General features: G+C 41.7%; 55 protein-coding genes, 10 tRNA genes, 2 rRNA genes and 2 other annotated features (1 of these 69 cut by a window edge). Of the genes, 55 read left to right on the plus strand and 12 right to left on the minus strand.

What is annotated here, in order from left to right; translation table 11 throughout:
• The 12 genes from H8S88_RS03340 to H8S88_RS03395 form a co-directional block, all read left to right on the plus strand.
• Positions 1–103 (plus strand): 23S ribosomal RNA (locus H8S88_RS03340); the annotation flags it as partial.
• 80 nt (positions 104–183) lie between these two features.
• A 5S ribosomal RNA gene (rrf, locus tag H8S88_RS03345) occupies positions 184–299 on the plus strand.
• 131 nt (positions 300–430) lie between these two features.
• Positions 431–503 (plus strand) — tRNA-Val (locus H8S88_RS03350).
• A 2-nt stretch (positions 504–505) separates the two neighbouring features.
• A tRNA-Asp gene (locus H8S88_RS03355) sits at positions 506–578 on the plus strand.
• 31 nt (positions 579–609) lie between these two features.
• A tRNA-Lys gene (locus tag H8S88_RS03360) sits at positions 610–682 on the plus strand.
• A gap of 5 nt (positions 683–687) precedes the next feature.
• Positions 688–769, plus strand: a tRNA-Leu gene (locus H8S88_RS03365).
• Between the two features lie 17 nt (positions 770–786).
• Positions 787–859, plus strand: a tRNA-Thr gene (locus H8S88_RS03370).
• 23 nt (positions 860–882) lie between these two features.
• Positions 883–954 (plus strand) — tRNA-Gly (locus H8S88_RS03375).
• Positions 955–961: 7 nt separating this feature from the next.
• Positions 962–1,047, plus strand: a tRNA-Leu gene (locus tag H8S88_RS03380).
• Between the two features lie 21 nt (positions 1,048–1,068).
• A tRNA-Arg gene (locus H8S88_RS03385) sits at positions 1,069–1,142 on the plus strand.
• A 36-nt stretch (positions 1,143–1,178) separates the two neighbouring features.
• Positions 1,179–1,252, plus strand: a tRNA-Arg gene (locus H8S88_RS03390).
• A 19-nt stretch (positions 1,253–1,271) separates the two neighbouring features.
• Positions 1,272–1,345, plus strand: a tRNA-Pro gene (locus H8S88_RS03395).
• Between the two features lie 66 nt (positions 1,346–1,411).
• Here the strand turns inward: H8S88_RS03395 and H8S88_RS03400 are convergent.
• The 3 genes from H8S88_RS03400 to recX all read right to left on the minus strand — a co-directional run bounded on the left by H8S88_RS03400 (position 1,412) and on the right by recX (position 3,226).
• On the minus strand, positions 1,412–1,729 hold the full coding sequence (locus H8S88_RS03400; RefSeq protein ID WP_048690403.1) for a DUF960 domain-containing protein: 318 nt from the start codon (positions 1,727–1,729) through the stop codon (positions 1,412–1,414).
• A 99-nt stretch (positions 1,730–1,828) separates the two neighbouring features.
• Positions 1,829–2,362: a nucleoside tri-diphosphate phosphatase gene (gene ntdP / locus H8S88_RS03405; protein ID WP_048715843.1), complete on the minus strand. Its 534-nt coding sequence runs from the start codon at positions 2,360–2,362 to the stop codon at positions 1,829–1,831.
• Positions 2,363–2,449: 87 nt separating this feature from the next.
• Entirely contained in the window at positions 2,450–3,226 is a 777-nt protein-coding gene (recX, locus tag H8S88_RS03410; protein ID WP_125336282.1) for a recombination regulator RecX, read from the minus strand.
• Between the two features lie 158 nt (positions 3,227–3,384).
• Here recX and rlmD point away from each other — a divergent pair, with 158 nt between their 5' ends.
• The 13 genes from rlmD (at position 3,385) to H8S88_RS03475 (ending at position 20,492) form a co-directional block, all read left to right on the plus strand.
• Positions 3,385–4,740 carry a 23S rRNA (uracil(1939)-C(5))-methyltransferase RlmD gene (rlmD, locus tag H8S88_RS03415; protein ID WP_236127933.1) on the plus strand — a complete coding sequence of 452 codons (1,356 nt, stop codon included), beginning with the start codon at positions 3,385–3,387 and terminating at the stop codon, positions 4,738–4,740.
• Between the two features lie 118 nt (positions 4,741–4,858).
• Positions 4,859–5,092 carry a DUF1858 domain-containing protein gene (locus H8S88_RS03420; RefSeq protein ID WP_006596822.1) on the plus strand — a complete coding sequence of 78 codons (234 nt, stop codon included), beginning with the start codon at positions 4,859–4,861 and terminating at the stop codon, positions 5,090–5,092.
• Positions 5,092–6,438 carry a DUF438 domain-containing protein gene (locus tag H8S88_RS03425; protein ID WP_236127934.1) on the plus strand — a complete coding sequence of 449 codons (1,347 nt, stop codon included), beginning with the start codon at positions 5,092–5,094 and terminating at the stop codon, positions 6,436–6,438. Before H8S88_RS03420 ends, H8S88_RS03425 begins: the two co-directional genes overlap by 1 nt.
• Positions 6,439–6,440: 2 nt before the next feature.
• Complete coding sequence (locus H8S88_RS03430; protein ID WP_006596820.1) at positions 6,441–6,695, plus strand: DUF1912 family protein; 255 nt, start codon at positions 6,441–6,443, stop codon at positions 6,693–6,695.
• A 181-nt stretch (positions 6,696–6,876) separates the two neighbouring features.
• The gene (locus H8S88_RS03435; RefSeq protein ID WP_061563648.1) at positions 6,877–7,224 is read left to right on the plus strand and encodes a helix-hairpin-helix domain-containing protein; all 348 of its coding nucleotides are present in this window, start codon (positions 6,877–6,879) and stop codon (positions 7,222–7,224) included.
• A 296-nt stretch (positions 7,225–7,520) separates the two neighbouring features.
• Positions 7,521–8,099 carry a flavin reductase family protein gene (locus H8S88_RS03440; protein WP_236127935.1) on the plus strand — a complete coding sequence of 193 codons (579 nt, stop codon included), beginning with the start codon at positions 7,521–7,523 and terminating at the stop codon, positions 8,097–8,099.
• Positions 8,086–8,646: a GNAT family N-acetyltransferase gene (locus tag H8S88_RS03445; RefSeq protein WP_236127936.1), complete on the plus strand. Its 561-nt coding sequence runs from the start codon at positions 8,086–8,088 to the stop codon at positions 8,644–8,646. The genes H8S88_RS03440 and H8S88_RS03445 overlap by 14 nt, the downstream gene beginning before the upstream one ends.
• Positions 8,646–9,224: an AAA family ATPase gene (locus H8S88_RS03450; protein ID WP_236127937.1), complete on the plus strand. Its 579-nt coding sequence runs from the start codon at positions 8,646–8,648 to the stop codon at positions 9,222–9,224. Before H8S88_RS03445 ends, H8S88_RS03450 begins: the two co-directional genes overlap by 1 nt.
• The gene (locus tag H8S88_RS03455; RefSeq protein ID WP_236127938.1) at positions 9,217–11,868 is read left to right on the plus strand and encodes a valine--tRNA ligase; all 2,652 of its coding nucleotides are present in this window, start codon (positions 9,217–9,219) and stop codon (positions 11,866–11,868) included. The genes H8S88_RS03450 and H8S88_RS03455 overlap by 8 nt, the downstream gene beginning before the upstream one ends.
• Positions 11,869–11,965: 97 nt before the next feature.
• Positions 11,966–14,527 carry a TOTE conflict system archaeo-eukaryotic primase domain-containing protein gene (locus tag H8S88_RS03460; protein WP_236127939.1) on the plus strand — a complete coding sequence of 854 codons (2,562 nt, stop codon included), beginning with the start codon at positions 11,966–11,968 and terminating at the stop codon, positions 14,525–14,527.
• Positions 14,514–17,072 carry a hypothetical protein gene (locus H8S88_RS03465; RefSeq protein ID WP_236127940.1) on the plus strand — a complete coding sequence of 853 codons (2,559 nt, stop codon included), beginning with the start codon at positions 14,514–14,516 and terminating at the stop codon, positions 17,070–17,072. The genes H8S88_RS03460 and H8S88_RS03465 overlap by 14 nt, the downstream gene beginning before the upstream one ends.
• Positions 17,073–17,601: 529 nt before the next feature.
• Complete coding sequence (locus tag H8S88_RS03470; RefSeq protein WP_236127941.1) at positions 17,602–18,822, plus strand: DNA cytosine methyltransferase; 1,221 nt, start codon at positions 17,602–17,604, stop codon at positions 18,820–18,822.
• Positions 18,823–18,899: 77 nt separating this feature from the next.
• The gene (locus H8S88_RS03475; protein WP_236128200.1) at positions 18,900–20,492 is read left to right on the plus strand and encodes a hypothetical protein; all 1,593 of its coding nucleotides are present in this window, start codon (positions 18,900–18,902) and stop codon (positions 20,490–20,492) included.
• A gap of 17 nt (positions 20,493–20,509) precedes the next feature.
• Here H8S88_RS03475 and H8S88_RS03480 read toward each other — a convergent pair whose 3' ends face one another.
• Genes H8S88_RS03480 through H8S88_RS03495 form a run of 4 tightly spaced genes read right to left on the minus strand, consistent with a single transcriptional unit; the run spans position 20,510 to position 23,256 of the window.
• Positions 20,510–20,815: a DUF5960 family protein gene (locus H8S88_RS03480; RefSeq protein ID WP_195550088.1), complete on the minus strand. Its 306-nt coding sequence runs from the start codon at positions 20,813–20,815 to the stop codon at positions 20,510–20,512.
• Positions 20,796–21,167 (minus strand): hypothetical protein, encoded by a 372-nt coding sequence (locus H8S88_RS03485; RefSeq protein ID WP_236127942.1) that lies wholly within the window; start codon positions 21,165–21,167, stop codon positions 20,796–20,798. Before H8S88_RS03485 ends, H8S88_RS03480 begins: the two co-directional genes overlap by 20 nt.
• Positions 21,164–22,576: a Y-family DNA polymerase gene (locus tag H8S88_RS03490; protein WP_236127943.1), complete on the minus strand. Its 1,413-nt coding sequence runs from the start codon at positions 22,574–22,576 to the stop codon at positions 21,164–21,166. The genes H8S88_RS03485 and H8S88_RS03490 overlap by 4 nt, the downstream gene beginning before the upstream one ends.
• A gap of 2 nt (positions 22,577–22,578) precedes the next feature.
• Positions 22,579–23,256 (minus strand): helix-turn-helix domain-containing protein, encoded by a 678-nt coding sequence (locus tag H8S88_RS03495; RefSeq protein WP_135781846.1) that lies wholly within the window; start codon positions 23,254–23,256, stop codon positions 22,579–22,581.
• 182 nt (positions 23,257–23,438) lie between these two features.
• On the opposite strand from H8S88_RS03495, the gene rsmD reads away from it, so the two are divergent.
• From rsmD to trpB, 13 genes are all read left to right on the plus strand, one after another.
• A complete protein-coding gene (gene rsmD, locus H8S88_RS03500; protein ID WP_236127944.1) occupies positions 23,439–23,978 on the plus strand; it encodes a 16S rRNA (guanine(966)-N(2))-methyltransferase RsmD in 540 nt (179 codons plus the stop codon).
• Entirely contained in the window at positions 23,968–24,441 is a 474-nt protein-coding gene (gene coaD, locus H8S88_RS03505; RefSeq protein ID WP_236127945.1) for a pantetheine-phosphate adenylyltransferase, read from the plus strand. Before rsmD ends, coaD begins: the two co-directional genes overlap by 11 nt.
• Before the next feature lie 5 nt (positions 24,442–24,446).
• A complete protein-coding gene (locus H8S88_RS03510; protein WP_048789054.1) occupies positions 24,447–25,553 on the plus strand; it encodes a SepM family pheromone-processing serine protease in 1,107 nt (368 codons plus the stop codon).
• Positions 25,554–25,713: 160 nt separating this feature from the next.
• Complete coding sequence (gene ccdA2, locus H8S88_RS03515; RefSeq protein WP_135781849.1) at positions 25,714–26,424, plus strand: thiol-disulfide oxidoreductase-associated membrane protein CcdA2; 711 nt, start codon at positions 25,714–25,716, stop codon at positions 26,422–26,424.
• A gap of 26 nt (positions 26,425–26,450) precedes the next feature.
• Positions 26,451–26,771, plus strand: coding sequence for a hypothetical protein (locus H8S88_RS03520; protein WP_223356956.1), 321 nt, complete (start codon positions 26,451–26,453; stop codon positions 26,769–26,771).
• A gap of 65 nt (positions 26,772–26,836) precedes the next feature.
• The gene (locus tag H8S88_RS03525; RefSeq protein WP_223356954.1) at positions 26,837–27,397 is read left to right on the plus strand and encodes a redoxin family protein; all 561 of its coding nucleotides are present in this window, start codon (positions 26,837–26,839) and stop codon (positions 27,395–27,397) included.
• A 12-nt stretch (positions 27,398–27,409) separates the two neighbouring features.
• Positions 27,410–28,531, plus strand: a complete 1,122-nt coding sequence (gene msrB / locus H8S88_RS03530; RefSeq protein ID WP_236127946.1) for a peptide-methionine (R)-S-oxide reductase MsrB — start codon at positions 27,410–27,412, stop codon at positions 28,529–28,531.
• Between the two features lie 58 nt (positions 28,532–28,589).
• Positions 28,590–29,324: a response regulator transcription factor gene (locus H8S88_RS03535; protein WP_125335600.1), complete on the plus strand. Its 735-nt coding sequence runs from the start codon at positions 28,590–28,592 to the stop codon at positions 29,322–29,324.
• Positions 29,321–31,033: a cache domain-containing sensor histidine kinase gene (locus tag H8S88_RS03540; RefSeq protein WP_125335202.1), complete on the plus strand. Its 1,713-nt coding sequence runs from the start codon at positions 29,321–29,323 to the stop codon at positions 31,031–31,033. Before H8S88_RS03535 ends, H8S88_RS03540 begins: the two co-directional genes overlap by 4 nt.
• 427 nt (positions 31,034–31,460) lie before the next feature.
• Positions 31,461–32,039: a YutD family protein gene (locus H8S88_RS03545; protein WP_125335204.1), complete on the plus strand. Its 579-nt coding sequence runs from the start codon at positions 31,461–31,463 to the stop codon at positions 32,037–32,039.
• Positions 32,040–32,057: 18 nt separating this feature from the next.
• On the plus strand, positions 32,058–33,146 hold the full coding sequence (gene rlmN, locus H8S88_RS03550; protein WP_006596799.1) for a 23S rRNA (adenine(2503)-C(2))-methyltransferase RlmN: 1,089 nt from the start codon (positions 32,058–32,060) through the stop codon (positions 33,144–33,146).
• Complete coding sequence (locus H8S88_RS03555) at positions 33,124–33,657, plus strand: VanZ family protein (RefSeq protein ID WP_185761513.1); 534 nt, start codon at positions 33,124–33,126, stop codon at positions 33,655–33,657. The genes rlmN and H8S88_RS03555 overlap by 23 nt, the downstream gene beginning before the upstream one ends.
• 77 nt (positions 33,658–33,734) lie before the next feature.
• Positions 33,735–33,970, plus strand: a binding site (T-box leader).
• 119 nt (positions 33,971–34,089) lie between these two features.
• Positions 34,090–35,277 (plus strand): tryptophan synthase subunit beta, encoded by a 1,188-nt coding sequence (gene trpB / locus H8S88_RS03560; protein ID WP_125335206.1) that lies wholly within the window; start codon positions 34,090–34,092, stop codon positions 35,275–35,277.
• 6 nt (positions 35,278–35,283) lie between these two features.
• Here trpB and H8S88_RS03565 read toward each other — a convergent pair whose 3' ends face one another.
• Positions 35,284–35,943, minus strand: coding sequence for a prepilin peptidase (locus tag H8S88_RS03565; protein ID WP_125335208.1), 660 nt, complete (start codon positions 35,941–35,943; stop codon positions 35,284–35,286).
• A 153-nt stretch (positions 35,944–36,096) separates the two neighbouring features.
• Here H8S88_RS03565 and H8S88_RS03570 point away from each other — a divergent pair, with 153 nt between their 5' ends.
• From H8S88_RS03570 to H8S88_RS03580, 3 genes are all read left to right on the plus strand, one after another.
• Positions 36,097–36,624 carry a Dps family protein gene (locus H8S88_RS03570; RefSeq protein WP_125335210.1) on the plus strand — a complete coding sequence of 176 codons (528 nt, stop codon included), beginning with the start codon at positions 36,097–36,099 and terminating at the stop codon, positions 36,622–36,624.
• A 123-nt stretch (positions 36,625–36,747) separates the two neighbouring features.
• On the plus strand, positions 36,748–36,966 hold the full coding sequence (locus H8S88_RS03575; RefSeq protein WP_006596794.1) for a YqgQ family protein: 219 nt from the start codon (positions 36,748–36,750) through the stop codon (positions 36,964–36,966).
• A 38-nt stretch (positions 36,967–37,004) separates the two neighbouring features.
• Positions 37,005–37,349: a rhodanese-like domain-containing protein gene (locus H8S88_RS03580; RefSeq protein WP_125335604.1), complete on the plus strand. Its 345-nt coding sequence runs from the start codon at positions 37,005–37,007 to the stop codon at positions 37,347–37,349.
• A 36-nt stretch (positions 37,350–37,385) separates the two neighbouring features.
• On the opposite strand, the gene H8S88_RS03585 is transcribed toward H8S88_RS03580, so the two are convergent.
• Positions 37,386–38,111 carry a pseudouridine synthase gene (locus H8S88_RS03585; RefSeq protein WP_125335212.1) on the minus strand — a complete coding sequence of 242 codons (726 nt, stop codon included), beginning with the start codon at positions 38,109–38,111 and terminating at the stop codon, positions 37,386–37,388.
• A gap of 237 nt (positions 38,112–38,348) precedes the next feature.
• Here H8S88_RS03585 and typA point away from each other — a divergent pair, with 237 nt between their 5' ends.
• The 13 genes from typA to ileS all read left to right on the plus strand — a co-directional run bounded on the left by typA (position 38,349) and on the right by ileS (position 53,334).
• Entirely contained in the window at positions 38,349–40,196 is a 1,848-nt protein-coding gene (gene typA / locus H8S88_RS03590) for a translational GTPase TypA (RefSeq protein ID WP_125335214.1), read from the plus strand.
• Between the two features lie 22 nt (positions 40,197–40,218).
• A complete protein-coding gene (locus tag H8S88_RS03595; RefSeq protein ID WP_125335216.1) occupies positions 40,219–40,485 on the plus strand; it encodes a DUF3165 family protein in 267 nt (88 codons plus the stop codon).
• A 181-nt stretch (positions 40,486–40,666) separates the two neighbouring features.
• Entirely contained in the window at positions 40,667–42,019 is a 1,353-nt protein-coding gene (murD, locus tag H8S88_RS03600) for a UDP-N-acetylmuramoyl-L-alanine--D-glutamate ligase (RefSeq protein WP_125335218.1), read from the plus strand.
• Position 42,020: 1 nt separating this feature from the next.
• Positions 42,021–43,091: a UDP-N-acetylglucosamine--N-acetylmuramyl-(pentapeptide) pyrophosphoryl-undecaprenol N-acetylglucosamine transferase gene (locus H8S88_RS03605; RefSeq protein ID WP_125335220.1), complete on the plus strand. Its 1,071-nt coding sequence runs from the start codon at positions 42,021–42,023 to the stop codon at positions 43,089–43,091.
• Positions 43,088–44,302, plus strand: coding sequence for a cell division protein FtsQ/DivIB (locus H8S88_RS03610; RefSeq protein ID WP_125335222.1), 1,215 nt, complete (start codon positions 43,088–43,090; stop codon positions 44,300–44,302). Before H8S88_RS03605 ends, H8S88_RS03610 begins: the two co-directional genes overlap by 4 nt.
• A 141-nt stretch (positions 44,303–44,443) precedes the next feature.
• Positions 44,444–45,784, plus strand: coding sequence for a cell division protein FtsA (gene ftsA / locus H8S88_RS03615; protein WP_048687751.1), 1,341 nt, complete (start codon positions 44,444–44,446; stop codon positions 45,782–45,784).
• A 15-nt stretch (positions 45,785–45,799) separates the two neighbouring features.
• Complete coding sequence (gene ftsZ / locus H8S88_RS03620) at positions 45,800–47,077, plus strand: cell division protein FtsZ (protein WP_048687753.1); 1,278 nt, start codon at positions 45,800–45,802, stop codon at positions 47,075–47,077.
• A 2-nt stretch (positions 47,078–47,079) separates the two neighbouring features.
• Positions 47,080–47,748, plus strand: coding sequence for a YggS family pyridoxal phosphate-dependent enzyme (locus H8S88_RS03625; RefSeq protein ID WP_061563674.1), 669 nt, complete (start codon positions 47,080–47,082; stop codon positions 47,746–47,748).
• A gap of 9 nt (positions 47,749–47,757) precedes the next feature.
• Positions 47,758–48,387 carry a cell division protein SepF gene (gene sepF / locus H8S88_RS03630; RefSeq protein ID WP_061563675.1) on the plus strand — a complete coding sequence of 210 codons (630 nt, stop codon included), beginning with the start codon at positions 47,758–47,760 and terminating at the stop codon, positions 48,385–48,387.
• Position 48,388: 1 nt separating this feature from the next.
• A complete protein-coding gene (locus H8S88_RS03635) occupies positions 48,389–48,649 on the plus strand; it encodes a YggT family protein (protein WP_006596781.1) in 261 nt (86 codons plus the stop codon).
• Positions 48,646–49,434, plus strand: coding sequence for a YlmH family RNA-binding protein (locus H8S88_RS03640; protein ID WP_125335226.1), 789 nt, complete (start codon positions 48,646–48,648; stop codon positions 49,432–49,434). The genes H8S88_RS03635 and H8S88_RS03640 overlap by 4 nt, the downstream gene beginning before the upstream one ends.
• 9 nt (positions 49,435–49,443) lie before the next feature.
• Entirely contained in the window at positions 49,444–50,283 is an 840-nt protein-coding gene (locus H8S88_RS03645; protein WP_061563677.1) for a DivIVA domain-containing protein, read from the plus strand.
• Positions 50,274–50,490 (plus strand) — a binding site (T-box leader). It overlaps the preceding gene by 10 nt.
• 51 nt (positions 50,491–50,541) lie before the next feature.
• Positions 50,542–53,334 carry an isoleucine--tRNA ligase gene (gene ileS, locus H8S88_RS03650; protein WP_125335228.1) on the plus strand — a complete coding sequence of 931 codons (2,793 nt, stop codon included), beginning with the start codon at positions 50,542–50,544 and terminating at the stop codon, positions 53,332–53,334.
• A gap of 105 nt (positions 53,335–53,439) precedes the next feature.
• Here the strand turns inward: ileS and H8S88_RS03655 are convergent, their stop codons facing one another.
• From H8S88_RS03655 to H8S88_RS03665, 3 genes are all read right to left on the minus strand, one after another.
• Positions 53,440–53,739 (minus strand): DUF1827 family protein, encoded by a 300-nt coding sequence (locus tag H8S88_RS03655; RefSeq protein ID WP_125329687.1) that lies wholly within the window; start codon positions 53,737–53,739, stop codon positions 53,440–53,442.
• A gap of 67 nt (positions 53,740–53,806) precedes the next feature.
• Positions 53,807–54,256, minus strand: coding sequence for an NUDIX hydrolase (locus H8S88_RS03660; protein ID WP_125335230.1), 450 nt, complete (start codon positions 54,254–54,256; stop codon positions 53,807–53,809).
• A gap of 260 nt (positions 54,257–54,516) precedes the next feature.
• Positions 54,517–56,784 (minus strand): ATP-dependent Clp protease ATP-binding subunit, encoded by a 2,268-nt coding sequence (locus H8S88_RS03665; protein WP_195610904.1) that lies wholly within the window; start codon positions 56,782–56,784, stop codon positions 54,517–54,519.
• Between the two features lie 229 nt (positions 56,785–57,013).
• Here H8S88_RS03665 and H8S88_RS03670 point away from each other — a divergent pair, with 229 nt between their 5' ends.
• Positions 57,014–57,091 carry the 5' end (the start) of a DUF1797 family protein gene (locus tag H8S88_RS03670; RefSeq protein ID WP_006596773.1) on the plus strand. It continues 153 nt past the right edge of the window, so 78 of the gene's 231 nt are visible here — the first part of the coding sequence; the start codon lies at positions 57,014–57,016; the stop codon falls past the right edge of the window.

Here is a 57,091-nt window from a genome sequence, read left to right on the forward strand (position 1 = left end):
ATGTTAGTAAGAGCCCTGAGAGAAGATCAGGTAGATAGGTTAGGAGTGGAAGTTGTGTGAGCAATGGAGCGGACTAATACTAATAGCTCGAGGACTTATCCAAAAAGTAACTGAGGATATTTACAGCTGGTTAGATTTTTGTTAGAATATAGGTATTCAATTTTGAATGTTCATCATTCAGAGTTAAGTGACGATAGCCTAGGAGATACACCTGTACCCATGCCGAACACAGAAGTTAAGCCCTAGAACGCCGGAAGTAGTTGGGGGTTGCCCCCTGTGAGATATGGTAGTCGCTTAGCAAGGTTGAGTCTAGTGGAAACTAGGCTCATTTGGGAGTTTAGCTTAGTTGGAATTGAGAGGCAATCGAGATTCCAATCGGCGGATAAGAGAAACGCAGTTTCTCACCGTTGGCTGAGTTAAACGACCATTTGGGAGTTTAGCTCAGCTGGGAGAGCATCTGCCTTACAAGCAGAGGGTCAGCGGTTCGATCCCGTTAACTCCCATAGGTCCCGTAGTGTAGCGGTTATCACGTCGCCCTGTCACGGCGAAGATCGCGGGTTCGATTCCCGTCGGGACCGTAGAAACGAAGTTTCTAGTAGATAATGATACGACTCGTTAGCTCAGTTGGTAGAGCAATTGACTTTTAATCAATGGGTCACTGGTTCGAGCCCAGTACGGGTCATTATAGCGGGTTTGGCGGAATTGGCAGACGCACCAGATTTAGGATCTGGCGCTTTACGGCGTGGGGGTTCAAGTCCCTTAACCCGCATAAAAGAATAATAATGAGCCGGCTTAGCTCAGTTGGTAGAGCATCTGATTTGTAATCAGAGGGTCGCGTGTTCAAGTCATGTAGCCGGCATTTTTTTATATAAAGAAACAGATGCGAACGTAGTTCAGTGGTAGAACACCACCTTGCCAAGGTGGGGGTCGCGGGTTCGAATCCCGTCGTTCGCTTGAGGAGGCCGGGGTGGCGGAACTGGCAGACGCACAGGACTTAAAATCCTGCGATTGGTAACGATCGTACCGGTTCGATTCCGGTCCTCGGCATAGACTTAGGTTGGAGAAGAAGCACCCTTAGCTCAACTGGATAGAGTACCTGACTACGAATCAGGCGGTTAGAGGTTCGACTCCTCTAGGGTGCATGGTCGCAAGACTATGTAGCAATTGAATAGAAACGAGCACCCTTAGCTCAACTGGATAGAGTACCTGACTACGAATCAGGCGGTTAGAGGTTCGACTCCTCTAGGGTGCATAAAGCGTAAGCTTTAGTTCGGGAAGTAGCTCAGCTTGGTAGAGTACTTGGTTTGGGACCAAGGTGTCGCAGGTTCGAATCCTGTCTTCCCGATAGAGTATAAAGGTCTGATGACCTTTTTTATTTTGTAACGAAAAAAGGCCGTGGGGCCTTTTTCTATTATAATAGTTGGTACTCGTCAATCAGCATGATGGTTTCTCGTCCCTTATTATCGACAATTCTGACTTGTCTTGGATAATAGGGGTCGAAGGGAATTAGGAAATCAACTGCAATTTCTAAGGGGAAGTCTTTTTGACTGAATCGCAATGTTGTTTTTCCTTTTCGATTAATGAGTTCAAATTTTAAAACTGAGTTTAAGGGATAGACATGTTTGAGGTAGTTGTCAATGACATACCAGAAACTATCAATAATATCGTCTGGTAAACTGGTCATAACCCCAAAACTAGCATAGCGACCTCGAGTATTTGTAAACGCCATAGTATCTCCCTTCCTCTTTTTATTAAGTACATAGTACTTGTTTTAGGTGGATATTGCAAGTATTAGGTTCGAAAAAAAGAGCTTTCGCTCTTTTCAACTTTATTTATTTCGCAGTTCAACATAACGGTTGTACCAAATTTTGATGTATTCCTCAGAGAAAGGACCTAATTGATTGTTGATCCAATCTACAAGGATTTTGACATTTTCTTTTAGGATAAAGTCAATGTCATCTGAATAGTTCATTTTGCGTTTATGCTGTTCGTATTCTTCTACGTCCAGCAGTTTCTTATCACCACCAGGAAATACCTTGACATCAAGATCATAATCAATATACTTTAGTGCCTCTTGATCCATATAAAATGGACTGGCTAGATTACAATAGTAGGACACTTCATTATCGCGAATCATAGCGATGATATTGAACCAATACTTCTTATGAAAGTAGACGATTGCTGGCTCTCTTGTAATCCATCTTCTACCATCGCTCTCTGTAACGAGAGTATGATCATTGACGCCGATCAGTGCGTTTTCCGTAGTTTTTAGTACCATGGTGTCCCGCCACGTTCGGTGGAGACTTCCATCATGTTTATAACTTTGAATTGTAATAAAGTCGCCTTCTTTAGGTAGTTTCATAACTTACCAACTTTCTACAATCTAAGTATATCCTCTATATTGTATCATATTTTCATGAAAATAAGGGATTTTCATGTGAATTTTTATTTAAAGGAATTCGCGAAGAGCTGTAGAAATGTCAGAGTAGTCGTAGCCTTTGCGAGCAAGTGCTTGGGTGAGGCGTTGTTTGAGTTCGTAGCCCTCATATTTTCGTGAGTATTTCTGGTGCTGTTTTTCCAGTTCCTTCATAATTAGGTCGAGTGTTTGTTCTTCATCTTGCTCGATATCCAATTGGTGATAGGCTTGCTTGGCTAATTCATAAGTGAAGCCTTTATTGATAAGATTTTGAGTGATTTTATCTTTTAAGGCTCTTGGTGGAAGTCTTTTAGCGTATTGTTTGGCTAATTTTTGGGCAGTTCGTTGAGCTACCTCGGAAAAATCAAATTCTGAGGTGATCTGATCAATATAGTGGGAAGAGACACCTTTTTGAATGAGCTTTTGCTTGAGGAGATAGGGTCCCTTGTCACCTGAGAGGTGATTGGATTGAAAGATAGCCCGAGTATAGGCCAAGTCGTCGATCCATTTGTCTTCTTTTAAGGTGTTTATGACGGTTTCAATAGTGGATTCGTCGATTTCATGCTTAGCTAAGTAGTCGCGAACTTCGCGAGCTGTACGGGCTTTAAAAGAAAGGTGATAAAGGGCTAAATTCTTAGCATGGGAAAGCTGGGCAAAGGTTTGGATTTCCTTGAGTTCTTCCTGGCTAATTTCCTTGTCTCGTGAGAGCATGAAGCGGACGATGGTGTCTTCTGTAATGTAGAGGGATTCGGCTTGATCCAGCTCTAGAAGGTAGAGACGTTTTTTCTTTTCTAATTTGGTAATTTTCATAGGATTCCTGTTTCGTTTCAGTTTTATTTCGGCTTATGATCAGTCTTTCTCTCTATATTATTCGTATTCTTATTGAGAAATGTTCCGTGATTCCTTGTTTTTCTTTTCAATTCTATCATATTCTAAACGAATGAGAAACTACATGGTATAATAGACATATGAATTTAAAAGTTAAACAAAGAATTCCTTTGAAAATCAAGCGAATGGGAATTAATGGAGAAGGGATTGGCTTTTACAAGAAGACCTTAGTCTTTGTGCCTGGGGCTTTAAAGGGCGAAGATGTTTTTTGCCAAATTACTGAGATTCGGAAGAACTTCGCAGAAGCCAAGCTCTTGTCCGTCAACAAGGCTTCCAAGTATCGGGTAACGCCAACCTGTGATATCTATGAGACTTGTGGGGGCTGCCAGATCATGCATCTAAAGTACAGCAAGCAGTTGGAGTTCAAAACGGACTTGCTGCAGCAGGCCTTGAAAAAATATGCTCCTAAGGGGTATGAGAATTATCTGATTCATCCGACGCTTGGGATGGAAAAACCACAGTATTATCGGGCCAAACTTCAATTTCAGACGCGTAAATTTAAGGGGCAGGTCAAGGCTGGTTTGTACGCCCAAAATTCCCATTATTTGGTGGAATTAAGGGACTGTCTGGTCCAGGATCCGGTCATTCAGGAAATCGCTAACCATGTAGCGAAGTTATTGACCTACTACCAGATTCCAATTTCAGATGATCGGAAGCAATTGGGTGTTCGAACCATCATGGTGCGCCGGGCTCGTAAGACTGGACAGGTCCAAATGATCGTGGTGACGAGTCGGCAAATCAATTTAACAGACTTGGTCGCGGATTTGGTAGAAAAACACCCTGAAATTGTGACGGTGGCAGTCAATCTGAATACCTCCAAATCTAGCGAGATCTATGGAGAGAAGACACAGATTATTTGGGGACAGGAGACCATTCGAGAAGGGGTCTTGGATTATGAATTTTCCTTGTCTCCTCGGGCCTTTTACCAGTTGAATCCTGAGCAGACCGAAGTCCTCTATAGTGAAGCTGTCAAGGCCTTAGATGTATCACCAGAGGATCATTTGATTGATGCCTACTGCGGGGTTGGGACCATTGGTTTTGCCTTTGCGGATAAGGTCAAGAGTGTCCGGGGGATGGACATTATCCCTGAAGCGATTGAGGATGCCAAGTACAATGCTAAGCAGATGGGGTTTGATAATACCCACTATGAAGCTGGGACGGCTGAGGAAATTATTCCTCGTTGGTACAAGGAAGGCTATCGGGCAGATGCAGTCATTGTGGATCCACCACGGACTGGACTGGGGGTGCAATTGATTGATACCTTGTTGCGCTATGCCCCTCAAAAGATGGTCTACGTTTCTTGTAATGTTTCCACCCTAGCGCGAGACCTCGTGGATTTGACCAAGGTCTATGATGTCGTCTACATCCAATCTGTGGATATGTTTCCCCATACAGCTCGGACAGAGGCTGTCGTCAAGTTGGTTAAGAAAGCATAGTAGAATAGGAATCAACAGTGGATATATGACAAGGCCAATCAGAGGGCCGAAGAGCTTTCCCAGGAGGAGTATTAGTTTCCCAAGAGCTTAGAAGATAGAAGAAATGTGAGAGTGAGAGATGGACAATAAAATTGATGTATCGATTCCAGTTGCTCAAGTCATTGATCAACATCCGGAAGTGTTAGATTTGTTGGTGGAGTTGGGCTTTAAACCCTTAGCCAATCCGATCATGCGCAATACAGTTGGGCGCAAGGTTTCCTTAAAACAAGGATCAAAATTAGAAGGCACTCCTATGGAGAAGATTGTACGAACTCTAGAGGCCAATGGCTATGAAGTAGTGGGGCTAGATTAATGAGTGATGAACGAATTCATGTCTTAAGAGATATCTTATTAGACCTTCATCATGGAGCTTCTCCTGAGTCGGTCCAAGAGCGCTTTGATGCGACCTTTAGTGGGGTGTCTGCGATTGAGATTTCCCTCATGGAGCATGAGCTGATGAACTCCGATGCCGGCATCACCTTTGAGGATGTCATGGAGCTGTGCGATGTCCATGCTAATCTCTTTAAGAACGCTGTTCAAGGGGTTGAAGTGGCAGATACAGACCATCCAGGTCACCCGGTTCAGATCTTTAAACAGGAGAACTTGGCCCTTCGGGCTGCTATGATGCGGGTCCGTCGCTTGCTGGATAATTATGAGACGACGGAGGATCCTGAGATGATCCAGGAGATTCACAAAGGCCTCTTGCGTCAGCTGGGCTTGGTGGGTCAGTTTGATCGGCATTACCGTCGCAAGGAAGAGTTGATGTTTCCCATTATGGAGCGCTATGGGCATGATTCTCCTCCTAAAGTCATGTGGGGAGTGGATGACCAGATTCGAGACCTCTTTGCGAAAACTCTGGATGTGGCCAAAGCCCTGCCTGATTCTGCCATTTCAGAAGTTAAAAAGCGCTTTGAAGCCTTTGCGCAAGAGTTTGAGGCTATGATCTTCAAGGAAGAGTCCATCCTCTTGATGATTTTACTGGAGGCCTTTACTCAGGATGATTGGCTATCTATCGCAGAAGAAAGTGATGCCTATGGTTATGCCATTATCATTCCGAGTGAGAAATGGGTGCCGAAACGTGTGGACTTCAAGGAAGAAGGACCAATAGAGACAGAAGGTTCAGGTGAAGCCCTTCCTTCTTCAAATGGAAGCGAGCAACGTCAGGTCATTGAGACTCCTGAGGGACAACTGACCATTACCTTCACGCCTAAGAAAAAAGCAGAGAGCTTCGATCGCCAGCAACCACAAGCTTTTGGCCATGGCTTTCTCTCTGTGGAGCAGGCTGACTTGATCTTGAACCATCTGCCGATGGAGATTACCTTTGTAAATAAGGATGATATTTTCCAATATTACAATGATGCAGCGCCTTTTGAGGAGATGATCTTTAAACGGACGCCGTCGCAGGTAGGACGCAATGTCGAATTGTGTCATCCTCCGAAATACTTGGAGAAGGTCAAAGCCATCATGCAGGGGCTTCGAGAAGGGAAAAAAGACAAGTACGAAATGTGGTTCAAATCAGAATCACGTGGGAAATTTGTCCATGTGACCTATGCGGCAGTGCGCGATGACGCTGGAGAATTTCAAGGTGTCTTGGAATATGTCCAGGATATCCAACCCTATCGGGAGATCGATAGTGAATTTTATAGAGGATTGGAGTAAGAATGAGCTACGAAAAAGAATTTATGAAAGAATTTGAGGCTTGGATCAAGACCCAAGTCATGATCAATGAGATGGCCCTGACAGAAAGCAAGAAGGTCTATGAAGAGGATCAAGACGAGAGGGCCAAGGAGGCTATGATCCGCTATGAGAGTCGCTTGGATGCCTATCAATTCCTTCAAGGGAAGTTTGCTAACTACCACGAGGGGAAAGGGTTCCACGATCTTCCAGATGGCTTGTTTGGAGAGAGAACCTATTAAAGGCTCTCTGTGAAGGCCTTTGACTAGCTGGATTTGGCTGAAAATAGTGCAATGACTTGATTTTTTGAGGGATTGTGTTACAATAAAAAAGTTGAACAGACGTCAACGAATTATCGAAAGTAATATTGGTGATGAAACCTTGTTGCCTTAGGGATTGATCACTGGATACGTAGGAGGAAAAATGGCAAAGAAGAACGTTAACCGTGCGAAACAATACAAACATCAGAATAGACATCTTTTGAAAAAAGCTGTTGCAACTGTAGCAGCAGCTGTCAAAGACGCACCTAAGAAAGTTGAGAAAGCAGCAAAAGCAGTGGCGAAAGAAGTGAAACAAGCAGCTTCTTCAGTAGAAGAATTCGCTGCAAGCTTGGAAGGTGTAGCCCTTGATCGTGCGCAAACATTCTATGATGAAGGTATTCGCTCTGTTGCGGACTTCGCAAACTGGACAGAAAAAGAGTTGTTGGCCCTTAAAGGAATTGGCCCAGCAACCATCAAAAAATTGCAAGAGCTTGGAGTTAAGTTCAAATAATTGCTTTTGTGATTTCTTGCTATTTCCAGGAAAACTTGATAAAATGAAGCTGTTAGAGGTGTTTTGAATCCCACATTTTACAGAAAGTGGCGGTGCTGAGAAGTCCACAAATGTGTCAAAACTAGTTGCTAATGGATGAAAAATTGAAATAAAAATGTCTTTTTGTTTAAAAGACGAGAGATGCGGGCGTTGCCCGAAATTGGGTGGTACCGCGGATAAACATATTCGTCCCTGTCAGATTGATGACAGGGGCGATTTTTCTTTTACCCTCTTAGCCCTAGCTGAAGGAGCTTGTCATGAAACAATCTTTTAAAACCAGCAAACTCTACTATGGTTTTCCGATTTTCATCTTGGGGTATCAGGACCAGAACTTTGGGTACAATATCACGACCTGCAGTTCCTCTTATAGCCTTGGAGATTGGCTGGTCACCGGAGTTGGTGCTGAGGAAAATGCGGCTGACCAGATTAAGCATTACCAACAGTTTACTGTGAACATCCCTGACGAAAATCTCATGCTTGAGATGGAGCAGGCTGGTTTTATCAGCCATCGGGAGAAATTGGAACACTTGGATCTTGATTTCGAGATTTCTGAACGGACTCAGGCTCCGATTTTGGAGGCCTGTCCAGTCGTATTGGATTGCCAGGTGGATCGGATTATCGAGGAAGATGGCATCTGCCATATCTTTGCTAAGATTCTTGAGCGGCTGGCTGATCCAGAGCTCTTAGATGACAAGGGGCATTTTAAAAATGACCGTTTTGCGCCGACTTACTTTATGGGGGACGGCCATCAGCGCGTTTACCGCTATCTAGATGACCGAGTCGATCCCATGGGGAGCTTTATCAAGAAAGCGAGGAAGAAGAATGACAAGAGCTGAACTGCCAGAACGAATCGAAACCGAGCGTCTAGTCTTACGAGTCCGTACAGTGGCGGATGCAGAGGACATCCATGCTTACGCTAGTCTTCCAGAAGTCTCTTACCCAGCAGGTTTTCCACCCGTTAAGACCTTGGAAGATGAGATTTATTACCTAGAACATATCCTTCCTGAGCGCAATGAAAAGGAAAATCTCCCGGCTGGCTATGGAATTGTTGTCAAAGGGACGGATACAATCATTGGTTCTGTCGACTTCAACCATCGCCACGAAGACGATGTGCTAGAACTTGGCTATACTTTGCACCCAGACTATTGGGGTCGAGGCTATGTGCCAGAAGCAGCGCGTGCCTTGATTGATCTGGCTTTTAAAGAACTGGGGCTTCATAAGGTAGAATTGTCTTGCTTTGGCTACAATATCCAAAGTCAACGAGTCGCTGAGAAACTTGGTTTTACCCTTGAAGCTCGCATAAGAGACCGCAAAGATGCCCAAGGCAATCGCTGTGACAGTCTGATATACGGCTTGCTGAAGAGTGAGTGGGAGGTGGATTGATGCATGTTTTCATCATTGGAGCTCCAGCTGCAGGGAAAATGACCATTGGTCAGGAACTTTCGAAACTCACCGGTGCGACTCTCTTTTTCAACCATCAATCCATTGATTTCGCACTCGAAATCTATCAGGATTTTACGGAAGAAATGTGGGAATTTGTTCGTAGCGTTAACTTTTCTTTTCTTGGAACAAGCGCCAGGCATCATCGGTCGGTGATTTTAACAGGTGTAACTGATTTTTCAAATCAATATCATCTGATGTATTTGAAGGATATTCAAGATTTATTAAATGAGTATCATCAAGAGATTCTCTTTGTTGAATTAGAAACGTCTCTTGAGGAGCGCTTACGTCGCAATCGGACGGAGAATCGGTTGAAATACAAACCCTTGAAACGGAATTTTGAGGTATCTGAAAGAGAAATTTTAGAGACTGATAAAACAGATCAACTTAATTCTCAAAAGCAACCGAGTGGTCTTCACCACTACCTGAAAATTGATAATACGAATCTGACTGCAGAAGAAGTCGCAAAGCAGATTCAAGAAAAAATGAAAACAATAGAGAAAGGACACACACATGTCTAAAGAACTTTCACCTAAATACAATCCAGCCGAGGTTGAGGCTGGTCGTTACCAAAAATGGCTTGACGAAGATGTTTTCAAGCCTTCAGGCGATAAAAAGACTAAGCCTTATTCTATCGTGATTCCACCACCAAACGTAACGGGGAAACTTCACCTTGGTCACGCTTGGGATACAACGTTGCAAGATATCATCATCCGTCAAAAACGGATGCAAGGTTTTGACACCCTCTGGCTTCCAGGGATGGACCACGCAGGGATTGCGACTCAGGCTAAGGTTGAGGAGCGCTTGCGTGGTGAGGGCATCAGTCGTTATGACCTCGGTCGTGAAAAATTCCTTGAGAAAGTCTGGGAATGGAAAGACGAATATGCCACCACTATCAAGGAACAATGGGGCAAGATGGGGCTCTCTGTAGACTACTCTCGTGAGCGTTTTACCCTTGACGAAGGCTTGTCAAAAGCTGTTCGTAAGGTCTTTGTGGACCTTTACAAGAAAGGTTGGATCTACCGTGGTGAGTTTATCATCAACTGGGACCCAGCAGCTCGCACAGCCCTTTCTGATATCGAGGTGATCCATAAGGATGTCGAAGGTGCCTTCTACCACATGAACTACATGCTAGAAGATGGTTCACGCGCCCTTGAAGTGGCAACTACTCGTCCTGAGACCATGTTTGGGGACGTTGCCGTTGCGGTCAATCCAGAAGACCCACGCTACAAGGACTTGATTGGTAAAAACGTCATCCTTCCAATCGCTAATAAATTAATTCCAATCGTTGGGGACGAACACGCAGATCCTGAATTTGGTACTGGTGTCGTGAAAATCACACCTGCCCACGATCCAAACGACTTCTTGGTTGGTCAACGCCATAACTTGCCACAAGTCAATGTCATGAACGATGACGGAACCATGAATGACTTGGCCTTCGAATTTGCAGGTATGGATCGTTTCGAAGCTCGTAAGGCAGTCGTTGCTAAGTTGGAAGAAATCGGTGCCCTGGTTAAAATCGAAAAACGTGTCCACAGTGTTGGTCACTCAGAGCGTACAGGTGTTGTAGTTGAACCACGCTTGTCTACGCAATGGTTCGTCAAGATGGACCAATTGGCTAAGAACGCTATTGCTAACCAAGATACAGATGATAAGGTTGAATTCTACCCACCTCGTTTCAACGATACCTTCCTTCAATGGATGGAAAATGTCCATGACTGGGTTATCTCTCGTCAGCTCTGGTGGGGTCACCAAATCCCTGCTTGGTACAATGCTGATGGTGAAATATATGTCGGCGAAGAAGCTCCAGAAGGTGAAGGTTGGACTCAGGACGAAGATGTCTTGGATACGTGGTTCAGTTCGGCTCTTTGGCCATTCTCTACCATGGGCTGGCCGGATGTCGACTCAGAAGACTTCAAACGTTATTATCCAACATCAACTTTGGTGACTGGTTATGATATTATTCCGTTCTGGGTATCTCGAATGATTTTCCAAGGTTTGGAATTTACTGGCAAATCGCCATTCAAAAATGCATTGATTCATGGTCTGATTCGTGACGAGGAAGGCCGTAAGATGTCTAAATCACTGGGCAATGGGATTGATCCGATGGATGTTATTGATAAGTACGGAACAGATAGCCTTCGTTGGTTCCTTTCAAACGGTTCTGCGCCAGGCCAAGACGTGCGCTTCTCTTACGAGAAAATGGATGCTTCATGGAACTTCATTAACAAGATCTGGAACATCTCTCGCTACATCCTCATGAACAATGAAGGTTTGACCCTTGAGCAAGCAACGGCCAATGTCGAAAAAGTAGTTAACAAGGAAGCTGGAAATGTCACAGACCGCTGGATTCTCCACAACCTCAATGAAACCATCGGAAAAGCAACGGCTAACTTTGATAAGTTTGAGTTTGGTGTGGCTGGTCACATCCTCTACAACTTCATCTGGGATGAGTTTGCGGACTGGTATGTTGAGTTGACCAAGGAAGTCCTTTATAGCGATAACGAAGAAGAGAAAGTCATCACACGTTCTGTTCTCCTTTATACTTTGGACAAGATCCTTCGTCTCCTTCACCCAATCATGCCATTCGTAACAGAGGAAATCTTTGGACAAATCTCAGAAGGCTCTATCGTTACAGCTGCTTACCCAACTGTTAACCCAGTCTTTGAAGATCTTGCGGCCCACACTGGTGTCGAAAGCCTCAAAGACTTGATCCGCGCTGTTCGTAATGCGCGTGCGGAAGTAAACGTTGCTCCAAGCAAGCCTATCACCATCCTTGTCAAGACAAGCGATAGCGACTTGGAAGCCTTCTTTAACAGCAATGTTAACTACATCAAACGCTTCACAAATCCAGAACACTTGGAAATCGCATCAAACATCCCTGCACCTGAACTTGCTATGTCAAGCGTCATCACAGGAGCAGAAATCTACTTGCCACTGGCAGACCTCCTCAACGTCGAAGAAGAATTGGCTCGTCTCGATAAGGAACTAGCTAAATGGCAAAAAGAACTGGATATGGTCGGTAAGAAGCTCTCTAACGAACGCTTCGTAGCCAATGCCAAACCAGAAGTCGTCCAAAAAGAACGCGACAAACAAGCCGACTACCAAGCCAAATACGACGCGACAATAGCGCGTATTGATGAGATGAAGAAGTTGGTTAAATAAACACAGAAACACGGCTGAATGCCGTGTTTTTTTTGGTATAATGGATTTTAGATACGCTTACAATAATTTTTATTATTTAATATAAGGAGAATTTTGAATGGATGACATTTTATATAGACTAGCTAGAAAATTATTTAACCTTTTCGTTGCTAATCAAAATGTAATTGCAATGCAAATGCCCGATGGCAATTATATTCCTCAAATAATCAATTATGATTTTACCTTATTTCATCAAATGCTTGTTAAAAGATCTGCGCTAGCAGTTTATCAACAGAAATCTTTTTCTAGCCAGATAAAATGGGTTTGTTTTGATTTTGATATATTAAAAAATCAAGAGGAGAAAGGAAGTATAGAGGAATTAGCAAATTTGATGGTTGATCCACTTTGTAAAGTTTTAGATACTTTAGATATTAATTATTTAGTTGAATTTTCTGGACGTCGTGGAATTCATGTATGGATTATTTTTGACTCCTTTTTTGAGAAACAGCTTGGATATGACTTAATGGATATAATATTAGATAAAGTCAATTATGAGGAGAGATTGTTCGATATTTATGCTATTGATAGGTTTCCAGCTACAAGATACGGAAAAAATAAATTTGGAAAAGCAGTAAAATTACCTTTATCTGCTCATAAAAAAAATAACAATAAACAATCATACTTTTTGACTGAATCTGATTTAAATTCATCATTGATACAAGATATAAATTCTAGTAAAAAAGAAATAGATCTTCAAAAACAAGATGAGATAATTTCTAGATATAAAAAAAATAGTTTTTCTCTATTTAAAACATTGGGAATTGCTGAAGAAAGCCAAACATATCAAAAATACAAAACTCAAAGGTTTAATGATATAGAACTAGACTTTAATGAATTAGTTGAGAAAACGAGTGATTCTATTGTATTTTTAAAATTATGGGATAGAGTCCAAAATGGGTGCATTACCCATATAGATAGATTGGTTTTGGTGGGTACTTTTGCTTATTTTAGCAAAGATTTACTGATGTATATTTTTAGTAGTCAAAATAATTTTAATGCTGAAAAAACCATAAGCCATATTGAAAAGCTGAAGAATAGTCTATACCCTGTTACAATGTTTTATCTATATGACTTATACAGGGAAAATTTAGAGGTTCATATTGATGGTAATCTAACCGTGGTTGAATTCATTTCAAAGAATTTAGATTTAAATCTAAACAGTTTACCGTCCGCAATAAGTGAGTCAAAAACAATCACACACTATATTTTGGAAAAAGAAAAGAATTACTTTCAGTATAATGATGAAATTTTAGAACCGCATATTTTTCACGGTCTTAATAATATATTTAATTACGATATTGAAAGAATTGAGAATAGAGCATCAGAAATAATAAATGGCAAAATACAGTGGAATGATCATAAATATTTAGATACTTTTTATCCTTATATTAGAAAAGAAAAGAAAAATGGAACAGTGAGAGAACGAACATTAGTATCATTAACCACAATTGACAGGCTGTTAACCACTAGATTAAGCTATGAATTTGTGAATTTATTAAAGTGGAAATTCGATTCTTACAGTTATAATATGAATTTTTGGTCAGATGAATTTTTATTTTTTCCTTTTTATTCCTCATGGAAAAAATATGTTAGTGATGTTAGTTTGTATTTGAAATTTGATATTTTTGATGATTATAGTATTATGAAGTTAGATTTAGAGTCATTTTATGATAATATCTATATACATTCAATTAATGATCAATTAATTGAAATGATTAATAAAAAATCAAAAAAAGATAGGGAAAAGCTAGAAAATATTTTCAGTTTTTTATCGAGTTTCAATTCAAGTCTTCAAATGAAATTAAATGGAACAACAAAGGGAGTACCACAGGGGCCAGCCTATGCACGTGTTTTAGCAGAATTTTTCCTATCTACGCTTTTAAGTAATTTCATTGAAGAATATAAGTCGAGAAATGATAAAGCTATTATTCGATTATTTAGATACGTAGATGATATTTTTATTATATATAAAAATATTGATGACGGGGATTTTCTTCTAAACGAAATAAATATGCTTTTTTTAAGTGTTGGTTTAAAATTAAATGAAGAAAAAACATTTAATTTTGGACTAATAAAAAATTTAACAAATGGAACTAAAGAAGCTTTTTTTGATGATATCTACAAAAATTATATAATACAAAGTTTGGAAGACACTACTTATTTATCTGAGGATGATCAATTTCAGATTTTTGAGTTATTTGATAAGTATATCAAAAGTGATAATGAATGGAATATAAAAAATGCTAATTTTTTATTGGGAGACCATATTGATACTGAGTTACTTAGATATTATATATCAAAAAACTACTATAATATCCTGTGTTCGGAAATTGGAAGAGGAAGTATTTTTTATAAATTCTATCAAATAATACTAACGAATCCGAAGCAAACAATTAGTTTTTTTATAAATACTGATTATCAAAAAATTCCTAAAAATTCGTTAAATTTTAAAGTTTTCTTAGTTAGTTTATATTATAAACTTAACAAAGTCATTAGTTTATCGGATATTATGAGAGATGAATTTTGTGCTTTTATTGATTTTTTAAAAATAATTACCACAGATGATTATGAACAAAGTATAATTAATGTTATTTTAGAGAGGTTGAATGATGACTATTGATGAATTATATGATACAGTCTCTATTATCGAGCCTTCAAGTGTAATGGAGTCTCACTTAGAGAGGTTTAAAGAGATTTATTGGCATCTTTCAGATGAATATAAACAAAAGAAACTAGGTATTATTTCTAAAACATTTTTCCATATTTTAAAAAACTGTCAGTATCCACTTTCTGAAGACGAAACTGATAAAATCAGTGAACTTATTGCTGCTATTGCTGTAACACAAATTCCTATATCCCAGAAAGAATCTTTTATCTGTGGTGAATACGAATTTTTTAGATTATTAAATAATTTAAAAAATAATGATACTTCTAATTCTGCCAAAGTGTATGAACTATTGGGAGAAGATATCACTCCTGTCGATTGGATTTTTTCACTTAAAAAAAATGATGAATTCTTATACCCTTTAGGTACAATTATGAATGATGTTATACGTAACAATTATTTTGATGTAAAGACTTTATTTAATTTATCTTTTTTATTACGAATTTATGTTAAACATAAAATCAAGGATGATGAAATATTAAAAAAAATTGATGAACTAAGTCAAAATTATAATATAAAATGCCTAGAGTATATTCGTGCAGGTGGAAAACAATTATTATCTTCTCAAAATGTTAATGAAAATGGAACAATGATTTTCCGGTATAATGAAAAAGTATTAATTAGAAGTACCAAGAAATATTATTTTGGCACCAAGCAGTCAATTAAAGAAGAGAAAGATTCAAAAAATAATATAATTGCATACTTCATAGAGTATTGTCTACCAACAAATGATATAAAATTTTTTAGTTTGACTGAATTTTTGCGAAAAGCTGAACCTAATTCTGAAAAATTTGAATTCATCAAAAAATTATATCAAAAAGGGCATTTTAATAATTTCTATCAAGATGCTATTTATTTAAATAAACAAACACATAAGTATGAGTTTCTAAATCCATATGGATATTTAGATGGAAAAATTCTGATACCCACTGGCAAAAAATATGAAAAATATAATAATGATGAAGAGGGCTTTTTTAATTTGTTGAATGCTTCCGATAAGCAATACTCTTTAAGGCAGTCTATAATTTTGAGTAGAAAGCAATTTGATATTCTTACACTAGACTTTTTTAGTGAGCTCACTAGATTGAATAAGGGACCTATAAATATAGAATCAGCTGAAATCTCAGAGTCGGATTTTTTACAAAACTCTCTTTTTAAACAGTATTTTGAGAACTGTGGATATTTCAACGAAGGCACAATTTTAAATTATTTAGATTTTATTCAAAATAATGTTTTTAACTTAAACAATGCTAATATTAAAATGAATGATAAGATGAAACTAATTTTTCCATATAAAATCTATGCTCCTGATTATTTTTCTGATGTCTGTTATTTATATAAACATAGACTCGAAGATATCCAAGGGGAATTCTGTCAGTTTAAAATCTCTAATCGTGGATTAGAAAAATACATTGAAGTAAATGGAAAAGAAGTTGTAATCAAAGATATTGAAAAAAAAACATTAAATTCATCTGATATAGATAGTATAAACGTGCCGTCAAGCATTAAAGAAGGCTTTTTTGATGAGCAAAATAGTGTTTTATATTATGATAGGCAATTAACTACAGTCGCTAAAAAGTTAACTAACTTCAATAAAACAAAAGAAGAATACTTATTAACGTACGAAGTACTAAAAAGTAAAAGTGATACTTCCCTTAAATCTATAATTGAGCTAATAGCAGCTATTAAGTTAGACAGTATAAACTATGACGTTTTCAGTGTAAGCCCCATGGAAGAAGCTGAAAGCATTTTGTGGTATAAGTTAATGTGGCACTTTGTAATTATGGGATGGAAATCTGAACAGATTAATAGCTTTTTAGATTTGGTATTAAATAGGCACTATACTGGCTGTGCTTTAGAATATGAAGATGTAGTTGATAGCTGGTTTAAATCTATAGAGGAAATGATTAGTGAAGATTCCAATCTTATATTTAGAAAAGAAAAGATGCAAGATACAACTTTGGATAATTACATTGGTGAAATCTCCATATCATTAGGCGGAAAGCAACCAATAACACAAACAGTATTTGAAAAAAGCAAAGTACGTATTGAAAATAATAAATTTTACTATAAAGATAGAGAGATTAAGAAAATTGTGATATTGGTCGATAATATCATGGGAGGAAAGTCCCTAAAAGATGCTCTGAATCATTATTTCATTGCTGATTCAAAAACAGATATTCATGAACAGTATTTTCCTTATTCACCTGAATTAAAAGAAAAGGGATTGAAAAATTTGAATGTAAAAGTTATAGTTAAAGCAATTTGGAGTTTTCCTGATGTACTCTCTAATACAAAATCACTTAATGACGACTCATATGACCTTTCAATAATACCTGAAAAAATAATTGATAATTACTATAGGTGTAATGATGAAGTGAAAAAAATTACTATATCTTTATATGGAGAAGTAGAAGACGCAGATTATTTGATCTTCCGAAAAAAAATATGCCTTTTAAAACGGTATTTCCTAAAAAAGTTACAGATACAACGAACTTAATTGGATTATTTAATCGTTCAAAGGAATTAAAATAAGAGTCTAATAATGTGTGTAAAATGTTTCCATGCATCTGAACTTTCTATATCTAACGTCAACACAGTAGCATAATTCTATAAGCCATTCTCGACCCCCCAATGAAATAAACAAATTGGTTTAATAAATTCAGAAACACGGATTTACGCCGTGTTTTTTGGCATAATTAATTAAGGGGTAGGTATATAAATTGCTAGATTTCCGTAGATTAGAGAATGAAAAGTAATAAGCATCCTATAATCGAAATTATTTTGTTTATACAATATCCAAAAAATAAATCCGTCTCATCTGCTAATGGAAATAGGTATTCTTTTTAAGTAAGAATAGTTAAACTATGAGTCATTTAAGCTAATAGAGTCATTTTTCTTAAATACGATGGTTAATATTAAGAAAGAGTTTAATCTATGAGTTGACATTTATTTTCTTACTTTCCTATTTATTTTCTTGTTTATGTTATACTATAGAAAGTCGAATATTTTAGAAAGCAGGTTACTACATGACAGATTCTGTAAGTTCGAACCGACCTGAGAAGTACAACATTGCAGCTTTCTTCTCAGGTGTTGGGGGAATTGAGTTGGGATTTGAACAGACCAACGAGTTCAGAGTGGTGTATGCCAATGAGTTTGATAAGTATGCGCGTCAGACTTATCAGTTAAACCATCCAGATACCTATTTGGATGGTCGTGATATTCACGCTGTTCAGCCAGAGGACATTCCATCTGAGCGCGTGGATGTGATTATGGGAGGTTTTCCTTGCCAAGCCTTTAGTATTGCGGGGTATCGCAAGGGCTTTGATGATGATCGTGGCGATCTTTTCTTCGAATTGCTTCGCATGATTGAGGGGCGTAAACCTCGTGCTATTTTCATCGAAAACGTCAAGAACATGGTCGGTCATGACCACGGCAATACCTTCAAGGTCATCCGTGAAGCCTTGACGGAGAACAACTACTTCATCAAGTGGAAGGTTCTCAATGGGAAAGACTATGGAAATATCCCTCAAAACCGTGAGCGGATTTACATTGTTGGTTTTGATACTAAAGAAGCCTACGACTTGTTTGAATTCCCAGAGGAAATCAAGTTGACTACAACTTTGAGCGATGTCATTGACTTTGGTGCTAAGCCAGATGAGGCCTACTATTATCGAGAAGGGAAGCAGAATTTCTACGCTGACCTCAAGGCTAATGTGACCAGTCAAGATACGGTCTACCAGTGGCGTCGTCAATATGTTCGTGAGAATAAAAACGGTGTTGTTCCAACCCTAACGGCCAATATGGGAACAGGCGGGCACAATGTCCCTCTGATCTTAACAGATAGTGGAGAGATTCGTAAATTAACACCAAAGGAAACCTTCAATGTCCAAGGTTATCCTAAATCCTTTAAAATCCCAGAAGGGGTTTCTAACGGTCAGCTATACAAGCAGGCTGGAAACAGCGTAGTCGTTCCCGTGATTAAACGCATCGCGGAAAATGTTGCCAAGGCTTTAAATGAAAGCCAAGGTCAATCTCAACTTGCCCGCTCAGGAAAATTTGCCATCATCTATACCAAGATGAACGGCCAGTTTGAAGGGCAGTCTTATGTGAAAGATTTTGTCTCCACTTATGAGGAGGCAGAGAAGAAGATTGCCTCCTATGAGGATGGTCTTGCCATTTTATCAGACGAAGATTATTTCAGATTGGTAAAAAAACGTGGAAATTTTGAATTTTATAGCATTATTTAACGAATTATATAAGTAAGAGGACTAGTGAAAATCTAGTCTTCTTTTGATATACTTAAATAAGAAGTGAGGATTGAATGATGTGGGAACACCTAAAACAAGAACAAAAGGAAAAATACAAGACGCTCATTACCAATTTTGCTAGTCTGAGTGAGGCCTTTTCTCAAAAAGCAGAGGGTGAAGATTCTGATGATCGAGAAAGCTATGTTGCTCCGATTGTTAATTCAAAGTTCCAAGAGACTGTTTTCCAAAAAGCTTTTCATGCGGTTGGGGAGGATATTGCCAACACCTCTTATGACGCTTCGGTTGTCGTTGATGAGCAACATAAGTATTTGGTTGGGATTAAATCCTTTGGTTTGGACTCAGGGGATCAAAAAATTGCTCAGTTCAAGAAAGATTCACAGTCTTGGAACGAGCTGTTGAGTGAAATTCGATTTCAGGCTGAGATTTCACCGGACAAGGAAACAGCTGATAAAGAAAATCAAGCTCGTTATGAAAAACTGGCCCGTGAGATTTCGTCTTTGCGAAATCAACGAATTGAATCATCTAAAGCTCTCATTAAGGGATTTCATTCTGATTCTAGTCATGTGGAAGCCGTCTATCATGTCTTGATGCCGACTTCGAAAGGACACAAGCCTCAGATCCATGTAGGAGAGACGACTTATCTGACGGTTGATTTAGATAATCTCAAAATTCTAGGCTCAACGACTAAGAACAATCCGACAAATTTCCGTTTTACGGACGGTCAGCATGATTACAAATATACGGCCGCAGATAGTCAGCTCCATATGACCTTTAGGAATAAGGAGATTGTGGTTGACACCTGGGATGTGAATTATGTCGAGGATCCCTTTTATCTCTTTGAACACCTTCACTTATTGACCTCGGAGAAAAGTGATTCGGAAATTCTCGAGACGGTGTCGTGGGTGATCACAGATAAGAACGGAAATGTAGAAGAAAATTCTGGCTTTAATGCCTTTAATGGTGGATCAAAATTGGCCAAAAAAGATCGCTTGCCACGGATTTTAAAGATTCAGGACAAATTTAAAGACAGTCTGGCTCCAGAAGAACTAGCTTTTGTAACCTATTCTTTAGAAGAAATCCTCTTGAAAAAATGGTCTACAAAGGAAGAAAAAGCTCAGATGAAGTCCATTCGTGAGGACTTGATTCGTTTTGTACACGAGACGGGAAATGAAAAATTAGTCAAAGAAATTGAACAGCTGGTGTATCGTCCAGTCAGTGAAGTGTATATTCCTCTTCCAGATTCCAAACATTTCCATGAGGAGCGTCCAGACTTTTTTGGTAAATGGATTGGAGATTTTGAGCCAGGTACGAGTAAACTTGCCCTTCCAAAAGAAGAACGGACCTTTAAGCTACGATTTTTATCATCAGGTGATGTGATTACTGCCTATATCAACCAAGAAGCTGGGAAGGCCATTCAATCAACTGATAAGCAAGAAATCCTTGGCAATTGGATTCTTCGTGGGGTCTTTCAGCTAAAAGACAGAGAGATCTTAACGGGTAAGAAATTGTCTCAGTTAGAAATCAATGGTATCCGTCTTTCAAAATTCAAAAATGGTGAAATTGGCATTGACTTCATCTGGATCGATGTGGAAAATCCTCCTGCAGATGCGATTGGTTGGGTTGCGAAATCCTCTTCATCCACACGATAAAAGAACCTCCTAGTTTTCTAGGAGGTTGTTTTGTATTCTGTGGTGGTGCTGTGGCCTAGGTAGGTATAAATCCGTGTCAGTGGAGATTGGGGATGGGTGGAGACGCGAAAGTGAAAGTAGTGATCACGGTGGTCGCGACTCTGGGTATGGTGGAGTCTGAAATAGTTGCGCTGGCCTGTCGACATGGATCTCAGCAGGTCATCTTCTAAAAAGACCAAGGGGGTCGCAGTCGTTGCCAATCGGTAAAAATCATGCTCGAACTGCTGGTAATTGTCTGAAAAATAATCGAATTGGAGTTCGTGTTTATTCAGGGCTGGTTTCATAGCTAGAATCTCCTGGTTCAATAGAAAAAATAGTCGAAAGAAGGAGAGAGTGGTAGTGCTGGCCATTTTTTATGAGGACTTCGGAAGGGCTTAAGGTATAGACTTGGCCATAGTAGACGGCGACTTGATTGTCCTGGAGGGTAGAGAGGGAGAGGGGAACATCTTGCTGGTAGGCCTGCTCAAGGAGGTGACGGATTTCTTGGTTTGAGAGGAGGCGAAGCTCTTCGAGAGAGAGCTGGTTTGTTTGTAAGGCCGTCGAATGCTCAGAGAGGAAGAAGCCGGCCCACTTGGCCATGCCCCGGTCTTGGAAGTCGCGTGCCGACTGATAGGGGAGATAAGAACGATCAATCATGCTAAGCCATCTAAACCTCCTGCAGAGTGGCCTCCGGTCAGTTTGCTTCGAGCCAGAGCGCGCGAATTTTCTAATAGGGCAGAGCCCTTTTGTAGAGAAGCAAAGCCAAACCGGTCACGGATGTGGTCAATGGTCTCTTGGAGGGCTTCTTCTCTTTGGGTTTGCTCAGGGTCATCAAATAGGGAGATCAGCTGGAAGCTCTCCTCTACGAGCTTCCCATAAAAGACTCCGATCTGCCGGATGGCTCCTCCCTGGTAGTGGGAGCGAAAGAGCTGGATGACTTCCTTGGCTAATTGAGCGGTAGAGTTGGTCGGATCAATCTTTCGCTGGCAGTGGATGGAGGGAAGCTGTTCCTGTTTGGAGTAGCTGGCGTGGATGGAGACCAGTTGTGTCTTTTTCTTTTCCCGACGCAAGCGGATAGCAACTTGCTCAGCCATCTCTCGAAAGACTAGTTCAATATCGCTTTGGCGGTGGTAGTCATGGGGAAGGATTTGCGAATTTCCTAGACCGTGAGACTTTGGCCGATAGGGACGATGGACATTGCTTTCATCGATCCCATGGGCGTGAAACCAGAGTTGGACGCCCATGACGCCAAATTCTTTTTTGAGTTGGTCTGGATTGGCCTGGGCTAGTTCATAGATGGAGTGAATACCTAGTTTGTTCAGGCGTTTTTCTGTTCGATGGCCAATCCCCCAAAAATCGGTCAGTTTTTTTATCTGCCAGACTCGATTGGGGACGTCTTCATAAGACCAGTTAGCCCGCATGGTTTTCTGGTGCTTGGCTTCGTTGTCCAGAGCCAGTTTGGCCAGTAGGGGATTGGCATTGCTCATCCCGACAGTAGCGTAGATCCCAGTTTGCTGCCAAATGCGCTTTTGGATCCGAGCAGAAAGAAGATCCAGCTTGGAGCGTCGGTCCAGCTGAGGATCGGGAATAAAGTAGTTGAGAGAGCTGGTCAAATCGATAAATCCCTCATCAATGGAATAGGGATAGATGTCATCTGGAGCAGCAAATTCTTGAAAGACTTGTTGGATTTCCATGTTGACCTGGATATAGGCATTCATGCGAGGGGGCACGATAAAGGTGCGCTTGGCCCAACTTTCGATATAGTGGACAAAGGCTGGATCCGTAGGCAGGCCTTGCTTACGGGCCAGGTAGTAATTGAATTTCCTCGTCTTGAGATCAAAGGGCAGATCATAGCTCCGTCCGACATTTTTCTTCCCAAAGACCTGCTTGAAAACGGGGGAACTGGCTAAGATGAGGCCAGCAGAATTGTCGCTTCGACTCATGACACAAAGAGAAGTAGTCAAAGGGTTGAGCCCGAGGCGGACGCATTCACAGCTGGCATAGAAACTTTTCATATCCACAAAAGCAATATCAGACCTGGGCTCACGTGAATAATCAAAGAGCATGTCTAGACCTCCAGAGGGAGGAAGTGGCCGACCACGATACCAACGATTTTTGGTTCATCTTCGTAGGGAGCAAAGAGGTCATCATAGGCTGGGTTGATGGACTCTAGGCGGAGGCCCTCCTCTTCTCGATAGACTTTTTTGATATAGGTCTTCCCATTCCACATGAGGGCATAGACCGCTCCATCATAGTCAAATCCGGTCTGTTTCATCAAGGCGACGGAACCGTTTGGATAGCTTGGTTCCATAGAATCTCCAGACACCCAAGAGGCAAAGTCGTGTTGGATCTCTTGGTCAAAATAGACGGTCTCGTAGTCAGTCTCATTGTCATAAAAGGTATGACCATGTCCAGCTGCCAAGTCGATAGAGAGGACACGGTAAGGGACCAAAGAGACGACCTTTTCTTGCTCTGCTAAGAGTTGGCTGGCCAAGAGATCGACTTTTTTCTGATGGGGTGGGGTTAGTAAAGGGTAGGTGAAAAGCGCTGAGCTCTTGTCGACAAAGTAGTCCTCTTTAACGGAGAGACGCTTGGCCAACCTCCTGAGATTTTTATCGTGTGGCTCTGCTAAGCCATTCTCCCAACTAGAGTAGGTCTTGCGACTAATCTCTAAGGATTCGTAGACCTGGGCTTGGGTCAGGCCCAGCTCAAGTCGCCGGTCTTTTAATTTTTTTGCATCAAACATCTGCATTCTCCTATGTAACGTTTTAAAAGTTACGTATAGTATAGCAAAAAAAAATTCGGACTTCAAGAGAAAAGTGAGAGGATTTTTCTTTAGCAGCGAAAGGGATTTAACTTAAGCGGATATCAGATGGGAGAGGTGGGTGTTTTTGTATCTTTTATCCAAATTTTGATATAATAATCTCTATGAAGATTGTATCAGGTACCTATGGAGGGCGTCCTCTTAAGACGCTCGAAGGAAAGACAACAAGGCCCACTTCAGATAAGGTGAGAGGGGCTATGTTTAATATGATCGGTCCTTATTTTGATGGGGGTCGGGTCTTGGATTTATATGCTGGCTCAGGCGGTCTGTCCATCGAGGCGGTGTCTCGGGGGATGGAGCAGGCTGTATTGGTCGAGAAAGATCGCAGAGCCCAAGGGATTATTGCTAGCAATATCCAAATGACCAAGGAAAGCCACAAGTTTCAATTGCTGAAGATAGAGGCTCACCAAGCTCTCAATCAATTGCAGGGGACTTTTGACCTTGTCTTCTTAGATCCTCCCTATGCCAAGGAGCAGATCGTAGCCGATATTGAGGCGCTGGCTGAACGTGGTTTACTTGGAGAAGAGGTCATGGTCGTCTGTGAGACAGACAAGGCAGTAGACTTGCCTGAGGAGATTGCTTGTCTAGGAATCTGGAAAGAAAAAATCTACGGAATTAGTAAGGTGACGGTTTATGTCAGATAAAATCGGATTATTTACAGGTTCATTTGACCCAATGACCTTGGGACACTTGGATTTGATAGAGCGAGCTAGTCGCTTGTTTGATCACTTGTATGTAGGCGTCTTCTTTAATCATGAGAAGAAGGGCTATTTTACCATTGAGCAAAGGGAAGCCATGGTGACAGAGGCAGTGGCTCATTTGTCCAATGTAAGAGTCATCACTTCGGAGGCAGAGTTGGCAGTAGAGGTTGCTAGACGGTATGGGGTAACGAGCTTGGTTCGCGGGTTGCGCAATGGCCAGGACTTCCTCTATGAAAGCAACATGGACTACTTCAATCACCAGCTGGCTCCAGAGCTTGAGACCATCTATCTCTGTGCCCAGCCCCAGTACCAGGCCTTGAGCTCGACGAGAATCCGCGAGTTGCTGACCTTCCAGCAGGATGTCAGTGCCTATGTCCCAGAGAGTGTTATAAAGGAGATGAAATAAAAGGAATGAATGAATTTGAGAAACAGAGGGCTCAGCTACCAGAAAGCCCATTTGAACCTATACGCAAAAAAGATAGTGTGTGGAGGACCTATCGTTGGCCCCTTATTGGGACCTTGCTTCTGATTTTGGCCTTGCTAGCTTTCTTTGTTCCCCTGCCCTACTATCTGGAAATGCCCGGGAGTTCAGAAGATATTCGCCAAGTGATGCGCGTCAACCAGAAAAATGATGAAGCATCCGGTTCGTATGATTTTGTCACTGTTGCCGTCAAGCAAGCGACCTTCTCGGATATAGTCTATGCCTGGATGACTCCTTTTACAGATATCCACTCTGAACAAGAAATGACTGGTGGCAGTTCCAGTGAGGAATTTTTCCGGATCAATCAATTTTATATGGAGACCTCTCAAAATACTGCCAAATACCAAGGATTGAAAACGGCTGGAAAAGAGACAGAGATGGAATTCTTAGGTGTTTATGTCATGCAAGTAGCAGAAGACTCTACCTTCAAAGGCGTTCTAAATATTGCGGACACGGTTACGGCCGTGAATGACAAAACCTTCAAGAGCTCAAAAGAGCTCATCGAGTATGTTGGTTCCCAAAAAATTGGGGACAAGGTCTCAGTGACCTACACAGAAGATGGTCAGACCAAGACAGCTGAAGGAAAGATTATTAAGTTGGTCAATGGCAAGAATGGGATTGGGATTAGCTTGATTGACCGGACAGAAGTGAAGAGTGACGTGCCGATTGAGTTTGCGACAGCTGGCATCGGTGGTCCAAGTGCCGGGATGATGTTTAGTTTGTCCATCTATACCCAAGTAGCGGATCCAGACCTTCGTCAGGGACGCCACATCGCGGGGACAGGGACTATTAACCATGATGGGACTGTCGGAGATATCGGTGGAGTGGATAAAAAAGTCGTAGCGGCAGATCGCGCTGGTGCTGAAATCTTCTTTGCCCCTGACAATCCAGTGACAGAGGAAGTCAAAAAGAACAATCCGAATGCCAAGAGCAACTACGACGAAGCGGTAGAAACAGCTAAGAAAATTAAGACCAAGATGAAAATTGTCCCTGTCAAAACCTTGCAGGATGCCATCGATTATTTGAAAAAGAACTAAAGTAGCCTGTTTGACAAATTTCGTACTTTAACGTATGACATCGTGTTAGCAGATGGGAATATTCATCTTCCAATCAAATTCAAGTTTTTGCATATCAATCTCTCTATTTTTAGAGAGATTTTTTTTTATACTAGTGTCAGAAAGAAAGGGAGGTAGTGAAATGATTCAAACCAGTTTGTTTTCCATCTCAGTATTCTTAGCGGGAGTTCTATCCTTTTTCTCCCCGTGTATTTTGCCACTGATGCCAGTCTATGTAGGGATCTTATTAGATTCTGAGCATGAAAAAACGGTGCGTATTTTTGGAAGAGATATTTCTTGGTATGGTTTGGTCAAGACCCTCTGTTTTATTGCTGGTCTATCAACCGTATTTCTTATCCTAGGTTATGGTGCAGGTGCCCTTGGTCAGGTACTCTATGCTCCCTGGTTCCGTTACCTACTAGGAGGGATTGTCATCTTATTGGGAATCCATCAGATGGGCCTCATCAATCTTCAGCAACTCCAAAAACAAAAGAGTATCCAACTGAAGAAGGACGAAAAACGCAATGAATTCTTCAATGCCTTTCTGATAGGGGTCACCTTCAGTTTTGGTTGGACCCCTTGTGTCGGACCAGTTTTGAGCTCTGTTTTAGCCATTGCCGCTTCTGGAGGAGATGGGGCTTTACAAGGTGCTCTCCTGATGCTGGTCTATACATTGGGCTTGGCGCTACCCTTCTTAGTCTTGGCTCTAGCTTCTAGCTGGGTTCTACAACATTTTGCTAAACTCAAGCCCCATATGGGAACCTTGAAAAAAATTGGTGGTGCCCTCATCATCTTGATGGGCATCTTGCTGATGCTAGGAAATCTTAATAGCCTCGCATCCCTGTTTCACTAATCTTGAATGATTAAAGGAGAAAAATCATGAAAAAAATTCTTACACTTACCATTGCTACACTTAGCCTTGTCACTTTAGCAGCTTGTTCTGGACAGAAATCAGATTCAGACATGAAAAAAACGGACGATAGTAGTATGATGAAGAAGGACGATATGAAGAAGGATGACATGAAGGATTCATCCATGTCCGATGATAAAATGAAAAAAGAAGACATGAAAGATTCATCTATGATGTCTGATAGCAGTTCTGAAATGAAGGACGATATGAAAGAAGATGAGATGAAATCCAGCGATTCAGAAATGAAAGATGAAAAGAGTGGATCATCTGATATGAAATCAGACCAATAAAGGACAATAGGAAGAGGAGGTCGTCTGCTTGGGCGACTTTCTCCCTATTTAAAGAGGAGGAAGACATGAAAAAAATAGCCTTAGTAGCGACAGGAATTTTCTGTGTAGGATTGTTAGGGGCTTGCTCTAACCAAGGAATGGCATCATCCAACAAAAGTGAGACTAAGCAGACAGCCAAAACGGGATCTTCAGAGCAAGCTGGAAAGAAGGTTCAAGAGTTTAACCTGCAAGGAGTAGACGGTAAGACCTACCGCTTATCAGATTACAAGGGAAAGAAAGTTTACCTCAAATTTTGGGCTTCCTGGTGCTCAATCTGTCTTTCAACATTAGGCGACACAAATGATTTAGCAAAGGCAGAGGAGGGTAAGGATTATGTGGTCTTATCCGTTGTAGCTCCAACCTTTAATGGTGAAAAATCGGAAGCAGATTTCAAAAACTGGTACCAGTCTTTGGATTACAAGGATTTCCCAGTCTTGATGGACAGTAAGGGCGACTTGCTCAAAGAGTATGGGATTCGCTCTTATCCATCTGCTCTCTTTATTGCGAGCGATGGAACTCTCGCTAAGACCCATATCGGTTATATGAGCAAGGAAGACATCGTCCAGACTCTAAAAGAAATGAAGTAAGGAGGACATAAAATGGAAACAAAATGGAAACTCATTTCCATTCTTTTAGTGGGGCTATTTTGTTTTGGAATCTTTTTCCTTATCAAAGGATCCATGGCCTTGGATACATCAGATACGACGACTGAGCAGATCAAAAAAGCGTCCATGAGTCAGACACCAGTAGCAAACAAAAAGAAGGAAGAAAAAGTCAATCCAGAAGACCAACGAGAAATCTATCTAGCTGGTGGTTGCTTCTGGGGTGTGGAAGAGTATTTTTCCCGTGTTCCGGGTGTCATTGATGCCGAATCAGGTTATGCCAATGGAAAAGGGGATACCACCAAGTATGAATTAGTCCCTCAAACAGGCCATGCTGAAACAGTTCATATCACTTACAATGTCAAGCAGGTATCTCTGAAAGAATTGCTCCTGCATTATTTCCGGATTATCGACCCAACGTCGAAGAATCGTCAAGGAAATGATCAAGGAACTCAATACCGAACAGGTGTCTATTATGTCTCTCAAGAAGACCTTCCAACTATTAACCAAGTCTTTGAAGAGGTAGCAAAAAAATACGACAAACCGTTAGCGGTGGAAAAAGAGCCACTGACTAATTTCATCAAGGCGGAGGACTACCACCAGGATTATCTAAAGAAACATCCGAATGGGTATTGTCACATTGATGTGAATCAAGCTTCTTATCCAGTTATTGACGCTAGTCGCTATCCAAAACCGAGCGATGAAGAGATCAAGAAGAAGTTATCGCCCGAAGAATATGCAGTGACGCAAGAGAATGATACAGAGCGTGCTTTTTCTAATCGCTATTGGGATAAGTTTGAAGCGGGCATCTATGTGGATGTCGTAACAGGAGAGCCTCTCTTCTCCTCAAAAGATAAATTTGATTCTGGTTGTGGTTGGCCAAGCTTTAGCCGACCGATCAGTCCGGATGTGGCAACCTACAAGGAAGATAAGAGTTTCAATATGACTCGGACAGAGGTTCGGAGCCGTGTGGGAAATTCCCATCTGGGCCATGTTTTTACCGATGGTCCCAAGGAAAAAGGCGGCCTTCGCTACTGCATCAATAGCTTGTCAATCAAATTCATCCCTAAAGCAGAAATGGTGGAAAAGGGCTACGGTTATTTATTGGACTATGTCTGAGACATTTGGAACTACAATTTGCTATAATAAGCATAGCAAAGACAAGTAGGTGAAAGACATGTATGCGATCATGATTGTGGAAGATGAAGAGCTTATCCGGCAGGGTCTGACTTCCTTAGTAGACTATGAACAGTTTGGAATGGCCGTCATCAACCAGGCAGAAAATGGGCGTGAGGCTTGGGAGAAGTTTCAAGAGCAACCAGCCGATATCCTTCTAACCGATATCAATATGCCACAAATGAATGGCTTGGATCTGGCCCATCTCGTCAAAGAGCAGTCTCCGTCTTGTCATATCATTTTTTTGACGGGTTATGATGACTTTGAGTTTGCGAGGAAAGCCATCAAGTTAGGTGCAGATGATTATTTGCTGAAGCCTTTTTCAAAAGATGATATTGAAGAGATGTTAGCAAAGGTGAAAGGAAAACTCGATCAAGAGCGAAAAAAGGCGCAAGTCGAAGATTTGGTCAGTCATGGTTATTCGACAGACTTGGAAGAAGCCATTCATGCTCGTTTAGCAGATTCCCAGTTAACCCTGAAGGATTTGGCCTATCAACTTGGTTTCAGTCCCTCTTATCTAAGTGTATTGATCAAGAAAAAATTGGGACTCCCCTTCCAAGAATACCTTATCCAGGAGCGAATGAAGAAGGCTCGCCTCTTGCTTCTCACGACAGATTTAAAGATTTATGAGATCGCCGATCAGGTTGGTTTTGAAGATATGAACTATTTTTCTCAACGCTTTAAGCAGGTTGTTGGGGTGACGCCAAGGCAGTACAAAAAAGGAGAGAATGAATGAAACGATATCCATTGCTGATTCAGCTGGTCCTCTACTTTTTTCTCTTCATTCTCCTCCTTTTTGGTCTTATTGGTAGCCTTTACTATCAAACGAGTTCAGGGACGATCCGCCAGCAAACAGAGCGGACGACAAGAAATAGTATCGATCAAAGCAGTCAGTTTATCACCTCCTATCTAAAAAAATTAAAGCAGACCACAACAGTGCTTAGCAAGGAACAGGCTGTTCGCCAATTTGCCCAAGACAAGAGTGCGGATCAAGAAACGGTTCAGCACCTGATGCGAACGATGATTGAAACGGATCCGGACCTGGTCTCAGCAGTCCTGGTGACTAAGGACGGACGTCTGGTAGCAACAGATACCAAAATCAGCATGCAGACTTCCTCAGATATGATGAATGAAAGTTGGTATCAAGAGGCGATTAAGGAAAGAGCCATGCCAGTCTTGACACCAGCTCGAAAGGAATCCTTGACCTCGGAAAAAGAAAAATGGGTGGTTTCTATTACCCAAGAAGTGGTCGATCAGACTGGCCAAAATCTCGGAGTAGTACGCTTGGATATTGGCTACGATAGCCTTCAGGCTTACTTGGATCACCTTCAACTAGGGAAACAAGGCTTTAGTTTTATCATTAATCAAAAGCATGAGTTTGTCTACCATCCTAAAAAGGCGGTCTATTCCTCCAGCCAAGAAATGCAGGCCATGCAGCCCTATATTGCTGTGAAAGATGGTTATGCAAAAGGAGGGCAGAATTTTATCTATCAGGTTCCGATTCCAAATAGTGATTGGACCTTGATTGGAGTGGCTTCACTTGAAGGACTTCAGATGCTTCAGTCGCAGCTCCTATACTCTTTCATTGGTCTAGGATTACTAGCTTTGATCATGTGTTTAATAGGGATCGGCTTTGTTCTTCGTTTGTGGATCAAACCCTTACGAGACCTTCAGGCTATCATTTTGAGGATTGGAGCAGGAGATGCTGACGTGAGAGCTGCAGCCAAAGGATCTCCAGAATTGGTGGACCTCGCTCAAACTTTTAATGCCATGTTGGACCAAATCGATAACCTCATGCAACAGGTTAAGGAAGAGGAGCAGAACGCACGGCGTTACGAGTTGCGGGCACTTTCGGCTCAGATTAATCCGCATTTCCTCTATAATACCTTGGATACGATTGTCTGGATGGCGGAGTTTAATGATAGTCGGCGCGTAGTCGATATCACCAAATCTCTGGCTCAATATTTTCGACTGGCTCTCAACCAAGGCCAGGAACAAATCCTACTGAGAGATGAAATTGACCATGTACGCCATTATCTTTTCATTCAGAAGCAACGTTATGGTGAAAAGCTCAATTATGAAATTCTAGAAGATGAACGGTTGGGCGACTATCAGCTCCCCAAATTAGTGCTTCAACCCTTAGTGGAAAATGCGATTTATCATGGCATTAAAGAGATCGATCGGCCAGGTCTCATTCGAGTGACGACTGAAGTCAGTGGAGACTCCGCCTGCGTATCGATTTTTGACAATGGACGAGGGTTTGACCAATCAGAGTCAACAGACCAAACCCTTCTTCGTTTAGGAGGTGTTGGCTTGAAAAATGTGGACCAACGATTGCATCTTCAATTTGGTGAAGCCTATCATATGGAGATTGATTCTAAGGCCAATAGCTATACCAAAATTACTCTTTTTTTGCCCCTTTCATCATCTGATGAACATGTATAGAGACAAAGATTGCCTTCTTTGTTTTAGATTGAAGACGAAGTCATCTAAAAAACTTTCCGCTGTGAGAAAAGTGCCTGAAACGCAATTGTTTCAGGCACACGGAATTATTGAGGCTAAAACAGTTCGGGGAACTGTTTTAGCCTGAGCCCAGAAATTAAAGAGCGAAGAGGCTCAATAATTAGTCATGGAACTTCTACGAAGTTCGCTGACGTCCGTACTCACCTAAGGAAAGTTTTTCAGAAGACTTTATTTTCCATCTGAGCAGGCTTTGAAAAAAGCCTGCTTTTTATAATGTGACAGGAAGAAGAGGTAAATTAAATCGTCAGACTTTTTACAGATTTTCTCTTTTTCGTTGAAATTCTATCTAAAGATAGGGATTTATGATAAAATAAAGTGTTACAACTAAAGGTATGAATAAAGGAAGGCTATGCGCAAAGAAATATCCCCTGAATTATTTAATTACAATAAATATCCTGGACCGGAATTTCGTCTGGTTGGCAGTCAAGTGCTAGCAGAACAATTGACATTTGAGCTGGTTGAGAATCAAAATGATGCCTTTGATGCGACGGTCTTTGGCCAGCGTTTTTCAGAGGTTTTGACCAAATTTGATTACATTGTCGGTGATTGGAGCAATGAACAGTTGCGTCTACGTGGCTTCTATAAAGATGATCGCCCTGTCACAGATGCAGAGAAAATCAGCCGTCTGGAAGATTATTTATTAGAATACTGTAGCTATGGCTGTGCTTATTTTGTCCTAGAAAATGCAGAACCCCGTCGAGCATCCTTTGACAAGAAATCTTCTCCTAAACAACAGGAAGAAGGGAACCGTTCTGCTAAGCGTGGCGGTCGTCAAAATCGCCGGAATCGTTCTAAAAATCAGTCACGGGAACGTGAACAAGAGCAAAAACAAAAGACTTCTCAACCAAAGAAAAAGAACCGTCAGCGGTCTAGAAAAAAAGATGCACAGGGTGAGCAAGAACGCCACTTTGTCATCCGTCAAAAGTAAAGAGAGAAAAGAGATAAGATGAAACCTTCAATTTATGGCTTGACTCGACAAGAACTGATCGAGTGGGCAGAAGAAAATGGTGAAAAGAAATTCCGAGCGACCCAAATCTGGGAATGGCTCTATCGGAAACGCGTCCAGTCATTCGAAGAAATGACCAACCTATCGAAGGATTTGATTGAAACCTTGAACGACCAGTTCGTGATTAATCCTTTGAAACAACGGATCGTGCAAGAATCGGCAGATGGGACCGTCAAATACCTCTTTGAATTGCCAGATGGCATGTTGATCGAGACAGTTTTGATGCGTCAACACTATGGCTTGTCAGTCTGTGTCACCACTCAGGTAGGGTGCAATATCGGCTGTACTTTCTGTGCATCTGGTTTGATTAAGAAGCAACGCGACTTGAACAGTGGGGAAATCGTTGCCCAAATCATGTTGGTTCAAAAATACTTTGACGAACGTGGACAAGATGAACGTGTCAGCCACATCGTTGTGATGGGAATTGGTGAGCCGTTTGACAACTACAAGAACGTCTTGAGCTTTGTCCGTACGGTCAATGATGACAAGGGGCTAGCTATCGGTGCCCGCCACATTACCGTTTCAACGTCTGGCTTGGCTCATAAGATTCGTGATTTTGCCAATGAAGGTGTTCAGGTCAATTTGGCAGTATCCCTTCATGCTCCAAACAATGACTTGCGTTCCAGCATCATGAAAATCAACCGGGCCTTCCCGATTGAGAAATTGTTTGCGGCCATTGAGTACTATATCGAAACGACCAACCGTCGGGTGACCTTCGAGTACATCATGCTCAACGAAGTCAATGATGGTGTCGAGCAAGCCTTGGAATTGGCAGAACTCCTCAAAAAGATCAAGAAGCTATCTTATGTCAACTTGATCCCTTACAACCCAGTTAGTGAGCATGACCAATATAGCCGGAGTCCAAGAGAGCGCGTGATGGCCTTCTATGACACCTTGAAGAAAAATGGAGTCAACTGCGTGGTTCGTCAAGAGCATGGAACAGATATCGATGCAGCTTGTGGACAATTGCGTTCTAATACGATGAAGAGAGACCGGGAGAAAGCCATTGTTGAAGAAGCTCAACCGTAACAACTGGCTGATAGAAGAAGGGCAATTAACAAAAAAAGGAAGACAACTGCTACTAGGTGGCAGTTTCTTCTATTTTGTCCTGCTCTGCCTCATGTGTTTTCTTCCCCAGCGGCCTGAACCAGGGATGGAAACACCTGGGATTCAACATTTTGGTCGTGTAGTCGTATTACTGATTCCCTTTAATTCTCTCATCAACCTAGGTCAAGTGACCAGTCTGCTCCAGCTGATCAAGGTGTTTGTACAAAATATAGCCAATATATTTCTCTTGTTCCCTTTGGTTTTTCAACTGCTGTGGCTTTGGCCTTGGCTAGGTACTCGGAAACGCGTCCTTTGCTTTAGTCTAGGGATGAGTGTGTGGATCGAGCTTAGTCAGATTGTGTTAGACCTCTTGTTTGATTTCAATCGGGTGTTTGAGATAGATGATCTGTGGACCAATGCTCTGGGAGGCTACCTAGCCTATCTGTGTTTTAAATGGGTGCAAGCTTCTATGGGTAAGGATAATCTATCTTAGTTTGGACTAAAATCCGAACGATTGAATACGATTTCAAATTTTGGGTTGACAAAGTCAGAAGCGGGAGCTATAATAGCTTCAAGACATCAGAAAAGTAGAGGTTTTTCTCACTTCCAGGGAGCTTGTGGTGATTGCGAACAAGCAGTGGTGAATCTTGAAATGGGCTGATGCGTTTATGATGATGAATTTGAAACAATAAAAATTCGGTGAGCACACCTTATCGTGCACCCTGTTGTTAGACAGGTCAGAGATGTAGGAGAAAGAATGTCTTCCTACAATTGAGGTGGCACCGCGGTATCGAATCGTCCTCACACAGATTTTTCTGTGTGAGGTTTTTTGTATCTCAAAGGAATCTAGTGAGACTGCAGCTCAAAGGCCGGCGAGAGAAAAAATCATAAACAGGATTGAAAATATAGAAAAGAGGACACAATCATGACAGAAACAAAAGGCTATTTCGGACAATTTGGTGGATCTTTCGTACCAGAACCTATTCAAAACTTGCTGGATCAATTAGAGGCAACCTTTGAACAGTATAAAAATGACCCAGAATTTATCGCAGAATACAAACATTATCTGAAAGATTATTCTGGACGGGAAACACCGCTCTACTTTGCGGAAAGTTTGACAGATCATTTAGGTGGGGCGAAAATTTATTTGAAGCGCGAAGACTTGAATCACCTAGGTTCGCACAAGTTGAATAACGTCTTGGGGCAAATCCTCTTAGCCAAACGCATGGGCAAAACGCGCGTGATTGCTGAAACAGGAGCTGGTCAACACGGTGTGGCTACAGCGGCTGCAGCAGCTAAGTTCGGTATGGCCTGTGATGTTTACATGGGGGCAGAAGATGTGGAGCGCCAACGTCTCAATGTCTTCCGCATGGAAATGATGGGGGCAACCGTTCATGCGGTTGAAACAGGTACAAAGACCTTGAAAGACGCTGTTGATGCTGCTTTTGGAGCGTGGATGGCGGATCTGGATGCCTTTTACGTTTTGGGTTCTGCTGTTGGCCCTCACCCTTACCCAACCATTGTGCATGAATTCCAAAAAGTAATTAGTGAAGAGTCTAAACGTCAAATCTTGGAAAAAGAAGGTCGTTTGCCGGATTATGTGATTGCCTGTGTCGGTGGTGGCTCTAATGCCATCGGTGCCTTCTCCCAGTATGTAGGGGATGAGGAAGTCAAATTGGTCGGTGTTGAAGCGGCAGGCCATGGTTTGGATACTGATCAGCACGCAGCGACCATGACTAAGGGGACTGTTGGAGTTGTCGATGGCATGAAGACCTATGCTGTCTTTGGAGAAGATGGAAAAGTAGCGCCAGTGTACTCAATCTCTGCTGGTTTGGACTACCCAGGGGTTGGTCCAGAGCATGCTTTCTTTAAAGACTCTGGTCGTGTCGAATATGTAGCTGCGACAGATGATGAAGCAGTTCAAGCGCTTCTTCTTCTCAGTAAGACAGAAGGAATCCTCCCAGCCATCGAAAGCTCACACGCGATTGCAGAAGCGGTCAAACGTGCTCCACAATTGGACAAAGATAAGATCATCATCATCAATGTTTCTGGACGAGGGGACAAGGACGTAGCTGCTATTGCAGATTATCTAGAAGCGAAAGCTACAAACTAAAAAATCTTATCTGCTAAAAATTGTAAAAAACAGTAAAGCATGATAACTCAGAAAAAGACAGGGAACGAAAGGAATCCGGTCTTTTTCTTTTTTAAAGAGAAAGACTAGGAGGCCAATGAGGGAAGCCCCTTGTATGATTAGGAGGACTTGGACAGATGAGAAGGTCAAAGAAAAAGTAGCCAGTAAGAGAAAGTCCCCTGCTCCAATGCCAATGGAGTAAAGACAAGATAGAATTCCTAAGAAGAGAAAGACTCCCATCAAGAGGGTAGGACCTGTGAAAAGTAGGCAAAAAGCGTGGAGTATTAGCCAGAGAAGGAGAGGGTACTCCATGGAGCGCAAATCATAGATGGCCAAAACGCAACTGCTAAGCAGAAGGAGGAGATGAGGAATGGGAAGAAAGCCCTGATAGCACAGCAAAAAAAGGAGGCCACTCCAGGCTTCAAAAAGAGCATACCAGTAAGGAAGGGGGCTCTGGCAGTAGCGACAACGGAATCGAAAAAGTACTTGTGAGAGAATGGGAATCAGGTCCAGAGGTCTTAAGGTCTGTTTGCAACGATCGCAGTGGCTTCTCGGACAGATGATGGAGCTTTCTGGAAAGCGGTCAATGACGAGCCCTAAAAAGGAGGCGATGCAGGCACCGACTGTAAAAAAATAAAAGTTAATCATACTTATATAATTCGTAAAAAAGATGACTAATAACGATTAGAACTGAAACAATTTTCTAACTTTTCTTATTTAAGCATTTTCTCTTGCATTTCTTAATTAGAAGGATTATAATATAACTAAATTAGAATAATTCTAAAAAAGGAGAATTTAGTTATGACAACAATTAAAAAAGAAGCAGCAAAAGACGTAGCAACATTTGCAACTATTAGCGAAGTAAGCAAGAGCTTAACCGATACAAAAGCGGTTTTGAATCAAGTGGTGGCAGACCTTTATGTCGCTCATATTGCCTTGCACCAAGTACACTGGTATATGCGTGGTCGTGGCTTCCTCGTATGGCATCCAAAAATGGATGAGTACATGGAAAGCTTGGATGCGACTCTTGATGAAGTCAGTGAACGCTTGATTACCTTGGGTGGTGCTCCTTATGCTAGCATGGTTGAGTTCTTGGAACACAGCAACATCCAAGAAGAAAAAAGTTCATTCGAACGCTCTATGGAAGAAAATTTGGGACATGTTCTTTCTATCTTCCGCTACTTGGTAAGTCTTTATCAAAAAGCCTTGGATATCACAGATGCTGAAGGAGACGACGTGACCAACGATATCTTTGTTGGTGCAAAAGCTGAATTGGAAAAACATATCTGGATGATTGCCGCTGAATTGGGCCAAGCACCAGGTTTGTAATCTGAAAATAAACAAACGAGCCTTCCTTGCTTGGGAGGCTCATTTTTGTTTGGATGAGATTTTTCCTGTAAATAAAATAGGGGCCATCTTGAAAATACTTGAAAGATTTGATAGAATAAGCACATGAAAACCCTGTACGATGTTCAACAATTTCTGAAAAAATTTGGAATCATCATTTATGTCGGAAAACGACTTTACGACATCGAATTGATGAAGATTGAATTAAAAAGGATCTATGACGCTGGGCTGATGGAAAAATTGGATTATCTAGAAGCAGAAGCCGTCTTACGTAGAGAACACGCACAGGAATTACGTTATTTAGAAGAGGAAAAAGAAAAGTGAGTTTAACAAATATTTTAGTATGGTTGATTGTTTTAGGGATGTTTGGCTGGATGGGCTACAATTACTTCCGTATCCGTCGGGCTGCAAAAATTGTGGACAATGCAGAGTTTGAAGAATTGATTCGCAAAGGGCAATTAGTGGACTTGCGTGATCCGAATGAATTCCACGCTAAGCATATTTTGGGAGCTCGGAATATTCCTTCCAACCAGTTAAAAGTGAGCCTGGCTGCTCTTCGCAAAGATAAACCAGTCTTGCTCTATGAGAACAGTCGTGGTTCTCGTGTGACCAATGCGGCTCTCTTCTTGAAAAAACAGGGCTATAAAGATATCTATATCTTGTCCTATGGTTTGGATTCATGGGATGGAAAAGTCAAGACGAACTAAGATCAAAACTCCAGAAGTATAAGCTTCTGGAGTTTTTTAGCGGGTTTCTTCTAGAAAAGAGCGAATCGCATCACATTCAACTGATGTGAGGGGGCGATACTGCCCCTCTTTCAGCTCATCCTCTAAAGTAAAAGGTCCAAAGCGAACTCGTTTTAAAGTAGTGACTTTGACCCCAATGGATAGAAACATCTTTTTCACCTGATGAAATTTCCCTTCAGACAGGGTGACTAGGGCCTGACTTTCGGTAAGGTTGGAGTTAAGGATTTTTAGTTTGGCCGGCTTACACCTGGTCCCGTCTAAGAAGGTGATTCCTTCTTGAAATTCCTCTATATGAGCGGGTTCAAGAGGGCCGTTGACTGTTACCGCGTATTCTTTTTCAATATGGTATTGGGGATGAAGGAGTTGGAAACCTAGAGGTCCATTGTCTGTGAGCAGGAGGAGTCCGGTCGTATCCCGATCCAGTCGACCGATAGGATAGGTCTTGGGGGTCCGGTCTTCTGCTCGGAGGAGATCCAACACTGTAGGATGTTGGGCATCCTTGGTAGCCGTCACTAGTCCTTGAGGTTTGTGAAGAAGAAAATAGTGATGGGAACAGTCGGTAAGGATCCGATCCTTCCAGCGAACTTCTTGGAGACCTGTATCCACATTTTGGGATAATTTTGTTGCAGCAAGTCCGTCGACTAGGATCTGCTTTTTAGCTAGGCTCTGTTTGATTTCTTTGCGGGGAATTTGGTAGTGGGCCAGTAATTGATCTAATCTCATAAAAGACAGGATAGCATGAAATGGAGAGAAGCACAAGTATTCGGAAAAAGGATGAAGAAAAGGGATAAAGAGGTGAAAGATTTTCATGAATAGAGTGGTTAGGAGTGGGAATGAGAAAGAAGGTTTTCGAAAGAAAGCATGAAAACATTTACACTTGTCTGAGTTATGCCATTTGCTTAAAATTGTGGTATAATCGTTCAGTTAGAAAATAAATTTTTGAATACAATAGAGGAAATCATGACAAAATTAAGAGAAGATATCCGTAATATCGCGATTATCGCCCACGTCGACCACGGTAAAACAACCCTTGTTGACGAATTGTTGAAACAATCTGAAACTCTTGACGCGCGTACAGAGTTGGCAGAGCGTGCAATGGACTCAAACGATATCGAAAAAGAGCGTGGAATCACCATCCTTGCGAAAAATACAGCCGTTGCTTACAACGGGACTCGTATCAACATCATGGACACACCAGGACACGCGGACTTCGGTGGAGAAGTTGAGCGGATCATGAAAATGGTTGACGGTGTTGTTTTGGTCGTAGATGCCTACGAAGGAACCATGCCACAGACTCGTTTCGTATTGAAAAAAGCCTTGGAACAAGACCTTGTGCCGATCGTTGTAGTTAACAAAATCGATAAGCCATCTGCTCGTCCAGCAGAAGTAGTAGACGAAGTCTTGGAACTCTTCATCGAGCTTGGTGCAGATGATGATCAGCTTGACTTCCCAGTCGTTTATGCGTCAGCGATCAACGGAACATCTTCCTTGTCAGATGATCCAGCAGATCAAGAAAAAACTATGGCGCCAATCTTTGATACCATTATCGACCACATTCCAGCTCCGGTTGATAACTCTGATGAACCTCTTCAATTCCAAGTGTCACTTCTTGACTACAATGACTTCGTAGGACGTATTGGTATCGGACGTATCTTCCGTGGTACAGTCAAGGTTGGAGACCAAGTTACTCTTTCTAAACTTGACGGTACAACGAAAAACTTCCGTGTCACAAAACTCTTTGGTTTCTTTGGTTTGGAACGTCGTGAAATCCAAGAAGCCAAGGCTGGTGACTTGATTGCCGTATCAGGTATGGAAGACATCTTCGTTGGGGAAACCATTACTCCAACAGATGCAGTTGAAGCTCTTCCAGTTCTTCACATCGATGAACCAACACTTCAAATGACCTTCTTGGTCAACAACTCACCATTTGCTGGTCGCGAAGGGAAATGGGTGACTTCTCGTAAGGTTGAAGAACGTTTGCAAGCTGAGTTACAAACAGACGTATCTCTTCGTGTAGATCCAACGGACTCACCAGATAAATGGACCGTTTCAGGACGTGGGGAATTGCACTTGTCAATACTTATCGAAACCATGCGCCGTGAAGGCTATGAGCTTCAAGTATCTCGTCCAGAAGTTATCGTAAAAGAAATTGATGGTGTGAAGTGCGAGCCGTTTGAGCGTGTGCAAATCGATACTCCGGAAGAATACCAAGGGTCTGTCATCCAAAGCCTTTCTGAACGTAAGGGTGAAATGTTGGATATGATTGCAACAGGTAATGGTCAAACTCGTTTGGTCTTCCTAGTTCCTGCGCGTGGTTTGATTGGATATTCAACTGAATTCTTGTCAATGACTCGTGGATACGGGATCATGAACCATACCTTCGACCAATACTTGCCATTGATTCCAGGAGAAATTGGCGGTCGTCACCGTGGTGCCCTTGTTTCTATCGATGCTGGTAAGGCAACAACCTACTCTATCATGTCTATCGAAGAACGTGGTACTATCTTTGTCAACCCTGGTACTGAGGTTTACGAAGGAATGATCATCGGTGAAAACTCTCGTGAAAATGACTTGACTGTTAACATCACCAAGGCGAAACAAATGACCAACGTTCGTTCCGCTACTAAGGACCAAACAGCGGTTATCAAAACTCCTCGTATCTTGACGCTTGAAGAATCACTTGAGTTCTTGAACGATGATGAATACATGGAAGTAACACCGGAATCAATCCGTCTACGTAAACAAATCTTGAATAAGGCAGAACGCGAAAAAGCAAACAAAAAGAAAAAATCAGCTGCAGCTGAATAAGAAATAAGAAAGGAGTGACAAAATGGTTTATTTAATTATAGGTATTTTGATCCTCCTTTTTTACCTTTTTGCAGCTCCAAAGAGTATTAGAGGAACTCTGAATGTAGTAACCCTGGTCGTATTATTAGTCTCTTTGGTCATCCTCCTTTGCTTAGCGATTTTCCAAATTTTCCAATTGCCTTCAGAATTTTTTGTGGGCGCCTTCCTTGCTTTTGTAGGCTACCTGGCCCTCGTTGATATTTCGCGATTGTCGACCAAGTCTTCTAAACGCTTGGATAAATCAGAATAGACAGGAGATCTTGTCTCCATAAAAAAGAGTTGTTGTGATAGAAAATCATGGCGACTCTTTTTTATGAAAGATGCTGAAGCGGTCATTTTTATACGTGTTGCTTCTTTTGCTGTCTTAAGGCTTTTTAATTTGTCTAAAAAAGGGTAAAATAGAAGGTGAACAAATTGGAGAGAAAAAAGCTATGAACGTCATTGAAACATTTAAAAATAAAAAAGTCCTTGTTTTAGGATTGGCTAAGTCTGGAGAATCTGCAGCGCGACTACTCGATCGCCTAGGAGCTATCGTAACGGTGAATGATGGCAAAGCCTTTGAAGAAAATCCTGCAGCCCAAAGTTTACTGGAAGAAGGAATCAAAGTCGTGACAGGAGGACATCCTCTGGAACTCTTGGATGAAGACTTTGCAGTGATGGTGAAGAATCCTGGAATTCCTTACACGAATCCTATGGTTGAACGGGCCCTTGAAAAAGGCATCCCTGTTTTGACCGAAGTTGAATTGGCCTACCTCATTTCAGAAGCGCCAATCATCGGAATCACTGGTTCAAACGGAAAAACAACCACCACTACCATGATTGGAGAAGTATTAACTGCCGCTGGACAAAACGGTCTCTTGTCTGGAAATATTGGTTTTCCAGCTAGTCAAGTCGCTCAAACAGCGACAGCGAAAGACACATTGGTAATGGAATTATCTTCTTTCCAATTAATGGGGATTGAAGCCTTCCATCCAGAAATCGCAGTCATTACCAATCTGATGCCGACCCACTTGGATTACCATGGATCTTTCGAAGGCTATGTAGCTGCAAAATGGGCGATTCAAAAGAATATGACTGTCAAGGATTTTATGGTACTAAACTTTAACCAAGATCTAGCCAAAGACTTGGCTCAGCAAACAGAGGCTACTGTGGTGCCATTTTCAACCCAAGAAAAGGTGGACGGAGCATATTTAGAGGACGGTGTCCTTTACTTCCGAGGTGAAGCCGTTATGCGAGCAGACCAAATCGGAGTACCAGGCAGCCACAATGTAGAAAATGCTTTAGCTACCATTGCAGTGGCCAAACTTCGTGGTGTTGACAATCAAACTATCCAAGAAACCTTATCAGCCTTTGGCGGGGTGAAGCACCGCTTGCAGTATGTAGCTGAGATTGAAGGGGTGAAATTCTACAATGATAGTAAGTCTACCAACATCTTAGCAACCCAAAAAGCCTTGTCTGGCTTTGATAACGCTCATGTCATCTTGATCGCTGGTGGCTTGGACCGAGGCAATGAGTTTGACGAATTGGTGCCAGATATTACTGGTCTTAAAAAGATGGTCATCCTTGGAGAGTCTGCTGAACGGGTGAAACGAGCAGCGGTTCAAGCGGGTGTGGCTTATCTAGATGCGACGGATGTGGCAGATGCAACGCGCAAAGCCTTTGAAATAGCTGAGCCAGGTGATATCGTCTTGCTTAGTCCAGCCAATGCCAGCTGGGATATGTACGCGAATTTCGAAGTACGGGGCGATGAGTTCCTTAAAACAGTAGAAGAGTTGAAAAAATAATATGAAAAAAATAGTATTTACAGGGGGAGGTACAGTTGGGCATGTGACCTTGAACCTTCTCCTCATCCCTCGCTTCATCGAGGACGGTTGGGAAGTTCATTATATTGGGGACAAGAAGGGTATTGAACACCAAGAGATTTTGAAGTCTGGCTTGGACATCCATTTCCATTCGATTGCAACGGGCAAGTTGCGCCGTTATTTTTCTTGGCAAAATATGTTGGATATTTTCAAGGTCTTCTGGGGAATTCTCCAATCGATTTGGATCATGCTTCGTGTACGGCCGCAGGTTTTGTTTTCTAAAGGAGGCTTCGTTTCAGTTCCTCCGGTAGTGGCTGCGCGACTTTGCTTCGTTCCTGTATTGGTCCACGAATCTGACCGTTCCATGGGCTTGGCCAATAAAATTGCCTATAAGTTTGCAACGAAAATGTTCACAACCTTTGAGCAGCCGAAAAGTCTAGTGAAAGCCCAACATGTGGGAGCTGTGACCAAGGTTCGTCAGGAAGCCCTTCCAATCCCACAAGAATTGGAAGCAGTATTTGCTCAATTTGATCCACAGTTGCCAACCCTTCTCTTTGTGGGTGGGTCTGCTGGTGCACGAGTGTTCAATGAGTTTGTCACAAAAAATCGAGAAACCTTGCTAGCAAGATACAATGTCATTAATTTGACAGGAGACTCCTCTTTGAATGAACAAGCACCTCATCTTTATCGCGTGGACTACGTGACGGATCACTATCTTCCTTTGCTCCAAAAGGCAGACCTAGTAGTGACTCGTGGAGGTGCCAATACGATTTTTGAACTCTTGGCCATGAATAAGCTCCATATCATCGTTCCCCTAGGGAAAGAGGCTAGTCGGGGAGATCAGATTGAAAATGCTCAATACTTTGTGGAAAAAGGCTATGCAGAAACCATCGCTGAGCCAGATTTGAGCATGGATCGTTTGCAAGAAACGATGGATAAAATATTCCAAGGGGCAGAAAGCTATCATCAAGCGATGAAGGATTCGAATGAATTGCTTTCCTTGGATGAATTTTATAACCTAGTCCATCAAGAAATTAATAAAAGGAAAAAATGACGGATAAGAAGAACCAAAAAACTCCTAAGGAAGTCACGAAGCTCTCTGAATGGCAGAGACGGAACCAGGAGTATCAAAAGAAAAAACAAATAGAAGAGCAAGAAGAAAAAGAAAAGAAGGCACAAGAAGAGAAGGAAAGACAGGAACTTCTGAATCAAAAAACTCCCTCTATAGATCCAGATGCAGAAGAGCAAGATACCGAGACTGCAGAAGAAGAAAAAGAGAAGGAGGCTAATCTGGCTGAGGAGGAAGTGCAAGAAACTCTTCCTGATGAAATAGACGAAGAGGATGAAGAAGAAAAAATCATCTACCTAACGGAGCCTTCAGAAGATAGGTTTGAAGAAGAGGAACTAGCGAAGGAGGCCAAAAAGGAAGGTCAGATTGCGAGACGTCACATCTATCGAGCTATTCCTGTTTTGGTGATCAGTACCTTGATTGCAGTCTTTTCTGTCTATCTTTTAACACCTTTAGCTAAGCAAAAAATCATCGAATTCTCAGGGAATAAAAATGCGGATCAGACTTTGTTGTTTGAAAAGAGTCAGATCCAAGATCGGGATTATACCTTGACAACTTTTTTGAATCGGGATCGCTATCTTGCCAATATGAAGGCAGCGAGTCCGTGGGTCAAAGATATTTCGATGACTTATGCCTTCCCTACGACTTTTAAGGTTCAGGTTGAGGAACACCAGGTCTTTGGTTACTATGTGACGGAGGAAGATCATTATCCCATTTTAGAAAATGGGGAAGTGGTAGAGACACCAGTTGTTGCTGATCAGCTTCCCAAGGCTTACCTGACTGTTCGTTTTTCTGATCGTGAATTGGTCCGACAATTTGTGAAACAACTGGGGAAAATACCATCTTCTGTGCGCGATGAAATTGAGTCAGTGGACTTGACACCGAGCAAGGTGACTAAGGATTTAGTGACGCTGACCATGAAGGATGGCACAAAGGTTTTAGTGCCTGTATCTCAGATCAAGCGTAAATTGCCTTATTACAATCAAATTCGCAAGCTAATTGAAGATGACAGTGTCATTGACATGGAAGCAGGTATATACAGTTACAATGCAGAAACAATGGCTACTTTAGCTCAGGAAAAGAAAGAAAAAGAAGAAGGGGAAGGGAACAAAACAGAAGAAGCTGATGCTAACTCGACAGATTCTGATGAGAGTGCAGTCGTAACCGAGCAACACGAAGAAGTTCCCGCTGAGTAAACCCTCATAAATTATCTGAAATAAATAAAGAAAATATGCCCACTATGGGCATTTTTGTGTTATAATGAAATTTGGATAGTTCTAACTAAAATGGAGCTATTAATTGACGTATAGGAAAACAAAAGAGAGAGGACTGGTGTAATGGCTAGAAACGGCTTTTTTACAGGTTTAGATATCGGTACTAGTTCAATAAAAGTATTGGTGGCAGAACATGTCAATGGAGAAATGAATGTAATTGGAGTCAGCAATGCGAAAAGTGCTGGCGTCAAAGATGGAATTATTGTTGATATTGAGGCTGCTTCTAATGCGATTAAAAGTGCAGTAAGCCAAGCAGAAGAAAAAGCAGGAATTTCAATCAATCTTGTGAACGTTGGGTTGCCAGCGAACCTTCTTCAAATTGAAGCAACTCAAGGAATGATTCCTGTAACCAGTGATTCAAAAGAAATTACGGATGCAGATGTTGAAAATGTTGTCAGATCTGCTTTGACAAAGAGTATGACTCCAGACCGTGAAGTCATTACCTTTATTCCAGAAGAGTTCACAGTTGATGGTTTCCAAGGAATCCGCGATCCACGTGGAATGATGGGAATCCGTTTGGAAATGCGTGGTCTCTTGTATACTGGTCCTAGAACTGTCCTCCATAATTTACGGAAAACAGTTGAACGTGCTGGTTTGCAAGTTGAGAACATCATTATTTCACCACTTGCAATGATTAAGTCTGTATTGAACGAAGGAGAACGTGAGTTTGGTGCGACCGTCATTGATTTAGGTGGAGGTCAAACGACAGTAGCTTCTGTTCGGAATCAAGAGCTTCAATTTACAAATATCTACCAAGAAGGTGGCGATTACGTTACTAAAGATATTTCTAAAGTATTGAAGACTTCTCAAAAATTAGCAGAAGGCTTGAAGTTCAACTATGGAGAAGCTTATGTTCCATCAGTTGGCGACGAAGTCTTCCATGTTGAGGTGATTGGTGAAGTAGAACCTGTCCAAGTATCTGAAAAATATTTGGCAGAAATTATTTCAGCTCGGATCAAACACATCTTCGACCAAATTAAACAAGATCTTGAAAGAAGACATTTGCTTGATTTGCCTGGAGGAATTGTCATCATCGGTGGTGGCGCTATTCTCCCTGGTATTGAAGAATTGGCGCAAGAAGTCTTTGGTGTAAATGTGAAATTGTACGTTCCAAATCAAATTGGAATCCGCAATCCAGCTTTTGCCCACGTGATTAGCTTGTCTGAATATGCAGGAAACCTTACAGATGTAGATATTCTTGCTCAGGCTGCTGTACATGGGGACCAACGTCTTCGTCAGCAACCAATTCAGTTTGAACGACCAGTACAGCAACCAGTTGTTCCGGAAGAAATTGAACCATTAGTAAACGTCGAGCAACAACATCCGGTTGAAGAACAAAATAGAGAAGAGAAAACTAGCCTTACAAACCGAATGAAGAATTTAATCGGTAATATGTTTGATTAAGGAGTGTAAGCATTTATGACATTTTCATTTGACACAGCAGCGACACAAGGCGCAGTTATTAAAGTAATCGGTGTCGGAGGTGGTGGTGGCAATGCCATCAACCGCATGATTGACGAAGGAGTTGCTGGTGTAGAATTCATCGCAGCAAACACAGACGTACAAGCACTTTCAAGTGCAAAAGCAGAAACAGTTATCCAATTGGGTCCTAAATTGACTCGTGGTTTGGGTGCTGGAGGTCAACCTGAGGTTGGTCGTAAAGCCGCAGAAGAAAGTGAAGAAGTATTGACAGAAGCTTTGCAAGGTGCAGACATGGTCTTCATCACTGCAGGAATGGGTGGAGGATCTGGTACAGGTGCTGCACCAGTTATCGCTCGTATTGCTAAAGCTGTTGGTGCTTTGACAGTAGCCGTTGTGACACGTCCTTTTGGATTTGAAGGAACTAAACGCGGAAACTTTGCAATCGAAGGAATCAATGAACTTCGCGAGCATGTGGATACTTTGTTGATTATTTCTAACAACAACTTGTTAGAAATTGTAGATAAGAAAACACCACTTCTTGAAGCATTGAGTGAAGCAGATAATGTCCTTCGCCAAGGGGTTCAAGGGATCACTGACTTGATCACAAGCCCAGGCTTGATTAACCTTGACTTCGCTGACGTGAAGACTGTTATGGAAAATAAAGGAAATGCCTTGATGGGTATTGGTGTAGGTAATGGTGAAGAGCGTGTCATTGAAGCAGCTCGTAAAGCTATCTACTCACCACTCCTTGAAACAACCATTGACGGTGCTGAAGACGTGATCGTCAACGTTACTGGTGGTTTGGATATGACCTTGATTGAAGCAGAAGAAGCTTCTGAAATTGTTAACCAAGCAGCTGGTCATGGCGTAAACATTTGGCTTGGTACATCTATTGATGAATCAATGAAAGATGAAATCCGCGTAACTGTTGTCGCAACTGGTGTTCGTCAGGACAAAGTTGAAAGAGTTAGTGGAATTGCATCTCATGCACCAAGTTCAGCACGTTACTATCAAACTGGACCACGTGAACAACGTCCACAAAATCCACAGTTTGATCGTGACTTCGATTTGAAGGAAGAGATCGAAATGCCTACTCCTCAATCACGTGCCAAACAAGAAACACCTCGTGGATCTGCGTTTGGAGATTGGGACATTCGTCGTGAAAACATTGTACGTCAGTCTGATACTAGCGCTGGTCGTCAAGTTGAACGCTATGTGGATTCTTCTTCAGAAGATGATGAGTTGGAAACACCACCATTTTTCCGTAATCGTTAAGAATGAATCTGATTGAAAATAAAGAGCGAATATTCTCGCAGGTTGCAAAAGCAATGGAAACAGCAAACCGCAGGGATCAGGTCAATGTGATTGCTGTTACTAAGTATGTTGGTATCGACCAAGCTAAGGCTTTGGTTGATACAGGAGTCTGTCATATCGGTGAAAACCGTGTTGATAAATTTCTAGAAAAATACCAAGCTCTAAAAGATGAGGGACTGACCTGGCATTTGATCGGTAGTCTCCAACGTCGTAAAGTAAAAGAAGTTATCAATTTTGTAGATTACTTCCATGCTTTAGATTCTATGAAGCTTGCCCAAGAAATTCAAAAAAGGGCGAGTCACCCAATTAAATGTTTTATACAAGTCAATATTTCTGGAGAGGAAAGCAAGCATGGATTTGCTCCTGAAGAGCTAGATGCGGTTCTTCCTGAACTAGAAGGCTTGGATAACCTACGGATTGTTGGCTTAATGACGATGGCTCCTTTTGAGGCAAGTCAGGACGAGTTGCAAGCCATATTTGCAGCAACTCACCAACTTCAAAAAGAATTACAAAAGAAACAGTTGAAAAATATGCCCTTTACAGAGTTAAGCATGGGAATGAGTCGTGATTATGATGTGGCGATTGCTAACGGTGCGACTTTTGTGCGAATTGGGACCTCGTTTTTCAAATAGGAAAGAATTATGTCATTTAAAGATAGATTTGATCGATTGATTGATTATTTTACTGAAGATGGAGATGAGTACGATGTGCAAGAAGCGCCTGCTCAAGCAGTCGGTGCTAGCCAACCTGTAGCATCCCCTAAACCAGTACAACCATCATCAAAACCACGTCAAAAAGCTGTGGTAGCTGCCAAGGAGCAGAAACCTACTCCTGTTGCAGCTAGTCGTCCACAAGTAGCTTCTACAGCAGTGGTTGAATCAGCTTCATCTCAAAAATCATCTTCTGAAAATATTACTCGACTTCATCAACGTCAACAAGAGTTGGCAAAAAATCGTTCTGCTGCAGATGAAAAGATTACAATTGATGTACGCTACCCTCGTAAATATGAAGAAGCAACTGAAATTGTTGACTTGTTGTTGGCAAACGAAAGTATTCTTATCGATTTCCAATACATGACAGAAGTTCAAGCAAGAAGATGTTTGGATTATTTGGATGGTGCTCGCTATGTATTAGCCGGGAATCTACGTCGTGTTGCAAGTACTATGTACTTATTAACACCAATCAATGTCGTTGTGAATATTGAAGATATTCGCCTTCCAAATGATGTCGAAGTTGCTGAGTACGACTTTGATATGAAACGAAATCGTTAATATGTTTGTCCTACAATTAGTTAGAAATTTCTTTCAGGTTTTTGAGCTAGTACTAATCATCTATGCTTTGCTTAGTTGGTTTCCAAATGCATCAGAATCGGCTTTAGCTAAAATGGTTCAACGGATCGTCGAACCATTTTTGAGCCTATTTAGAAAGATTCCTTTGCAATTTGGTGGGTTAGACTTTACAGTCATGTTTGCCTTACTTGCTCTATCCGTAGTGGAACGGTTTGTCCTTCAATTTTTGGTGCAGTTTATATGACCAAGGGATTTTATCAACACTATAGTCCAGAAGACTACGTCTTTATCGATCGAGTTCTAGAATTAGTAGCTCGGGTGGAGCAACAGTATAGTTTTGAACTGACTTCCTTTTTAAATCCACATCAGGTTGATATTTTACGACAAATTGGTGCCCACCATGGTTTGCAGGTGTTTTCAAGTGCAGAAATCTATCCTACAGAATATGCACGAGTGATTCTTGCTCCTAGCTACTATCAGTTAGAGGCATCTGATTTTGAAATGAGTCTGTTAGAAGTTCTCTATCCGGATAAGTTTTATCGGTTAAGTCACTCTCAAGTTTTGGGTTCGCTTCTCCATCAATTAGGCATAGAAAGAAAGTCTTTTGGAGATATTCTAGTTGGACAAGGGAAAATTCATATCTATGTGGATGAGCGTTTCTCCTCCTATTTCAAAGAGAATCTTAAGAAGATCGCAAAAGCATCTGTCAAGATTCGTGAGGTTGACTGTCGAGAACGGATCAGCGTAGACGAACCATCCAAACTCAAAGACCTATTGGTTACTAGTGTTCGACTTGATAAACTAGTAGCTTCTACCTTTAAGCTTGCTCGGTCTGTAGCTGTTCAATTAGTTCAGTCGGGCCAGGTAAAGGTAAACTATGCCACTATTGATAATCCTAGTCGGATGATCCAAGTAGCAGATTTAATTAGTGTTCGAAAGTATGGCCGATTTAAAATACTATCAGAAAATGGCCTATCAAAAAGTGGAAAATACAAATTAACGGTTGAAGTATTTTCCAGTAGAAAATAAGGAGGAACTATGGCACTTACAGCTTTAGAAATCAAAGATAAACGCTTTTATGTAAAATTTAGAGGCTACGATGCTAAAGAAGTTGAAGAGTTTCAAGACATGGTCTACCGAGACTATGAAAAATTAGTTCGTGAAAATCATGAATTGGAAACAAAAATTAGTGCGTTGGAAGAACGCTTGAACTACTTTGACGAAATGAAAGACTCCTTGAGTCAATCAGTATTGATCGCCCAAGATACTGCAGAACGTGTGAAACATGCGGCAAATGAACGCTCAGAAACAATTGTTCGTCAAGCGGAGCAAGATGCTCACCATTTAGTTGAAGAAGCAAAAGCAAAAGCAAATGAAATTCTCCGTCATGCTACAGACAATGCCAAAAAAGTTGCTGTAGAAACGGAAGAATTGAAGAATAAGACACGCGTCTTCCATCAACGTTTGAAATCAACTATCGAAAGTCAATTGAGCATTATTGATACACCAGAATGGGATGAAATTCTTCGCCCAACTGCTATGTATATTCAAACAAGTGATGAAGCATTTCGTGAAATTGTTGAGAAAGCTTTGGGTGAATCTGTTCATCATCATTCAGAAGATGCTAACATTGATTTGACACGTCAATTTACTTCAGCTGAAATTGAAGAATTGCAAAAACGTATTGAGGCAGCTAACTTAGAGTTAGGCGCAACTCAAGCTTTTCAAGGATTGAATGAAAAAGTGAAAGAAGCATTGGAAGAAGCAGAAAAAAATCATGAAGATCAAGATTCTATTGATGTTGTCTTAGAAACTCCTGAAGCTGATGATATCGATGCTCCAGAAGAAGGACAACGTGAATCTGTTTCAATCTTATAATCTGTAAAAACAGTGACCTTATCAAATAGTTTTAGCGAGCAGGTGATGGTGGAAGACTTGCACTTCCTTTGTTAAGGTTGATCCTTTTACGAATCTTAGTGGTGAAATGAGTAACCACTAACGCTGGTCAGCGTTAGCGACAAAAGAGGAGAAAGAGAGGAGTCTCTTTCTTGAATGAAGGTGGTACCACGACTTGTCGTCCTTTTTGGCGAGGTCGTGGTCTTTTATTTTGTATGATTATTTTTTAGAGGAGACACCATGAAACTCAAAGAAACACTGAATTTAGGGAAGACAGAGTTCCCGATGCGGGCTGGTCTGCCTACAAAAGAGCCAGTTTGGCAAAAAGAATGGGAAGAAGCAAAGCTTTACCAACGTCGTCAAGAATTGAACCAAGGAAAACCACATTTCACCTTGCATGATGGCCCTCCGTATGCCAACGGAAATATCCACGTAGGACATGCCATGAACAAGATTTCAAAAGATATCATTGTTCGTTCTAAGTCTATGTCAGGTTTTTATGCACCGTACATCCCAGGTTGGGATACACACGGTTTGCCAATCGAGCAAGTCTTGGCTAAACAAGGTGTCAAACGCAAAGAAATGGACTTGGTTGAGTACTTGAAACTTTGCCGCGACTACGCCCTTTCTCAAGTAGATAAACAACGCGAAGACTTTAAACGCTTGGGTGTTTCAGGTGACTGGGAAAATCCTTATGTGACCTTGACGCCTGATTATGAAGCGGCGCAAATCCGTGTCTTCGGTGAAATGGCTAACAAAGGCTATATCTACCGTGGAGCTAAGCCAGTTTACTGGTCATGGTCTTCTGAGTCAGCGCTTGCTGAAGCGGAAATTGAGTACCATGACTTGGTATCAACATCACTTTATTATGCCAACAAGGTTAAAGATGGCAAAGGTGTCCTAGACACTGATACTTATATCGTTGTTTGGACAACAACTCCATTTACTATCACTGCTTCTCGTGGTTTGACTGTTGGTGCGGATATTGATTACGTTTTGGTTCAACCTGCTGGTGAAGCTCGTAAGTTTGTGGTTGCTGCTGAATTGTTGAACAGCTTATCTGAAAAATTTGGTTGGGCGGATGTTCAAGTTTTGGCGACTTACCGTGGTCAAGAATTGAACCATATCGTGACAGAGCACCCATGGGACACAGCAGTAGATGAACTTGTTATCCTTGGTGACCACGTTACAACAGACTCCGGTACAGGTATCGTCCATACAGCCCCTGGTTTTGGTGAAGATGACTACAATGTCGGTGTTGCTAATGGTCTCGAAGTTGCTGTAACTGTCAACGAACGCGGGATCATGATGGCCAACGCGGGTGAGGAATTCGAAGGTCAATTCTACGACAAGGTTGTACCAACGGTTATTGAAAAACTTGGAAATCTTCTTCTTGCTCAAGAAGAAATCTCTCACTCCTACCCATTTGACTGGCGTACGAAAAAACCAATCATCTGGCGTGCTGTGCCACAATGGTTTGCCTCAGTATCGAAATTCCGTCAAGATATCCTAGATGAAATTGAAAAAGTGAAGTTCCACTCAGAATGGGGGAAAGTCCGTCTTTACAACATGATCCGTGACCGTGGTGACTGGGTTATCTCTCGTCAACGTGCTTGGGGTGTGCCACTCCCAATCTTCTACGCTGAAGATGGGACACCTATCATGACGGCTGAAACCATCGAACATGTAGCTCAACTCTTTGAAGAGAACGGTTCCATCATCTGGTGGGAACGGGATGCTAAAGATCTCTTGCCAGAAGGATTTACCCATCCGGGTTCACCAAATGGAGAGTTCAAGAAAGAAACAGACATCATGGACGTCTGGTTCGACTCAGGTTCATCATGGAATGGGGTTGTAGTGAACCGTCCGGAACTCAAATACCCAGCTGATCTCTACCTTGAAGGTTCAGACCAATACCGTGGTTGGTTCAACTCATCTCTTATCACATCTGTGGCGAATCATGGTGTCGCACCATACAAACAAATCTTGTCACAAGGTTTTGCCCTTGACGGTAAAGGTGAGAAGATGTCTAAATCACTTGGAAATACCATTGCTCCAAGCGATGTTGAAAAACAATTTGGTGCTGAAATCTTGCGTCTTTGGGTAACCAGTGTTGACTCAAGCAACGATGTGCGTATCTCTATGGATATCTTAAGCCAAGTTTCTGAGACTTACCGCAAGATCCGTAACACGCTTCGTTTCTTGATCGCCAATACTTCTGACTTTAACCCAGCTGAGGATGCAGTAGCTTACGAAGAACTTCGTTCCGTTGACAAGTACATGACCATTCGTTTTAACCAGCTTGTCAAGATCATTCGTGATGCTTATGCTGACTTTGAATTCTTGACAATCTATAAAGCACTTGTTAACTTTATCAACGTTGATTTGTCTGCCTTCTACCTTGACTTCGCCAAAGATGTTGTCTACATTGAAGGGGCTAAGTCACTTGAACGCCGTCAAATGCAAACGGTCTTCTATGATATCCTTGTAAAAATCACTAAACTCTTGACACCGATCCTTCCTCACACAGCAGAGGAAATCTGGTCATATCTAGAGTTTGAAGCGGAAGACTTCGTTCAATTGTCAGAATTACCAGAAGCTCAAACATTTGCCAACCAAGAGGAAATCTTGGATACCTGGTCAGCCTTCATGGACTTCCGTGGCCAAGCTCAAAAAGCCTTGGAAGAAGCGCGTAACGAAAAAGTCATCGGTAAATCTCTTGAAGCTCACTTGACCGTTTATCCAAACGAAGTTGTGAAAACTCTTCTTGGAGCTGTTGATAGCAATGTAGCACAACTCTTGATTGTCTCTGAATTAACCATCGCAGAAGGACCAGCCCCAGAAGGTGCAGTGGCCTTTGAAGATGTAGCCTTCACAGTTGACCGTGCTGCTGGTGAAGTTTGTGACCGTTGCCGTCGAATCGACCCAACAACTGCAGAACGTAGTTATCATGCAACCATCTGTGATCACTGTGCAAGCATCGTTGAAGAGAACTTTGCAGACGCAGTTGCAGAAGGTTTTAAAGCCAAATAAAAGATATCAAAAGAAGTTCCATAAAGGAACTTCTTTTTTGGTGGCTAGAATAGTGTATCGTGTCCATCGTCAAGGCAATAAAAAAAGTAAGGCGGAATAGCCTTACTAAATAATTGGGAAAGAAATTTCAATCAGTTTATCGGAGTAGAGCGTTTTAATAGTGGATTGGTCGATGATTTTGAGATCAATCTTGCGTTTTAAAAAGAACTCACGAATTTTTTCAACTTCTGTTTCACGAATGGCACGGTGTTTGTTACTAATCAACAATTCGTAATGAGTAGGAGCTTTGGTAAAGATAACATCGGTGTTACCAGCTGAATAGACCTCAACAAGGGTAGCATCGGTACTTTCTAATTGACTTTTGACCAAATTAGCATGACTATTTGTTGTATTCATAAGCTTCATGTGAGATCCTCCTAAGCTCTTTCTCCATTTATTATAGCACTTTTTTTTATTTTGTGAAAGAAGTCGCTTACAATTTTTGGGCAGATTTCCACATTTTGATGCCCCATTTATGGCTTCCTCTTTTTAATTTTTCAATGGCTTCGTCAATGGGGAACCAGGCAATGTTATTGAAATCCTCTAGTGGCTTTTGAGCTTCTACAAAGTCAGTTACTTCATAGATATAAGCAGGATTGTAGTAGTGGGTGTCGCGGTGACTGGAGTAGAAGTACTCATCTGCTTGTCCATAATACTCGCCGATGGTCGCAGTGAATCCCAGCTCTTCGATCAGTTCGCGCTCGAGTGCCAAGAAATGATCTTCTCCTGCCTCGATTTCACCACCTGGTAAGAACCAAGCCCCATTTGGAGCTTGGACTAGGATGATTTTGTCCTTTTCTGGATTTGGAATCACCGCATAGACTCCATAACGATTGACATAGTCAACATTTTCTTCTTTTGTTCCAAAAGTTGCAACGGTCATAATGATACTCGCTTCTTATTTTTTTATCATTATAACATAGATGGACATAAAAAGCAGTAGGAGATGAAAATAAGAGAGTGGGACAGAAATCGGTAATTCGTTAGAATTCGATTTCGTCGTCCCACCTCCGCACAGTTGAGTAGGGCTGTAAAAGCTGATGAAATCAGCGTAGTAGAGCCCACTCAACCACTGCGTCTTGCTCAACAATCCAAAAATAATTGAGAGGCTAGGACTTTTGTCCCAGCCTCTTTTGAATGCGATTATTCAGTTACTTTTTCTGCTTCGTTCGCAGGTTTGCTCTTTCCTTTGATGCAAATCTTCCCATTGCTGGTCATGACAGCCTTCAGATCTTTCTCACTAGGATTTTCTAGGTAGTAATCTGTAATGGCATCTTCAATATAGTCTTGAATGGTGCGACGAAGAGGACGTGCCCCCATTTTCGGATCGTAGCCCAAATCAACCAGTTTCTCCTTGACCTTATCGGTAACATCCAGGTGGATATCATTGTGGGCTAGGCGTTGGTTGACATCGTCTAACATGAGAGTGACGATTTGAAGGAGGTTTTCCTTAGACAAGGCTTTGAATTCAATGATGCCGTCAAAGCGGTTCATGAATTCTGGACTAAAGAAGTTCCCCAGTTCACCTAGGATAGAATTGGTACGACCTTCACGAGCCGCCCCAAAGCCGACATTAGCCTCCGCTTTTCCAGTTCCCGCATTGGAAGTCATAATGATAATGGTATCTTTGAAGCTCACCGTTCGGCCTTGTCCATCTGTCAAGCGCCCATCGTCTAAGACTTGAAGGAACATATGCATGACATCTGGGTGGGCCTTTTCGACCTCATCCAAGAGGATGAGAGAGTAAGGGTTGCGACGCACCTTTTCAGTCAGCTGGCCTGCTTCTTCATAGCCGACGTAGCCTGGAGGAGCACCGACCAATTTGGCAACGGCATGTTTCTCCATATACTCACTCATATCAAAGCGAATCATACTGTCGGCAGAACCAAAGAGTTCGATGGCCAATTGCTTGGACAACTCGGTCTTCCCGACACCAGTTGGTCCAACAAAGAGGAAGCTACCAATTGGACGGTTTGGTGTTCCAAGCCCTACCCGGTTTCGACGGATGGCCTTAGCAATTTTTTCAACAGCCTCATCTTGGCCAATGACATGAGCCTTCAAATCAGCTGCTAAGTTGATCAATTGGGATTGTTCTTTTTCTTTCAAATCGCCAACTGGAATATTGGTCTTTTGCTCGACGATGTGTTCGATGGTCTTTTCGCTAATGACTGGCGTATCTTGGTCAGTGACCTGTTGCCCTTGCATTTCTTTGTACTTAGCGATTTGGTCGCGGAAGTAGGCTGCCTTTTCAAAGTCTTCATCACGCGTCGCTTGAGCCTTGAGATTTTCGGCTTCAATTAAGCGTTGGTCGATGACTTTGGGATCGACAAAATTGAGGGTCAAGTTCATCTTAGAGCCTGCTTCGTCCAAGAGGTCAATGGCCTTGTCTGGCAAGAAGCGGTCTTGGATATAGCGATTGGAAAGGAGAGCCGCAGCCTCGATCGCACCATCGGTGTAGTGGACGTGGTGGTAGTCCTCGTATTTCTTTTGAATGCCTTTGAGGATGGTGATGGTTTCTTCCACTGTAGGTTCGTCGACCTTAACGGGTTGCATCCGGCGTTCAAGTGCCGCATCCTTTTCGATAATTCGGTATTCATTGAGGGTTGTCGCACCGACTAATTGCAATTCACCACGAGCGAGGGCTGGTTTGAGGATATTTCCAGCATCCATATTGCCGTCTCCAGCAGATCCGGCACCGACAATTTCATGGATCTCATCGATAAACAAAATCACATCTTCCCGACGACGGATTTCCTCCATCAATTGTTGCATGCGCTCTTCAAATTGCCCTCGGATCCCAGTTCCTTGAACCAAGCTGACAACGTCTAAGCGAATGACTTCCTTACCTTGAAGCTTGTGAGGGACATCCCCATCAACAATCTTTTGCGCTAGTCCTTCTACGACAGCTGTTTTTCCGACACCGGGTTCCCCAATCAGGACAGGGTTATTCTTGGTCCGACGGTTGAGGATTTCAATGACGCGAAGAATTTCATCGTCACGGCCAATGACCGGATCGATATCCCCACGACGAGCAATTTCAGTAACGTTAATTCCAAACTCTTCTAGGAGGCCCTTTGGTTGTTGTTTGGCTTGAGCTCTACTTGGTCCTGAAGAACGACCGTTTCCATTTGAGCCATAGCCATTTCCACCACCATAGCCTCCTCCAGATTGGGTCGGAGGGGTTTGGGGTTCTTGCGGAGCCTGGAAGTTTCCTAGTTGATTGAAGAAATCTTCAAAAGGATCCCGTCCTCCGCGATTTTGTTGGTTTAATCCTGCGAGCAGACTATTGTTAGGATCCGTTTTCATAATTTGATAGCAGTTCTGGCAAAGGTCTACTTGTTGTTGGTGACCATTCACGTTCGTATAAAGATGAATGGTTGAATCATTGATTTTACAGTTTTGACAAAGCATTCTCTTACCTCTTTCTCTAGGGTAAAAAGTGTAAAAACTATTGGTCAGAAATAGTCAAACTTTTATAGTTTCATTATAGCAGTATTCTAAAAGTTTGCAAGAATTTAGTATGAAGTCCGGTTTTAGGCATGGAATAAAGAGGAAAATAGCGGAAAAGTTGATTTTTATTGGAATTTCCTCCTTCTTTTATGATAAAATAGGAGAGTAGAAAGTAAATAGGAGAATCAAAATGGAATCACATTTGGTACGAATTATCAGCCGTTTGGAAGCGATGACGAAAGACGGTGGAAACTTAAAACGTAATTTT

It is taken from the genome of Streptococcus sp. GS001 (genome assembly GCF_021595565.1).
Classification (GTDB): Bacteria; Bacillota; Bacilli; order Lactobacillales; family Streptococcaceae; genus Streptococcus; species Streptococcus xiaochunlingii.

Coding starts and splice junctions, on each gene's coding strand:
- ntdP (WP_048715843.1), bottom strand. CDS start 2,362: ATGAAACTACCTAAAGAAGGCGACTTTATTACAATTCAAAGTTATAAA.
- H8S88_RS03535 (WP_125335600.1), top strand. CDS start 28,590: ATGTATGCGATCATGATTGTGGAAGATGAAGAGCTTATCCGGCAGGGT.
- H8S88_RS03665 (WP_195610904.1), bottom strand. CDS start 56,784: ATGCTTTGTCAAAACTGTAAAATCAATGATTCAACCATTCATCTTTAT.
- H8S88_RS03520 (WP_223356956.1), top strand. CDS start 26,451: ATGAAAAAAATTCTTACACTTACCATTGCTACACTTAGCCTTGTCACT.
- H8S88_RS03625 (WP_061563674.1), top strand. CDS start 47,080: ATGAATCTGATTGAAAATAAAGAGCGAATATTCTCGCAGGTTGCAAAA.
- H8S88_RS03425 (WP_236127934.1), top strand. CDS start 5,092: ATGAGTGATGAACGAATTCATGTCTTAAGAGATATCTTATTAGACCTT.
- rlmN (WP_006596799.1), top strand. CDS start 32,058: ATGAAACCTTCAATTTATGGCTTGACTCGACAAGAACTGATCGAGTGG.
- H8S88_RS03570 (WP_125335210.1), top strand. CDS start 36,097: ATGACAACAATTAAAAAAGAAGCAGCAAAAGACGTAGCAACATTTGCA.
- H8S88_RS03595 (WP_125335216.1), top strand. CDS start 40,219: ATGGTTTATTTAATTATAGGTATTTTGATCCTCCTTTTTTACCTTTTT.
- H8S88_RS03660 (WP_125335230.1), bottom strand. CDS start 54,256: ATGACCGTTGCAACTTTTGGAACAAAAGAAGAAAATGTTGACTATGTC.
- H8S88_RS03465 (WP_236127940.1), top strand. CDS start 14,514: ATGATGACTATTGATGAATTATATGATACAGTCTCTATTATCGAGCCT.
- ftsZ (WP_048687753.1), top strand. CDS start 45,800: ATGACATTTTCATTTGACACAGCAGCGACACAAGGCGCAGTTATTAAA.
- H8S88_RS03575 (WP_006596794.1), top strand. CDS start 36,748: ATGAAAACCCTGTACGATGTTCAACAATTTCTGAAAAAATTTGGAATC.
- H8S88_RS03455 (WP_236127938.1), top strand. CDS start 9,217: ATGTCTAAAGAACTTTCACCTAAATACAATCCAGCCGAGGTTGAGGCT.
- trpB (WP_125335206.1), top strand. CDS start 34,090: ATGACAGAAACAAAAGGCTATTTCGGACAATTTGGTGGATCTTTCGTA.
- H8S88_RS03655 (WP_125329687.1), bottom strand. CDS start 53,739: ATGAAGCTTATGAATACAACAAATAGTCATGCTAATTTGGTCAAAAGT.
- H8S88_RS03495 (WP_135781846.1), bottom strand. CDS start 23,256: ATGTTTGATGCAAAAAAATTAAAAGACCGGCGACTTGAGCTGGGCCTG.
- H8S88_RS03510 (WP_048789054.1), top strand. CDS start 24,447: ATGAATGAATTTGAGAAACAGAGGGCTCAGCTACCAGAAAGCCCATTT.
- H8S88_RS03565 (WP_125335208.1), bottom strand. CDS start 35,943: ATGATTAACTTTTATTTTTTTACAGTCGGTGCCTGCATCGCCTCCTTT.
- H8S88_RS03445 (WP_236127936.1), top strand. CDS start 8,086: ATGACAAGAGCTGAACTGCCAGAACGAATCGAAACCGAGCGTCTAGTC.
- H8S88_RS03545 (WP_125335204.1), top strand. CDS start 31,461: ATGCGCAAAGAAATATCCCCTGAATTATTTAATTACAATAAATATCCT.
- H8S88_RS03640 (WP_125335226.1), top strand. CDS start 48,646: ATGACCAAGGGATTTTATCAACACTATAGTCCAGAAGACTACGTCTTT.
- coaD (WP_236127945.1), top strand. CDS start 23,968: ATGTCAGATAAAATCGGATTATTTACAGGTTCATTTGACCCAATGACC.
- H8S88_RS03480 (WP_195550088.1), bottom strand. CDS start 20,815: ATGAAACCAGCCCTGAATAAACACGAACTCCAATTCGATTATTTTTCA.
- murD (WP_125335218.1), top strand. CDS start 40,667: ATGAACGTCATTGAAACATTTAAAAATAAAAAAGTCCTTGTTTTAGGA.
- H8S88_RS03585 (WP_125335212.1), bottom strand. CDS start 38,111: ATGAGATTAGATCAATTACTGGCCCACTACCAAATTCCCCGCAAAGAA.
- H8S88_RS03475 (WP_236128200.1), top strand. CDS start 18,900: ATGTGGGAACACCTAAAACAAGAACAAAAGGAAAAATACAAGACGCTC.
- H8S88_RS03490 (WP_236127943.1), bottom strand. CDS start 22,576: ATGCTCTTTGATTATTCACGTGAGCCCAGGTCTGATATTGCTTTTGTG.
- sepF (WP_061563675.1), top strand. CDS start 47,758: ATGTCATTTAAAGATAGATTTGATCGATTGATTGATTATTTTACTGAA.
- H8S88_RS03525 (WP_223356954.1), top strand. CDS start 26,837: ATGAAAAAAATAGCCTTAGTAGCGACAGGAATTTTCTGTGTAGGATTG.
- msrB (WP_236127946.1), top strand. CDS start 27,410: ATGGAAACAAAATGGAAACTCATTTCCATTCTTTTAGTGGGGCTATTT.
- H8S88_RS03440 (WP_236127935.1), top strand. CDS start 7,521: ATGAAACAATCTTTTAAAACCAGCAAACTCTACTATGGTTTTCCGATT.
- H8S88_RS03430 (WP_006596820.1), top strand. CDS start 6,441: ATGAGCTACGAAAAAGAATTTATGAAAGAATTTGAGGCTTGGATCAAG.
- recX (WP_125336282.1), bottom strand. CDS start 3,226: ATGAAAATTACCAAATTAGAAAAGAAAAAACGTCTCTACCTTCTAGAG.
- rlmD (WP_236127933.1), top strand. CDS start 3,385: ATGAATTTAAAAGTTAAACAAAGAATTCCTTTGAAAATCAAGCGAATG.
- H8S88_RS03470 (WP_236127941.1), top strand. CDS start 17,602: ATGACAGATTCTGTAAGTTCGAACCGACCTGAGAAGTACAACATTGCA.
- H8S88_RS03460 (WP_236127939.1), top strand. CDS start 11,966: ATGGATGACATTTTATATAGACTAGCTAGAAAATTATTTAACCTTTTC.
- H8S88_RS03580 (WP_125335604.1), top strand. CDS start 37,005: ATGTTTGGCTGGATGGGCTACAATTACTTCCGTATCCGTCGGGCTGCA.
- H8S88_RS03450 (WP_236127937.1), top strand. CDS start 8,646: ATGCATGTTTTCATCATTGGAGCTCCAGCTGCAGGGAAAATGACCATT.
- ccdA2 (WP_135781849.1), top strand. CDS start 25,714: ATGATTCAAACCAGTTTGTTTTCCATCTCAGTATTCTTAGCGGGAGTT.
- rsmD (WP_236127944.1), top strand. CDS start 23,439: ATGAAGATTGTATCAGGTACCTATGGAGGGCGTCCTCTTAAGACGCTC.
- H8S88_RS03435 (WP_061563648.1), top strand. CDS start 6,877: ATGGCAAAGAAGAACGTTAACCGTGCGAAACAATACAAACATCAGAAT.
- H8S88_RS03605 (WP_125335220.1), top strand. CDS start 42,021: ATGAAAAAAATAGTATTTACAGGGGGAGGTACAGTTGGGCATGTGACC.
- H8S88_RS03420 (WP_006596822.1), top strand. CDS start 4,859: ATGGACAATAAAATTGATGTATCGATTCCAGTTGCTCAAGTCATTGAT.
- H8S88_RS03400 (WP_048690403.1), bottom strand. CDS start 1,729: ATGGCGTTTACAAATACTCGAGGTCGCTATGCTAGTTTTGGGGTTATG.
- typA (WP_125335214.1), top strand. CDS start 38,349: ATGACAAAATTAAGAGAAGATATCCGTAATATCGCGATTATCGCCCAC.
- ftsA (WP_048687751.1), top strand. CDS start 44,444: ATGGCTAGAAACGGCTTTTTTACAGGTTTAGATATCGGTACTAGTTCA.
- H8S88_RS03635 (WP_006596781.1), top strand. CDS start 48,389: ATGTTTGTCCTACAATTAGTTAGAAATTTCTTTCAGGTTTTTGAGCTA.
- ileS (WP_125335228.1), top strand. CDS start 50,542: ATGAAACTCAAAGAAACACTGAATTTAGGGAAGACAGAGTTCCCGATG.
- H8S88_RS03645 (WP_061563677.1), top strand. CDS start 49,444: ATGGCACTTACAGCTTTAGAAATCAAAGATAAACGCTTTTATGTAAAA.
- H8S88_RS03485 (WP_236127942.1), bottom strand. CDS start 21,167: ATGATTGATCGTTCTTATCTCCCCTATCAGTCGGCACGCGACTTCCAA.
- H8S88_RS03610 (WP_125335222.1), top strand. CDS start 43,088: ATGACGGATAAGAAGAACCAAAAAACTCCTAAGGAAGTCACGAAGCTC.
- H8S88_RS03540 (WP_125335202.1), top strand. CDS start 29,321: ATGAAACGATATCCATTGCTGATTCAGCTGGTCCTCTACTTTTTTCTC.